The 57,671-nt window shown below is 65.4% G+C and carries 46 protein-coding genes (2 of these 46 running past the window's edge); 23 read left to right on the plus strand and 23 right to left on the minus strand.

Annotated elements, in window-relative coordinates; all coding sequences use genetic code 11:
* A protein-coding gene (locus ACOYYX_RS01030; protein ID WP_422928077.1) for a sigma-70 family RNA polymerase sigma factor crosses the window boundary here: on the plus strand, positions 1 to 1,801 show its 3' portion. 176 nt of this gene lie to the left of the window's left edge; the window shows 1,801 of its 1,977 coding nt (coding positions 177–1,977); the start codon falls outside the window, past its left edge; its stop codon occupies positions 1,799 to 1,801.
* Between the two features lie 581 nt (positions 1,802 to 2,382).
* Positions 2,383 to 4,281 (plus strand): sigma-70 family RNA polymerase sigma factor, encoded by a 1,899-nt coding sequence (locus ACOYYX_RS01035; RefSeq protein ID WP_422928078.1) that lies wholly within the window; start codon positions 2,383 to 2,385, stop codon positions 4,279 to 4,281.
* Between the two features lie 65 nt (positions 4,282 to 4,346).
* Here the strand turns inward: ACOYYX_RS01035 and xth are convergent, their stop codons facing one another.
* Together xth and ACOYYX_RS01045 are read right to left on the minus strand one after the other, a co-directional pair.
* Positions 4,347 to 5,123, minus strand: a complete 777-nt coding sequence (gene xth / locus ACOYYX_RS01040) for an exodeoxyribonuclease III (protein WP_422928079.1) — start codon at positions 5,121 to 5,123, stop codon at positions 4,347 to 4,349.
* A gap of 69 nt (positions 5,124 to 5,192) precedes the next feature.
* The gene (locus tag ACOYYX_RS01045) at positions 5,193 to 6,212 is read right to left on the minus strand and encodes a Gfo/Idh/MocA family protein (RefSeq protein ID WP_422928080.1); all 1,020 of its coding nucleotides are present in this window, start codon (positions 6,210 to 6,212) and stop codon (positions 5,193 to 5,195) included.
* A gap of 214 nt (positions 6,213 to 6,426) precedes the next feature.
* Between ACOYYX_RS01045 and ACOYYX_RS01050 the strand changes: the two genes are divergently transcribed.
* Positions 6,427 to 6,888 carry a cupin domain-containing protein gene (locus ACOYYX_RS01050; RefSeq protein ID WP_422928081.1) on the plus strand — a complete coding sequence of 154 codons (462 nt, stop codon included), beginning with the start codon at positions 6,427 to 6,429 and terminating at the stop codon, positions 6,886 to 6,888.
* On the opposite strand, the gene ACOYYX_RS01055 is transcribed toward ACOYYX_RS01050, so the two are convergent.
* The 4 genes from ACOYYX_RS01055 to ACOYYX_RS01070 all read right to left on the minus strand — a co-directional run bounded on the left by ACOYYX_RS01055 (position 6,812) and on the right by ACOYYX_RS01070 (position 9,753).
* Positions 6,812 to 7,213, minus strand: coding sequence for an SDR family NAD(P)-dependent oxidoreductase (locus ACOYYX_RS01055; RefSeq protein WP_422928082.1), 402 nt, complete (start codon positions 7,211 to 7,213; stop codon positions 6,812 to 6,814). The genes ACOYYX_RS01050 and ACOYYX_RS01055 overlap by 77 nt on opposite strands.
* Positions 7,214 to 7,336: 123 nt before the next feature.
* Positions 7,337 to 7,816: a DinB family protein gene (locus ACOYYX_RS01060; RefSeq protein ID WP_422928083.1), complete on the minus strand. Its 480-nt coding sequence runs from the start codon at positions 7,814 to 7,816 to the stop codon at positions 7,337 to 7,339.
* A 56-nt stretch (positions 7,817 to 7,872) separates the two neighbouring features.
* Positions 7,873 to 8,805, minus strand: a complete 933-nt coding sequence (locus ACOYYX_RS01065) for an NmrA family NAD(P)-binding protein (RefSeq protein ID WP_422928084.1) — start codon at positions 8,803 to 8,805, stop codon at positions 7,873 to 7,875.
* Positions 8,806 to 8,865: 60 nt separating this feature from the next.
* Positions 8,866 to 9,753, minus strand: coding sequence for an NmrA family NAD(P)-binding protein (locus ACOYYX_RS01070; RefSeq protein WP_422928085.1), 888 nt, complete (start codon positions 9,751 to 9,753; stop codon positions 8,866 to 8,868).
* Positions 9,754 to 9,861: 108 nt separating this feature from the next.
* On the opposite strand from ACOYYX_RS01070, the gene ACOYYX_RS01075 reads away from it, so the two are divergent.
* Together ACOYYX_RS01075 and ACOYYX_RS01080 are read left to right on the plus strand one after the other, a co-directional pair.
* Positions 9,862 to 10,407 (plus strand): TetR/AcrR family transcriptional regulator, encoded by a 546-nt coding sequence (locus ACOYYX_RS01075; protein WP_422928086.1) that lies wholly within the window; start codon positions 9,862 to 9,864, stop codon positions 10,405 to 10,407.
* A 210-nt stretch (positions 10,408 to 10,617) separates the two neighbouring features.
* Positions 10,618 to 12,450, plus strand: a complete 1,833-nt coding sequence (locus tag ACOYYX_RS01080) for a hypothetical protein (RefSeq protein WP_422928087.1) — start codon at positions 10,618 to 10,620, stop codon at positions 12,448 to 12,450.
* Here the strand turns inward: ACOYYX_RS01080 and ACOYYX_RS01085 are convergent.
* Positions 12,447 to 12,698 carry a hypothetical protein gene (locus tag ACOYYX_RS01085; RefSeq protein ID WP_422928088.1) on the minus strand — a complete coding sequence of 84 codons (252 nt, stop codon included), beginning with the start codon at positions 12,696 to 12,698 and terminating at the stop codon, positions 12,447 to 12,449. The genes ACOYYX_RS01080 and ACOYYX_RS01085 overlap by 4 nt on opposite strands.
* Positions 12,699 to 13,056: 358 nt before the next feature.
* Here ACOYYX_RS01085 and ACOYYX_RS01090 point away from each other — a divergent pair, with 358 nt between their 5' ends.
* Complete coding sequence (locus tag ACOYYX_RS01090; RefSeq protein WP_422928089.1) at positions 13,057 to 15,885, plus strand: hypothetical protein; 2,829 nt, start codon at positions 13,057 to 13,059, stop codon at positions 15,883 to 15,885.
* A 93-nt stretch (positions 15,886 to 15,978) separates the two neighbouring features.
* Here the strand turns inward: ACOYYX_RS01090 and ACOYYX_RS01095 are convergent, their stop codons facing one another.
* From ACOYYX_RS01095 to ACOYYX_RS01110, 4 genes are all read right to left on the minus strand, one after another.
* Positions 15,979 to 16,698 (minus strand): M17 family peptidase N-terminal domain-containing protein, encoded by a 720-nt coding sequence (locus ACOYYX_RS01095; protein WP_422928090.1) that lies wholly within the window; start codon positions 16,696 to 16,698, stop codon positions 15,979 to 15,981.
* A 22-nt stretch (positions 16,699 to 16,720) separates the two neighbouring features.
* Complete coding sequence (locus tag ACOYYX_RS01100) at positions 16,721 to 18,319, minus strand: alginate export family protein (RefSeq protein WP_422928091.1); 1,599 nt, start codon at positions 18,317 to 18,319, stop codon at positions 16,721 to 16,723.
* A complete protein-coding gene (locus ACOYYX_RS01105) occupies positions 18,304 to 20,160 on the minus strand; it encodes an amidohydrolase (protein ID WP_422928092.1) in 1,857 nt (618 codons plus the stop codon). The genes ACOYYX_RS01100 and ACOYYX_RS01105 overlap by 16 nt, the downstream gene beginning before the upstream one ends.
* Positions 20,161 to 20,245: 85 nt before the next feature.
* Positions 20,246 to 20,917, minus strand: coding sequence for a hydrolase (locus ACOYYX_RS01110; RefSeq protein WP_422928093.1), 672 nt, complete (start codon positions 20,915 to 20,917; stop codon positions 20,246 to 20,248).
* 125 nt (positions 20,918 to 21,042) lie between these two features.
* On the opposite strand from ACOYYX_RS01110, the gene ACOYYX_RS01115 reads away from it, so the two are divergent.
* Entirely contained in the window at positions 21,043 to 21,657 is a 615-nt protein-coding gene (locus tag ACOYYX_RS01115) for a sigma-70 family RNA polymerase sigma factor (protein WP_422928094.1), read from the plus strand.
* Positions 21,658 to 22,066: 409 nt separating this feature from the next.
* Here the strand turns inward: ACOYYX_RS01115 and ACOYYX_RS01120 are convergent, their stop codons facing one another.
* On the minus strand, positions 22,067 to 22,231 hold the full coding sequence (locus ACOYYX_RS01120; protein ID WP_422931724.1) for a hypothetical protein: 165 nt from the start codon (positions 22,229 to 22,231) through the stop codon (positions 22,067 to 22,069).
* Between the two features lie 87 nt (positions 22,232 to 22,318).
* Between ACOYYX_RS01120 and ACOYYX_RS01125 the strand changes: the two genes are divergently transcribed.
* On the plus strand, positions 22,319 to 23,836 hold the full coding sequence (locus ACOYYX_RS01125; protein ID WP_422931575.1) for a DUF2075 domain-containing protein: 1,518 nt from the start codon (positions 22,319 to 22,321) through the stop codon (positions 23,834 to 23,836).
* 167 nt (positions 23,837 to 24,003) lie between these two features.
* On the opposite strand, the gene ACOYYX_RS01130 is transcribed toward ACOYYX_RS01125, so the two are convergent.
* The 3 genes from ACOYYX_RS01130 to ACOYYX_RS01140 all read right to left on the minus strand — a co-directional run bounded on the left by ACOYYX_RS01130 (position 24,004) and on the right by ACOYYX_RS01140 (position 29,340).
* The gene (locus ACOYYX_RS01130; RefSeq protein ID WP_422928095.1) at positions 24,004 to 27,234 is read right to left on the minus strand and encodes an efflux RND transporter permease subunit; all 3,231 of its coding nucleotides are present in this window, start codon (positions 27,232 to 27,234) and stop codon (positions 24,004 to 24,006) included.
* On the minus strand, positions 27,231 to 28,715 hold the full coding sequence (locus ACOYYX_RS01135; RefSeq protein WP_422928096.1) for an efflux RND transporter periplasmic adaptor subunit: 1,485 nt from the start codon (positions 28,713 to 28,715) through the stop codon (positions 27,231 to 27,233). The genes ACOYYX_RS01130 and ACOYYX_RS01135 overlap by 4 nt, the downstream gene beginning before the upstream one ends.
* Before the next feature lie 181 nt (positions 28,716 to 28,896).
* The gene (locus ACOYYX_RS01140) at positions 28,897 to 29,340 is read right to left on the minus strand and encodes a MarR family winged helix-turn-helix transcriptional regulator (RefSeq protein ID WP_422928097.1); all 444 of its coding nucleotides are present in this window, start codon (positions 29,338 to 29,340) and stop codon (positions 28,897 to 28,899) included.
* A 213-nt stretch (positions 29,341 to 29,553) separates the two neighbouring features.
* On the opposite strand from ACOYYX_RS01140, the gene ACOYYX_RS01145 reads away from it, so the two are divergent.
* Together ACOYYX_RS01145 and ACOYYX_RS01150 are read left to right on the plus strand one after the other, a co-directional pair.
* Positions 29,554 to 29,955 (plus strand): BlaI/MecI/CopY family transcriptional regulator, encoded by a 402-nt coding sequence (locus ACOYYX_RS01145; protein ID WP_422928098.1) that lies wholly within the window; start codon positions 29,554 to 29,556, stop codon positions 29,953 to 29,955.
* A complete protein-coding gene (locus ACOYYX_RS01150; RefSeq protein WP_422928099.1) occupies positions 29,952 to 33,374 on the plus strand; it encodes a M56 family metallopeptidase in 3,423 nt (1,140 codons plus the stop codon). Before ACOYYX_RS01145 ends, ACOYYX_RS01150 begins: the two co-directional genes overlap by 4 nt.
* 91 nt (positions 33,375 to 33,465) lie before the next feature.
* Here ACOYYX_RS01150 and ACOYYX_RS01155 read toward each other — a convergent pair whose 3' ends face one another.
* Positions 33,466 to 34,512 (minus strand): mandelate racemase/muconate lactonizing enzyme family protein, encoded by a 1,047-nt coding sequence (locus ACOYYX_RS01155; RefSeq protein WP_422928100.1) that lies wholly within the window; start codon positions 34,510 to 34,512, stop codon positions 33,466 to 33,468.
* A 417-nt stretch (positions 34,513 to 34,929) separates the two neighbouring features.
* Between ACOYYX_RS01155 and ACOYYX_RS01160 the strand changes: the two genes are divergently transcribed.
* A complete protein-coding gene (locus ACOYYX_RS01160; protein WP_422928101.1) occupies positions 34,930 to 36,981 on the plus strand; it encodes a vWA domain-containing protein in 2,052 nt (683 codons plus the stop codon).
* Positions 36,982 to 37,020: 39 nt separating this feature from the next.
* The gene (locus ACOYYX_RS01165; RefSeq protein ID WP_422928102.1) at positions 37,021 to 39,216 is read left to right on the plus strand and encodes a vWA domain-containing protein; all 2,196 of its coding nucleotides are present in this window, start codon (positions 37,021 to 37,023) and stop codon (positions 39,214 to 39,216) included.
* A 108-nt stretch (positions 39,217 to 39,324) separates the two neighbouring features.
* On the opposite strand, the gene ACOYYX_RS01170 is transcribed toward ACOYYX_RS01165, so the two are convergent.
* Positions 39,325 to 41,520, minus strand: coding sequence for a sigma-70 family RNA polymerase sigma factor (locus tag ACOYYX_RS01170; protein ID WP_422928103.1), 2,196 nt, complete (start codon positions 41,518 to 41,520; stop codon positions 39,325 to 39,327).
* Positions 41,521 to 41,886: 366 nt separating this feature from the next.
* Here ACOYYX_RS01170 and ACOYYX_RS01175 point away from each other — a divergent pair, with 366 nt between their 5' ends.
* The 8 genes from ACOYYX_RS01175 to ACOYYX_RS01210 all read left to right on the plus strand — a co-directional run bounded on the left by ACOYYX_RS01175 (position 41,887) and on the right by ACOYYX_RS01210 (position 50,519).
* A complete protein-coding gene (locus ACOYYX_RS01175; RefSeq protein WP_422928104.1) occupies positions 41,887 to 43,683 on the plus strand; it encodes a DUF4041 domain-containing protein in 1,797 nt (598 codons plus the stop codon).
* A 120-nt stretch (positions 43,684 to 43,803) separates the two neighbouring features.
* Complete coding sequence (locus ACOYYX_RS01180; RefSeq protein ID WP_422928105.1) at positions 43,804 to 44,652, plus strand: TIGR02452 family protein; 849 nt, start codon at positions 43,804 to 43,806, stop codon at positions 44,650 to 44,652.
* Between the two features lie 623 nt (positions 44,653 to 45,275).
* Positions 45,276 to 46,412 (plus strand): DUF1559 domain-containing protein, encoded by a 1,137-nt coding sequence (locus tag ACOYYX_RS01185; protein WP_422928106.1) that lies wholly within the window; start codon positions 45,276 to 45,278, stop codon positions 46,410 to 46,412.
* A 128-nt stretch (positions 46,413 to 46,540) separates the two neighbouring features.
* Entirely contained in the window at positions 46,541 to 46,978 is a 438-nt protein-coding gene (locus ACOYYX_RS01190) for a hypothetical protein (RefSeq protein WP_422928107.1), read from the plus strand.
* A 120-nt stretch (positions 46,979 to 47,098) separates the two neighbouring features.
* Positions 47,099 to 47,878, plus strand: a complete 780-nt coding sequence (locus ACOYYX_RS01195; RefSeq protein ID WP_422928108.1) for an ABC transporter ATP-binding protein — start codon at positions 47,099 to 47,101, stop codon at positions 47,876 to 47,878.
* Positions 47,875 to 48,675 (plus strand): ABC transporter permease, encoded by an 801-nt coding sequence (locus ACOYYX_RS01200; protein WP_422928109.1) that lies wholly within the window; start codon positions 47,875 to 47,877, stop codon positions 48,673 to 48,675. Before ACOYYX_RS01195 ends, ACOYYX_RS01200 begins: the two co-directional genes overlap by 4 nt.
* 148 nt (positions 48,676 to 48,823) lie before the next feature.
* Positions 48,824 to 49,924 (plus strand): ABC transporter substrate-binding protein, encoded by a 1,101-nt coding sequence (locus ACOYYX_RS01205; protein WP_422928110.1) that lies wholly within the window; start codon positions 48,824 to 48,826, stop codon positions 49,922 to 49,924.
* A 73-nt stretch (positions 49,925 to 49,997) separates the two neighbouring features.
* Positions 49,998 to 50,519 carry a GNAT family N-acetyltransferase gene (locus ACOYYX_RS01210; RefSeq protein WP_422928111.1) on the plus strand — a complete coding sequence of 174 codons (522 nt, stop codon included), beginning with the start codon at positions 49,998 to 50,000 and terminating at the stop codon, positions 50,517 to 50,519.
* Between the two features lie 50 nt (positions 50,520 to 50,569).
* Here ACOYYX_RS01210 and dnaA read toward each other — a convergent pair whose 3' ends face one another.
* Complete coding sequence (gene dnaA, locus ACOYYX_RS01215) at positions 50,570 to 51,985, minus strand: chromosomal replication initiator protein DnaA (protein ID WP_422928112.1); 1,416 nt, start codon at positions 51,983 to 51,985, stop codon at positions 50,570 to 50,572.
* A 232-nt stretch (positions 51,986 to 52,217) separates the two neighbouring features.
* The gene (locus ACOYYX_RS01220; RefSeq protein ID WP_422928113.1) at positions 52,218 to 52,517 is read right to left on the minus strand and encodes an FmdB family zinc ribbon protein; all 300 of its coding nucleotides are present in this window, start codon (positions 52,515 to 52,517) and stop codon (positions 52,218 to 52,220) included.
* A gap of 175 nt (positions 52,518 to 52,692) precedes the next feature.
* Between ACOYYX_RS01220 and ACOYYX_RS01225 the strand changes: the two genes are divergently transcribed.
* Genes ACOYYX_RS01225 through ACOYYX_RS01235 form a run of 3 tightly spaced genes read left to right on the plus strand, consistent with a single transcriptional unit; the run spans position 52,693 to position 53,773 of the window.
* Entirely contained in the window at positions 52,693 to 53,385 is a 693-nt protein-coding gene (locus tag ACOYYX_RS01225) for an NAD(P)H-hydrate epimerase (RefSeq protein ID WP_422928114.1), read from the plus strand.
* A gap of 60 nt (positions 53,386 to 53,445) precedes the next feature.
* Positions 53,446 to 53,637, plus strand: coding sequence for a hypothetical protein (locus ACOYYX_RS01230; protein WP_422928115.1), 192 nt, complete (start codon positions 53,446 to 53,448; stop codon positions 53,635 to 53,637).
* 7 nt (positions 53,638 to 53,644) lie between these two features.
* A complete protein-coding gene (locus ACOYYX_RS01235; protein WP_422928116.1) occupies positions 53,645 to 53,773 on the plus strand; it encodes a hypothetical protein in 129 nt (42 codons plus the stop codon).
* Between the two features lie 23 nt (positions 53,774 to 53,796).
* Here the strand turns inward: ACOYYX_RS01235 and ACOYYX_RS01240 are convergent, their stop codons facing one another.
* From ACOYYX_RS01240 to ACOYYX_RS01255, 4 genes are all read right to left on the minus strand, one after another.
* Complete coding sequence (locus ACOYYX_RS01240) at positions 53,797 to 54,243, minus strand: hypothetical protein (protein WP_422928117.1); 447 nt, start codon at positions 54,241 to 54,243, stop codon at positions 53,797 to 53,799.
* Positions 54,244 to 54,535: 292 nt separating this feature from the next.
* Positions 54,536 to 55,513 carry an epimerase gene (locus ACOYYX_RS01245; RefSeq protein ID WP_422928118.1) on the minus strand — a complete coding sequence of 326 codons (978 nt, stop codon included), beginning with the start codon at positions 55,511 to 55,513 and terminating at the stop codon, positions 54,536 to 54,538.
* A gap of 163 nt (positions 55,514 to 55,676) precedes the next feature.
* Positions 55,677 to 56,777: an SGNH/GDSL hydrolase family protein gene (locus tag ACOYYX_RS01250; protein WP_422928119.1), complete on the minus strand. Its 1,101-nt coding sequence runs from the start codon at positions 56,775 to 56,777 to the stop codon at positions 55,677 to 55,679.
* Positions 56,778 to 57,192: 415 nt separating this feature from the next.
* On the minus strand, positions 57,193 to 57,671 hold the 3' portion of the coding sequence (locus tag ACOYYX_RS01255) for a S1C family serine protease (protein ID WP_422928120.1). It continues 796 nt past the right edge of the window; only the last 479 of its 1,275 coding nucleotides appear in the window; its start codon lies off the right edge, out of view — the gene reads right to left on this strand; its stop codon occupies positions 57,193 to 57,195.

The following is a 57,671-nucleotide window of genomic DNA, read 5'->3' on the forward strand; positions in this document are numbered from 1 at the left end:
GAACCCTGACGACGCGGCAGATGCGTTCCAGGCAACCTTTCTAATCCTGGCCCGTAAGGCCGACACGGTGCGTGTCGACGACTCCTTGGGCCGCTGGCTCTACCGGGTGAGCCGCCGCGTGGCCCATCGGGCTCGGGGCGCGGCGATGCGTCGCGCTTACTTCGAGTCGGGCAACCCCGGGCTCGAGCCCTTCGAGCCTGCGGAGGACGCCGATCGCCGGGAGTTGCTTGAGGCCCTGGACGAAGAGGTATCGAGGCTCCCGGAACCATTCCGCTCGACCTTGGTCATGTGCGACCTCGGTGGTCTCGCTCATGAGGACGCCGCACGGCAACTCGGCTGCGCCGTCGGCACGGTGGAGAGCCGGCTTTCGCGGGCTCGCGGGCGTCTCCGAGATCGCCTCACCCGCCGGGGTCTGGCCCCGACGATCGCCGGCGCCTTCAATGCCTCGACCCCTATGGTGCCCGAGTCTTTGTCGTCCGCCACGCTATCCGCCGCGATGCGAAGTGCGACGGTCTCGACCTCGACCCTATTCCTGATGGAAGGAGCCTTGACCGAAATGCTGTGGACCAAACTGAAGACATGGATTCTAAGCCTGGGCGCGTTGGCGCTGGCGTATACCTTGGGCGTCGCGGTTGCGCATCGGCTGAAGGCCGAGGACGAGCCGAGACCGGCCGTTCCATCGCGCACCGTCGATTCCGGGAAAAGTGCCGCATCCAAGCCGATATTCCTACTGCCCCCCGATCGTCTCAAGCCCGGTCATAAGCTTCGAATCACGGTGCTCGGAACCGCAGATGCAACTGAGCCGCGTCGGTATCTTAGCAAGGAGGCCATCGTAAGGCCCGATGGGACGATTTCGCTTGGGTTCTACGGCGAACTCAAAGTCGTCGACCTGAATCGATACGAAGTCAAAGAAAAATTAGTAAGTCATATGAGAAAATTCTGCAGTGATGAGGATCTCGGGTTGGTGGTCGCAAGCCCCGGTGACAAGGCGAAAATGATCCAGGTGAAACCCGTCGACTCCAGTCGCGTGCTCGTCGATGACAGCTTGAACTATGGTATGACGGCTCCTACGGTCCTCGAGCCACAAGACGATCCCATTCATGTGAAGCCCGGTGATTATGTGGATATTGATGTCCTTGGGCCGTCGAACGATCGTTATCATGGAGGTCATCACCTCGTTCGGGCCGATGGCACGATTTCCTTGCTCTTCTGCGGCGATTTGAAAGTCGCCGGTCTCAATCGGCACGAAATCAAGATAAAGCTCATCGAACGAATGAGGAAATTTATGTCTAAAGAGGCGATTGGGACCCGTAAGAAAAAGATAGCAGATGGAAAGGAGGTGATCGCAGAGGTCCCGGCAAGCGAATCGGATCGTGTTTATGTGGATGATAGTACGCTTTTCACGGAGGGGTCGCACGAAGACATCGCCCCTGTTGATGGTCCGGTCCTGATCAAACCAGGTGACATTCTACGTATCGAAATATTTGGTATATTCGAATTTTTGGATAATGGAAATCGAAAGGGTAATGTCGTACGGCCCGACGGCACGATCTGCTTGGATTTCTATGGAGATCTGAAAGTCGCCGGTCTCGACCGCTATGAGGCCAAAGCTGGGCTGATCGAGCATCTACGAAAGTATTTCAGCGAGGAGACCTTGGGATTGAAGGTTGTGAACGTCGATGACGCCGGCCATACCAGAACAGTCAATGTCAAGCCGATAGACTCCGACCGCGTCTTCGTCGATGAGAGCATGGGCTTTTATGAGGACACCTCACCCAAGCTGGTGCGATGGGCCAAGTGACGTTGACGATCTTTCGACCTTAGTCCCGTTACATGGGCGAGTGAACGATGCCCGTCGAGGTGAATCGATCGCAGCAACCTTGATTCGGCACATGCTCGACGTTGAGGGGCGAACCGGGCCAGGAACCGAATACGACTCATCCCCGACCTGGATCCAGGCCGGGGATGAGTCGTTGGTCTTCTCGAGAGCACATGCGTGGCCGTCCACGCCCGCGGCGCTGAGGTCCATGGCCAGCGCCGGGCTCGAGACTTGGGCGGAGCTTGGCGAGGCTTCGAGCCTTGGCCCTTCTCCTGACCCGGCGGTTCGAAGTCCCCGGAGCCCGAGCCCTTCCGCTCCCGCCGTCTGCCGAGGACAATTTTCAGGAGCCGGGAAGGAATCCCGGGCTCGGGTCTTAAGTCGTGGCGTGGCGGACGAGAGTCGCGGGAGGCGGATCGATGGGGGAGAGGGAAACGGCGGGGACCTTGCGGCACGTCCGGGCGTTGTTCGGCACCGGCGCGGCCGGGGGTGCGAGCGACGCCCAACTGCTCGACCGTTTCCGGTCGCGCGACGGAGGGGACCCCGACGCGGAGTCGGCCTTCGCCGTGCTATTGGCTCGTCATGGGCCGATGGTGCTGGGCGTGTGCCGCCGGGCCCTGCATGACCCCGAGGATGCCGCGGATGCCTTCCAGGCGACGTTCCTGATCCTGGCGCGCAAGGCCGACTCGGTGCGAGTCGACGGCTCGTTGGGCCGCTGGCTCTATCAGGTGAGTCGCCGGGTGGCGCACCGTGCGCGAGGCGTGGCCATCCGTCGTGCTTACTTCGAGCGGGCGACACCGGGTCTGGAACCGCATGACGCTGCGGACGATGTCGAACATCGCGAGTTGCTGGCGGCTCTGGACGAGGAAGTGTCGAGGCTCCCCGAGCCCTTCCGCTCGACCTTGGTCTTGTGCGACCTCGGAGGCCTTGCGCACGAGGAAGCGGCGCGGCAACTCGGTTGCGCCGTCGGCACGGTCGAGAGCCGTCTGTCGCGGGCGCGGAAGCGCCTACGGGAGCGTCTCACCCGCCGGGGGCTGGCCCCGATGTTCGCGGGGGCCTTCGACGCCTCGATCCTTGTCGTCCCCGAGGCCCTCACGTCCGCCACGCTGTCTGCCGCGATGAGAAGCGCGGTGGTGTCGAATTCGACCCTACTGCTGATGGAAGGAGCGCTGACCGACATGCTGTGGGCGAACCTCAAGACGTGGACATTGAGCCTGGGCGCGCTGGCGCTCGCATGTGCTTTGACCCTCGCGGCCGCGCAGCGGCTGAAGGCCGAGAACCAGCCGGGGCCGGCAGTCGGGGAACTCGATCCGGAGCCCAAGGGCGATGCCCAACCTCAGGAGATCTCGCTGCAACCCGCTGCGCGAATGAAGCCGGGTAACCTTCTGCACATCGATCTGCTCGAGGCTTTACCGGGGCGGCCCCTATCCGGTAATCGAATCATCAGGCCAGACGGCACGATCTCACTCGGGTACTACGGCGACCTCAAGGTTGCCGGACTGGACCGATACGAGATCAAAAAACTGTTGATAGAGCATATGCGAAAATACCTGATGGACGATGCCCTTGGGCTCGTCGCCACTGATCCCGCGGACGAGGCCAAGCTGGTCCCGGTGGCCCCTGTCGACTCCGAATGCGTCCTCGTTGATGAGAGCGACAACTATACGACAGAAGCCCCGATCCTCCTTGCCCCCCAGGAGGAACCGGCACGTCTGAAGCCTGGTGATGCCCTGGAGATCGAGGTCCTTGAGGCCTTACCTGGACGTCCCATCAGGAACTTCCGTATCATTCGGGCCGATGGCACGATTTCACTGGGATTCTACGGCGATCTCAAGGTCGCGGGCCTCAATCGGCGAGAGATCAAGGTCAAGGTCATCGAGCGGTTGCTCAAGTATCTCTCGAAAGAATCGCTCGGCCTTTCCAAGACGAAGATGGATGGTGATAGAGAAATCAGTGTCGATGTTCCTCCCGTCGATTCGAATCACGTCTTCGTCGATGACAGCTTGATCTATACCAATAAATCCTTGCCGCGCATCGCCGCTGTTGATGGGTTGACCCGGGTCAAAGTCGCGGACATCCTCCTGGTCGAGGTCCTCGAAGCCCTCCCCGGGCGTCCGATTATAGGTGAAAAGGTCGTTCGACCGGACGGCACGATCTCGCTGGGATTCTACGGCGACCTGAGAGTTGCAGGGCTGAATCGAGATGAGATCAAAGTCAAATTAATCGAGCACTTGAAGAAGAGCCTCAGTGATAAGGCTTTGGGGCTCGAGGAAATGAGCATCGATGAGAATGGTGCAACCAAGGTGCTCAAGTTCAATCCGATCGACTCCAGCCACGTCTTTGTCGATGAGAGCGTCAAGCTTTATGACCAAGCGTTCGGCAAGAAGTTGCAGGAGCCCAAGCAATCCCCGAATCCCTCGAGGAAGCGAACCTCGCGGCCGGGCGAAAGGAACACGTCAGGGTGAATCATCCGCGAGGCCCTCGATCCGAAGCGGCCGCGATGATGAGTGCCGGCCCCTACTTTCACACCCTACTCCGCCCCGACCTCGATCCAGGTCGGGGCGTGGTCGCTGGTCTTCTCGAGGGCCCGGATGTCGCGGTCGACGCCGGCGGCGGTGAGGCGAGGGGCCAGGGCGGGGCTCAGGAGGAGGTGGTCGATGCGGATGCCCGCGTTGCGGGAGAAGGAGCCGCGGAAATAATCCCAGAAGGTGTAGATTTTTTGATTCGGGTGGAGGGTGCGGATCGCGTCCGTCCACCCCTGGGAGAGCAACTGGCGGTAGTCGTCGCGGGTCTCGGGGAGGAAGAGGGCGTCGTGGACCCAGCGCTCGGGGCGGTCGGCGTCCTGCTCGTCGGGGATGACGTTGAAGTCGCCCGCGAGGACGACGGGGTTGCCACCTTGGAGCAAAGTCGCGGCGTGCTCGTTGAGTCGCCCGAACCAGTTCCGCTTGTAGTCGAACTTCGGGCCGGGCGCGGGGTTGCCGTTGGGGAGGTACAGGCAGCCGAACGTGATGCCCCCCACGACGGCCTCGATGTAGCGGCTGTGCGTGTCGTCCGGGTCGCCGGGCAGGCCCCGGCGGGTCTCCTGGGACGCCTCGCCCCTGGCAAGGATGGCGACGCCGTTGTAACTCTTCTGCCCGTGCCAGACCGCCTCGTAGCCCGCCTCCCGGATGGCGTCGAGGGGGAACTTCTCGTCGGGGGCCTTGAGCTCTTGCAGGCAGGCGACGTCCGGGCGCGACTCCTCGAGCCATCGCAGCAGCACGGGGAGCCGGCCGTTGACGCCGTTGACGTTATATGTGGCAATCTTCATGAAAATCCCCGGCGTGCCCGCCTCGACGTGTCCCGACGAATCTCTGCTCTCAACCTCGACGATGGGGGCTCAGGAGCCCGCCGATTCCCAGAGGGCGTCGAGGTATTCCTGGGTCTTCAGCGTGGCCTCGGCGTAGGAGGCCCGCAGCGAGGCGTCGCCGGATGCCGCCAGATCGGCGAAGTCGTCGACCATCGACGTCTCCTGGGCGGCCTTCGTCGGTGTGGGGATGAACGTCGCATCCTTGCGCGTCCCCATGCCGGTCCGGTAGGTGTAGCCGGTCTTTTCGCCCGAGTCCTTGAACCCGGAACTGCTCTCCCAGTCCAGCACGAAGTCGTCCATGCCGAGGACGCCGGTCGTTCCCAGCAGGGACAGGTCCATCAGGATCGCCCCCGCCGTATAGCCGACGTCGAAGGTCGAGACCTGGCCCCCCTCGAAGGCGATGAGTCCCGAGGTTCTGATGATTGCATTCGTCTTCGGGTCGCGCTCGGGGGCGAGGACGGCCCTGGTGATCTTGCCCTCGGGCTGGAGATACTCGACGACGGCACGCATCGAGTACCAGGCCATGTCGCCGAGCGCGGTCATCGGCTCCTGCTTGGGGTCGAAGCGGATGTTCTCGCGGTCGGAGAAGGGGAAATAGAAGGCCGTGTGCAGCGAGCGCGGGGAGCCGATCTTCGCCGGGATCTCGGCGCGGAAGGTCGCGTTGCGGGGGTGGTGGACGAAGTGCGTGGCGTCCATGAAGACGAGGCCTTTGTCGGCCGCGGCGCGGGTCATCCGCTCGACCGAACCCCGGTCGACGAACGGCTTGTCGACCAGGACGTGCTTGCCCGCAGCGATCGCCTTGAGGGTGATCTCCTCCTTGGCGACCGTGGGCGTGGCGACGTAGATCGCGTCGACGTCGGGGCGGGCGAGCAGGTCGTCGATCCCCTCGACCGCCGCGACGCCCGGGCGGTCGGCGACGAATTTCCGGGCGTTCTCGAGCTTGCGGCTCGACACCGCCGTCAACCTCGCGCGGCTCGACCGGGCGAGGGCGTCCGCGATCACGCCGGCGATGAACCCCGGCCCCACGATGCCGAATCCGAACTGCGACATTTCCGTCACCCCTCCTGCCAAGGCGGCTCGACCTGAGACAAGCTCCCGATTCTACCCGAGACAGCTTCGCCCGTCGCCTCGCCGCCGGGAAGTCGGAGGTTTCCTTGTCGCCGATGATGGACGTTGCCCTGCAAATCCGCCTGTAGTCTTCAGGGGCTTCGGCCGACCCGCGTTGGTGGGGATTCGAGGCGCAGGGGAAGGGGAGATGGGCCCCATGCGGAAGACTTACGACCTGCTGGGCGTCCGCCTGGCGATCCTGGCGGGGGCCGTCGAGACGGGCGGGCGCTATGACCTGATCGAGGGGATCTTCCCATCAGGAGCCGAGACGCCGCTCCATCGCCACACCCGCTACCAGGAGCAAATCTACGTGTTGGAGGGGGAATTCACGGTCCGGGCCGAGGGCAGGGCGGTCGTCCTCCGCCCCGGGGACACATTCATCATCCCGGCCGGCATGCCGCACTCCGTCGCGGCGACGGGCGGGGGCCGGAGCCTGAGTCGGGGGCTGACGATCGCCTCGCCGAGCGGATTCGCCAGGTTCATCGAACTCGCCGGCACACCCGCCGACGGCCTCGCGGGCCCGGCCGCCCCGCCCGACTTTGCTATTCTGGGCCGAGCTCTCGCCGAGGTTGGAGACGAGATCCTCGAACCTCCCGGTGCGGAGCGGGCAGGGGGCTGATGTGCGTTGAGGTTCGAGGCGTCAGATCTGGGCCCAACCGCCGTCCCAGCGGCGCATATTCCAGGATCCCCGCGTTGGCGCCCACGATGTCGACGCGCCCCTTCTTCTCCTTCACGGTCGCATAGAGCCGATCGAGGTCGGTCAGCCTGGATGAATCGGCCGGGACCGCGAAGGCGTTCGACCCGATCTCGGCGATCGCCTCATCGAGCTGCTCCTTGCGTCTACGCGTGATGAAGACGAAGGCGCCCTCCGCGACGAACGTCTTCGCGATCGTCAGGCCGATGCCGGAGTTCCCGCCCGTGAAGACGGCGACATTGCCTTCCAAATGCGTGGCTCATCGTGGGTCCCATTGTCACGGATTTCGCGTAAATTCTGATTTTACGCGGACGGTATGAATTGTACGTTCGGAATGGAGCGGATGAATCGAGTAGCAAGATTTCTTGACGCCTCAGAGCGTGACTTCGAGCCCCAGTGCTCGACGCTTCTCGACGACGAACTTGAGGTGATGTCGGACGTGGTCGACGGCGCCGTTGAGCATCTGGATGACGCTCCGCTCGCCGCGATCTCCCACGACACCCACACGTTCCCAGGCCTCGGGCGAGGCTCGCAAAATGCGGGCGACCTGCCGACGGCCCAGGTCGATGATCGCCACTTCCTCCTCGGCGTCGCGGGCGTGATAGGCGAGGGCGGCCTGCATCTGGTCGGGCCTGACCCGATCGAACGCGGGCCGATCCTCGGCCAGGACCCGCTTGATCCGCTGTACGATGTTGGCGTCGGTGTCGGCCAGGTGGCAGACGACCTCCAGGGTGCTCCACTTGCCCGGGATCGGGCGGGAGGTCTGTTGCTCCCGGCTCATCCCGGCGACCGCGGCGCGCAACTCCTCGGCACCGGCGAGATAGGAATCGAGCAAGGGCGAATGGTCCGTCATGATTGCCTCGGTATGGATGTGTTGGATTCTTGCGATGTTTTCGTCGGTCGGTGCCGTCAAACTCGTGGCCTGGCGGTCTGGCCGAAGACCTCGGGATGCTTCGCCACGTAGTCGCGGATGCTGGTCGCGGGCCTGCCGAGGATGGCCTCGATGTCGTGGGTCAGCCGGTCGTAGCGATTGTCGGCGTGGAGCTTGGCCATCGTCTCGATGTGGTGGAAGACGTGATCCGGCAGGCCGATCGGGCTGAGGTCGCGTTCGAGCCACTCGTCCATGGGCACGTCGACATACATGATGGGCCGCCCGAGCGCCTCTGAGTATTCCGCCGCGATGGCTCGCATGTCCTGCGACCTCGGCCCGGTCAGCTCGATGACCTTGCCGATGCGGCCCTCCGGATTCTCCAGGACGGCCGCGATGACCTCGGCCACGTCCCGGCTGTCGATCGGGGATGTCTTCGCGTCGCCGAACGGGGCGTGGATCGTGTTGTCGCGGGCGATCGACGCGGCGGCCAACTGGGTGAAGAAGAAGTGCTGGAGGAAGACCGTCGCCCGGACGTGGACCACGGGCAACCCCGACCAGTTCAGGGCCTGCTCGCCCAGCCAGTGCATGCGCTGCTGGGGAGAGTCGGTCATCGCGTCCAGGCTCATCTCCGAGACGGTCAACTGGGAGATGTTGACGAACACCTCCAGGTCCCCCTGCCGCCGGGCGACGGCCGCGGCGGTGACGGTCGCCTCCAGGTAGGGGGCGGATACACTCATGCCGAAATAGATGCGCCTGCAACCTTTCAGGGCTCGCACCACGTCCTCGGCCCGCGTGAGATCCCCGACGACGACCTCGGCCCCCAGGGCGCGGAGCGCCTCGGCCCGTTCGTCCTCGCCGTGGACGAGCGCCCTGACCGGCAGGTCGCGCCCGCGCAGGATCTCGACGACGTCCCGACCGATTCCCCCGACACGCCCCGCGGCGCCCGTGACCAGGATGGGTGCTTGCGACATGGCTGAATATCCTTTCTCGTGGATTCCGGTTTGGCGGCCCGTCCACCACTCACAAAGGCGTCACTCGAACGCACTGCGATGCTTCTCGATGAACTCCTCGAGCCCGAGGGGCGGCCGGCCGCCGAGTTTCTCGACGAGGTCATTGGTGCCCGCGAAGATTCCGTTCTGGTGATCGATCGCGACCTCGCGGAGGTGCTGGAAGAGGAAGTCATTGCCGGGCCTGTTCGACGCCTTGCCGCCGGCCTGGAATGCCTTCTGGAAGTCGTCGAAGGGGACCTGCCTGTACGCGACGGGCTTGCCGAGCACCCGGCTCAAGACCTGCGCCGTCTGCTCGTACGTGTATTCGACGGGGCCGTAGAGGGGGTACGCCTTGCCTTTGTGGGCCTCGGGGTCTTCGAGGAGCCCGGCGATCACGCGCCCCTGGTCCTCCGCCGCGATCGGGGCATGCTTGCCGGTTCCGAACGGCACGTGGAGGACTCCGGCCTTGATCATCGGGGCGAGGTAGAGGAGCCACTCGGCGAAGTACGTCGGCCGGATGTGGGCGGTCGGGACCCCGGACCAGTCGAAGACCCGCTCGGAGAGCCAGTGATCGGTCGCGGCGTGACTCTTCGCATCCTCGCGTGCCGAGATCTGTGACATGTTGACGATGCCATCCACGCCAGCCTCCTTCGCGGCCTGGGCGAAATACGCGGTCGCCTGCAAGATCCCTGGGCGGATGGGGTAGACAAAGTACGCCCGCTGCACGCCGCTCAATGCGGCCCGCACCTGCCCGAAGTCGAGCAGGTCGCCGTAGACGACCTCGACGCCCCGCTCCTGGAGCCGCTTCGACCGCTCATCCTCCCGATGCGCCAGGGCCCGGACCTGATGCCCGCGAGCCAGCAATTCGTCGATCGTCGCCCGCCCCGTGTCGCCCGTCGCCCCCGTCACCAGGACCTTGCCCGTCAACATTGGAATTCTCCGCTGGAGTCGATTAAGATTTCGTTTGACATCCAAATCGTAGGCGGCGACAATTTAGATGTCAAATGTGATCTAATTGATTTTCGGAGAGGGGCGGTCATGCGGAAGTCGAGGGAGGAGGCGGCGCAGACCCGCAAGCGGATCGTTACGACGGCCGCGGCGGAGTTCCGCAAGAACGGGGTCGGCGCGACCGGGCTCAACGACCTGATGAAGGCCGCCGGCCTGACGCATGGCGGCTTCTACAAGCATTTCGAGTCGAAGGATCAGCTCGTCGCCGAGGCCTACGCCGAGGCCATGCAGGCGCTCGTCGAGCGGTTGAGGGAGGCCAGCTCGGAGGGCCCGGTGCCGTCCCGCTACCTCTCGGCCCGCCACCGCGACAATCCGGAGGGGGGCTGCCCGCTCGCCTCGATCGGGAGCGAACTCGGCCGGCTCGATGAGAAGACGCGGGCGCTTGCAACAGAGGGCTTCCGGGACCTCGTGGGCCTCGTCGCGAGCCAGTACGGCAAGACCGACGCGGCCAGGCGTCGGGCGCTTGTGACCGTCTCGACCATGATCGGTGCGATGACGATGGCCCGCGTCGTGGACGACCCCGGTTTATCGGCGGAGATCCTCGAGGAAGCGGCGAAGAGTCTGGTAAAGAATTGATATGAACGCGAGGAAAAAATTGTGATGAATTTATTGTAAGTAAAATTATGATGAATCGCCCGTGGCGAAGGCAAAGCCTGTTCGCGGTTCCATCTTCCTCGTATGATCGGGCGACTCGCTGTGATCTAGGACGACGGCCGGGCCGCCTCGGTGGATAAAGTCCGGGCGCTCCCGTCGTGAACTCCTGCCTTGCCAAGAGGTTCGTGCAATATGTCCCTGTCGACCCGGCGGATCAATCCGATGACGGCCGCGCTCTGGCGGCGTCTCCTCATCTGCGGCCTCTTCTGGGGAGCCTGTCAGGCCATTCCGGCGAATGCGGAAGAGCCGCGGTGGTGGCCGGTGCAGGGGGTGCCGAAGGGGGTCTTGAGGACGGGGGATATGCATGGGTTCCCGCCTCCTTCTGTTTCGCACCAGATGATGGTGCAGTCGGTCGCCGGGCTGGCCGCGAAGGCGGTCAACGAGGGGCGCGGCGATGAGATGGTCTGGGTCGGCTCAGGGAACTTCGACATCGAGGATTGGTTCGGCCGACTCGGCAAGCGGCACCCGGGGCTCGAGACGCGGGGGCTGCTTTCGCCGTGGGAACTCGTCGACCGCTTCGTCAAGGAGGGGGTCATCCGGGGCTATATCCTTTATCGCCGCGACCCGTCGAGCGGCGACATCAACGCGTATCGCAAGGGGATGGACGTCTCCGTCAACGTGGCCACGAGCCTGGCCGGGGTGCTCGACGGCATCATCGTCGACGAGGAACTCGAGGGCGAGGCGAAGAAGCACGGGCTCAAACTCCTGGCCGATGCCCGCGAGAAGACGCAGGCCTGGTGCTTCGAGACGTATCGTGATCAGTTTAATCGACGCATGCTTTGCACCCAGGATCCGAGGAAGCCGCACACCCGAGACCTCGCCATCGCCCAGAAGGCCTTCACCATGTTCGGCGCGGGGGAGCCGCTGGACGAGGCCATGCGATGGCTCGAGCCCCTCTCCCCGATCGTGGGCTGGAACGGCGGCGACGAGTTCGAGTCGACCCGGATTTCCACGATTCATGGACATATCCAGACGGCCACGGATTGGTGCATGAACCTGCCGGTGCTCATGGCGGGGACGGAGAAAGTCGACTCCCCGCGCATCAAGGCCTTCGACCCGAAGAGGATCGACTGGAACGACAACCGGGGCGCCGTCAGCTTCGTGAGCAGCGACGGCGACAACGTGCAGTGGCTCGAAGGGGGCTTCTTCCGCAGCATCCCGAGCTTCTGGGCGAGCATTGACCGCGGCCGGTTCCCTTATGGCTGGTCATCCTGCTTCGCGCACCTCGCCCAGCTCTGCCCCGAGGCGATCGACTACGCGTCGGCCACGCAGTTGCCCAACGACACATTCGTCGAATGGGGCGGGGGCTACTACTATCCCGACCTCTTCGGCCTCGAGCGGGCGAACCGCTGGGACCTACTCGCGAAGCACGCCGCCCGGACCCGGGAATGGATGCGACGCAACAACACGCGGATCATCGGCTTCAACATGGCGAAGGTCGACTCGCCCGACGCCCTCAAGTCGTACGAGGTCTTCGCGGGGGCGACGGAAGGGCTGCTCGCCATCTTCGTCTTCCAGTACGCCCCCTATGAAGGAGGCGCGGGCAAGACCTTCTGGGTGAAGGATAAGGCGGGCGTCGAGATCCCGGTCATCTCGGCCCGGTACTCGGTCTGGGAGCACGCGAACGAGCGGGCGCTGGCCGGCACGCCCGCGAAGGTGGCTCGCCTGATCGAGGAGACCGTCGCGTCCACGCCCCCCGCCGACGGCCCCCGGTTCGACTGGGCGATCGACCACGCCTGGTCCTATTTCCGCAAGGTGCCCGGGAACGCCGAGGATGCGGAGAACATGCCGCAGGAGGGCGCGGAGTCCAGGGGCGGCCTCCGCGGATACACCCCGTTCACCTGGTGCGCCGAGCGTTTGCCCGAACGGATCCGCGTCGTCTCGCCCGAGGAACTCGCCTGGCGGATCCGGATGAAGCACGACCCCGAGCCGACGAAGAAGGCGATCGACGCATCCAGGGATTAAGATGGGTTGTCGGCGATGCGGTGGGGCCTCGGCTCCTTGTTCTTGGCGGCGTCCTCGGCCTGGGCCTCGATGGGATGTCCCCTGCCGGGGTTGTCGATCGCGGCGACCCACTGGCCGAACGTGGCGTCGATCAGCTTCGCCTCGACGCCGTTGACGACGACTCTGCGGATCGGCCCGCTTTCGGAGGGTTCCCTCTGGGAGGTCGCGTCCCCTCCAATCGTCGCATGCGGACCAGCAATCGTCTGCATGGGTTGCCTCGGCCTTGCCCTGAAGTCTTCCGAAACGTGTAGGATAGTGATATTAGGCGAGTATCATTCTCCCTGGAGAACTGGACGGTTTGCGGGGTTTTTTCTTGCTTTCTACATAACGAACGATACATTCGATGTATCTTGGGGTCTTGATACATCTGAAAGTCACTCATGCCTCTGGCGTGCGCAGGCTCCGAGCGAACATGGCATGGCCCGATTCTTTGTTAGCCTCGGTTGACGAACGAGCCGAGGTTGCGTCGCTGTCGACGCCATCGAACGAACATCTGTCGGTCGCCTAATTCCCGGACGACGGCATCATCCGGTCCACACCTTGCACCTGAACAAGAGGGGCCATCCCGTGCTTCATGGATCTTTCGCGTCGCGGTTTCGTCGTCTTAATGGCAGCAATCGCCGGCAGTTCCGGAAGAGCGCCCAGTTCAGGTCTCAGCTCCTGCACCTGGAAGAACGCTGCCTGATGGCGGGCGGGGTCCCGATACCGCAGGTCAGCCTCAACAACCAGGTCGACCTGTCGAAGATCATCTGGAATGGCGGGCCCCCGATCGTCCTGGTCAAGGACGGCGGGGTCGCGGGCCTCACGGCCCCCGACAAGAACAATGCGATGAAGACCATCACCATCACGAACTATTCGGATGACTTCATCTACCCATTCTTGCGGAGCCCGAACACCGGTAAGACGCTTGGCAAGAGGTATGACCCTCAGGATCCCTATAATCAGGAGTACCGCGAGTACGTGGGCTACTCCATCGGAGCAGGGGCCAGCAAGAAGTTGATGCTGGGCCTTCCCCCGGAGGCCACCATCACGATCCAGGTGCCCCTGGTCCTCTGGGACGGAGACCACCTGACCCTCGCGACGGACGGCAAGGACCTGACCAACACGAACATTCCCATCAGCAATGTCTACGGCTACAGCGCCGATGCGCAGATTACGATCGCACAGCCGAGCGCCAGCGGCAGCACCTGGGTACAAAGCAGCGCTAATTACCCGAGCGGGGTCACGCCGCTGGTGATGTTCTATCACTCCCCCAACCCGCTCGCCGTGGGGGACGACGCCCCGGCACAGCTCGTGGAGACGACGTTCCGGGATCCGTACCTGACGAAGCTGGGCGTCACCAACCCCTCGCAGACGTTCCCCTTGCTCAGCTATGACGTCTCCTACGTCAATACGCTCCACGCGCCCGTGGCCCTCCTGGCGACCAATGTGCCGATCACGTCCGGCGCGGTCGCATCCAAGAATCTGACTTACTACCGCCCCAACCAGGCCTGGGGCTGGAACGGTTCGAACCGACGCAAGGCGACGTTCGATCCCCTGGTCCAGCAATTCGTCTTCAACACGCCGAACAGCAAGGCATTCCTCGGCAACTATTTCGGCGGGAACGGCTGGCCCCGGTATTACAATCCCAACCCGAAGATTTACGTCATCCCCTCGGGTGCAAACCTGTTCGACAATAGCCCCCTGGATGCGAGGAACCCGCCCGAGCCGAATGGGGTCCATCCCTCGCATTACAACAACAATCAATGGCTCCTCTCGAGCGCCGGCGGGGGGCCCATCAAGGCCGGCGGCACAGCGAGCGGGGTGAGCACGCCGAGGCCGACCACGCTGACCTTGACGTTCGCCAATCAGGCCCAGAAGACGGCCTTCGTCAATACGATCGAGGCGATGGTCGCCGCAGCCAAGAAGTACAATCAGACGATCGCCGTGACCGCCTCGAACGCCAACTTCAAGGCGACCATCGTGGGGGTGCTGAATAGCTACATCCCCGGCCCGGGATTGACGGGTTCAGTCCGCGTGACCCTCGACAAGGACGTGCCCACGAATGCCCCCATGTCGGTGGACTTCTCGCGGATCGCGACGGATTACGCGACGACGGCCATCACCAACCTCTGGTATTCGTGGGCGCAATACTACACGAGCTCTCTCGCGAAGGCGTATCCGAACTACTCGCAGTCGGCGACGGGCTCGCTCAACACAAGTGGTAAGAAGGGCCTGGACGGTCCCTTCGTGACGAACCAGGTCACGTTTGCCACACTCCCTCCGAACCTGGCCGTCGGGATGACGGTGACCGGTGCCGGCGTCCCGGCGGGCACCACGGTCCTCGAGATCGTCAAGAACACGAACAACACCTACACCGTCTCCCTGAGCAAGATCCCCACCAACGGCGTGGCGGGCGTGCCGCTCTCCCAGACCTACGAATTCGGCCTCCCAAAGCCCCTCCCGATCAGCCCTGCCGATGCGAAGTATACGAAGCCGTACACGCTCGCATTCGATCCCGGCAAGTTCCCCAAGAACAAGAACATGCCGAACCCCCTTGCGTTCGCGGGGGCCATCTATGAAACAATGGCGATCGGATCGACCGCGGAGATCACGAATCCCTACCTGCCCAAGACGATGAGCATCGTGAACAACGTGATCGGATTCAACGTGCTCTTCGACACCGGCGCCAAGAGCGGCTGGGACGTGAATGTCATCGCCCAGGCCCGCGACATCGTGAAGTCGGTCTTGCGCGGGGTCGTCAATTACGTGGCCACGCCGAATCCGAATGATTGGTATCCGGATCCCGCCACGAGGGTTCCGGGCACCTACTTCGTCGTGAACGGCAAGGACACTCAGGCCACGTTCAACGTCTTCAACCTCGATCCCTATGTGTGGTTCGTCCACAAGGTCGAGGGCCTCTCGGGGTACGGCTTCTCCGTCGACGACGACGTGGCCAACCCGATCGCGACGGGACCAATCGACCCCGTGGGCAATCCCACGAACGCGCCGAACAACCTTCAAGTCGGGTTCGCGGGGATCGAGGGGGGGAAAGCCAAACCGCTCGACAACCTCAGGGAATGGTTCCCGACGACGAAGTTCGGCAGCTTCACCGCCATGGCGAAGGTCGGTCAGGAAGGCGGCAAACCGGTTGTCACACTGGTGTCGATGGGCGGCTCGAATCCCCTCAGGGATCTGAACAGGATCACCCTTCCGGGAGACGGGCAACTCGGGGCGAGTATCACGGCGCCCGAATTCCCAGGGCTCTTCGCGAAGGGGACGACGCTCGTCTTCTTCCCGAACGGGGTGGACAACAAGAGCGCGCCCAATGTGCAGTTGAGCCAGGCCCCGACCAGAAAGGCACCGGATCGGCCCTTCAAGGTGGTGATCTACGCCGGCGAGACGCCGAACCAGTAAGGGACGGTCCTTATAACACAGGCCTTCGATCGAAAAAGGGAGACGGGCACCTCGGGGGCGAGGTGCCCGTCTCCCTTTTCCAATAACATTCGCTTACTTGCTCTTCGTCGAATAGGGCCGCGAGGGATGGGCGGCGGCTTTGGCCTCGGCGATGGATTTCTTGACCCCGGCGATGGTCTCGTCGTAATAGGCGGGGCCGGCTTCCACGACCCACTCCTCGAGCGAGAACGGGGCGGCGAAGCCTTGCCGCTGGAGCCGTTTCTCGGTGTCGAGGGCGAGCAGGACGCCCCGCGTGACGGCGTTCTCGACGGCCCCCGTGGCGATGGCCGTGTTCCCCTGGTCGCGGATCAGGGGGGCGAATGCGACCTTCTTCGCGCCGAGCCTCGCGGCCTCGCGCAGGGCGATCCGGCCGACCTTCTCCATGCGCTCGAGCGAGAGGCTCGCCTCGTCGCCGATCCCGATGAGCAGCAGGCGTTTTGCCTTGATGGTCCCCTCGGGGGCGTCGATCAGGATCGTCTCAAGGGAATCGCCGGAGAATTCGCCGCTGGCGCGGAGGGAGCCGATCAGTCCGCCGAGCCGCCTGTCGAGCTCGACGGGAGCCCCCTTCATCCGGGAGTCGGATTCGGCCGTGTGGCGGAAGTAGCAGACGACCTGGAGCGGCACGTCGGCGTCGTAGGGGCCTTGCATCCGCACGACCAGGGACGAGCCCTCGGGCCCGGCGAGTCGCGTCTCGGCCGGGGCGTGCGCCGGCTGATCGGCCGTCGCGACCTGGCAGCCGAGGGCGACCGTCAGCATCGCAAGAATCTTGCGCATGGGAATTCCTCGATTCGATTCGTCAAAATTTGAAGGTGAGCCAACCCGTGACGTAGTCGACGTCCTTGCCGGGCGTCGTCTGCTTGATGAATTCGCCGGGGAAGATATGGACATAGCTGGCCAGGAGCGTCACATGAGGATTCAGGGTCCACACCATGGTCAGCGCGGGGCTGGAGCCGATGTATCGTGCCCGGCTGTCTCGACCGCTGGCGAGGAGCGATCCCGAGAGTCTGTAGACGCCATCTTCCAAACTCTCGCGCCAGAAGAAGGTCCAGTCGGCCGAGAGGGTCAGGTCCTTGCGGAGGTGCAGGTCGAGGGTCGGGTGCAGGTCGATGATATTCTGCGGGCCGAAGGGGCCGGTCAGGTTGAAGTAGGCCCCGGAGGGGAAGAGGGGGTTGAACGTCTGGAGGTTGGCGGAGTTCGGGTTGCGGTCGCCGCTGGCGACGTCGAACCGCAGGCCCAGGGCCGGCGTGAGCGGGGCGTCGGCGAAGTTGTATCGCACCGCATTGGCGGCGGTCCAGGCGTTGATCCGGCCCGAGCCGAAGTCGCCGAACTGATAGACATATTCGAGGTTGTATTCCCAGGGGAGCGGCCGCCCCCAGAGCCTCGTGCCGAACGAGTGCCGCAGCTCGCGCCCGGAGTCTTGGTCGAAGCGGGCGTCGAGGTTCTGGAAACCGAGGTAATAGGCGTCGACGTTCGCGAACGAGCCGTCGCCGACAGGCCTGACGCCGTAGAGGCCCCAGAAGGAGACGGCGGGGTTGGGGTCGTCGTCGAAGACGCCGGGGTTGTTCAGCACGGGCTTCGCCCACCAGCCGTCGACCGACCAGGCCCCGAGCTTTGCGAGGGCGCGGGCGCCGTCGAAGGAGCGCCGGAGGTTCGGCCCCTCGCGGACGTCGATCAGGCGCCCGCTGCCGTAGCGGAACTCCTGCCGCCCCAGCCGCCAGGTCAGCGACCGTGAGTCATCCGGCGATCGCCAGGTCCAGTCGACGAACCCCTGGTGGGCGTCGAACCGGTTCACGTCGATGTCCGGCCTCGGGCCGCCGATCCGGCCGTCCTCGAAGCCGCTGATCGACTGGACGAAGATCCGCAAATCCGGGCCGAGGTGCAGGTCGGCGTGGAGCATGTAGCGTTGCAAGAAGTAAGTGTTATACCCTTGCGCGTTGCCCGGCCCCTCGCCGAATGAGTCGTTGTGATACGACTCGAACCACTCGCGGACGTCGCCGCCGATCGTCAGGTAGCGTCCCTCCTTGCGGAACAGGGGGATGTACTTGACCGGGTCGAAGAAATCGCCCCGGCGCTTCGGGTCGGCGAGGAAGGTGAAATCCTCCTCGTAGCGGAGCAGCCTGTAAGGGGAACTCACCCCCGAGGTGCTCGGCACCGTCGCGGCGACGGCAGCCTGGCCAGGCCCGAGGCGCGTGACTTCGCCATTCCCGCCGTTAGGTCGGCTCGCGGCCTGCGCGCCGTCGCCGGCCGCCTCGCCACTATCTGGCGTCGCGCCGGCCTCAGCGGGCAAGGGGGGTAGCGGGGGCTCCTGGGCGGTAGAGAATAAGCCTGCGAACATGATCGCAGGCGTGCAGACGATCCGGAGCCCCCATCGGGCCGACTTCAGAAGGCCCAGCATGCGCACCCCTCGCCCCAGAAGGGGTCGCGGAACTGTCGGGTTTTCGGCGAGGTCAGTTTGTGCAGGAGCCGATGGACGGTCGAGCCGTGGCAGCATGGCGATGCGTGGGCGTGTAGCTCCGCGGCGGTCCGCCTGGCCGCGTCGTGATAGCCACCGTAGTATCCGACGGGCGACCAGTCGGGCATCACGGGGAGAGGTTTCGGGGCGATGGAGCCGAATGCCCCACTCCCGTGGACGACCTTGCCGCCGACCACCGTCAGCAGCGACTGGATCCCCTTGATATCGGCCTCGGGGACCGCGAAATAATCGGCCGAGAGCACCGCGAGGTCGCCAAGCTGCCCCGGCGCGAGGACCCCCTTGGAGCCCTCCTCGCCCGACATCCAGGCCGAGCCTTGCGTGTAGAGCCGTAGCGCGGTGGCGCGATCGAGCCGGTTCGACTCGGGGTAGAGCGCCAGGCCGCCGACCGTCCGCCCGCTCACGAGCCAGGAGAGCGAGACCCACGGGTTGAAGCTCGCCACCCGAGTCGCATCCGTCCCGGCTCCGACGGGGATGCCCATCTCGAGCATCTTCGCGATCGGCGGCGTCTGGGCAGCGGCCTCGGCCCCGTAGCGGTCGACGAAGTATTCCCCCTGGAAGGCCATGCGGTGCTGCACGGCGATGCCGCCGCCGAGCGCCTTGATCCGCTCCAGGTTCCGCTCCGTCACGGTCTCGGCGTGGTCGAAGAACCAGCGCAGGCCCGCAAAGGGGATCTCGCGGTCGACGGCCTCGAAGACGTCGAGGAACCGGGCGATCGACTCGTCATACGTCGCGTGCAGGCGGAAAGGCCAGCGGTGCTCGGCCAGGAGGCTCACGACCTTATGAAGTTCCGCTTCCATGCCGGGGGCGAGGTCGGGCCGGGGCTCGAGGAAGTCCTCGAAGTCGGCGGCCGAGAAGACGAGCATCTCCCCCGCGCCGTTCATCCGGTAATAGTCGTCGCCGGCGCCGGGACTGGTCATGCCGACCCACTTCGAGAAGTCGGAGAGCTCCTCCTTGGGCTTCTGGGTGAAGAGGTTGTAGGCGACCCTGACGGTCATCTCGCCGCGACGGTGTAGGTCCTCGATGATCGCGTAGTCGTCGGGATAGTTCTGGTAGCCGCCGCCGGCGTCGATCACGCTGGTCACGCCCAGCCGGTTCAGCTCCCGCATGAAGTGGCGGGTTGAGTTGAGCTGATATTCGGGGGGGAGCTTCGGCCCTTTCGCAAGGGTCGAATACAGGATCATCGCATTCGGCCGGGCGATGAGGGCTCCGGTCGGGTTCCCCTGCTTGTCTCGCTCGATCTGGCCGCCGGGCGGGTCGGGCGAGTCCTTCGTGATCCCCGCCGCGCGGAGGGCCGCGGCGTTGAGCAGGGCGCGGTCGTAGAGGTGGAGGATGAAGACGGGGGTCTCGGGCGCGGCGGCGTTGATCTCGGCCAGGGTCGGCATCCGGCGCTCGGCGAACTGGAACTCGTTCCAGCCTCCGACGACGCGGACCCACTGCGGGGCCGGGGTCCGGATCGCCTGCTCGCGGAGCATCCGCAGGGCCTCGGCCAGCGAGGGCACGCCGTCCCAGCGCAGCTCGAGGTTATAGTTCAGGCCGCCGCGAATCAGGTGCAGGTGCGAGTCGTTGAGCCCGGGGATCACGCGACGGCCGCCGAGGTCGATGACCCGGGTCGCGGGCCCTCGCGTCGACATCACCGAGGCGTCGTCGCCGACGACGAGCACCTTGCCTTCGGCGATCCCGATGGCGGTCGCCTCGGGATGCGCCGGGTCGAGCGTCGAGATCGCCCCGTCGCGCAGGATGAGATCGGCCGTTTGCGTCGTCAACGCGAAACTCCCTTTCCTATCGATGTGTCCGACCGTCCCACCCGGTGCGAAGGGGACATCCCCGCCCGGATCGTCGCCGAGGCTTTTATTTCCCGGACTTGTCCTTGTAGCGGAGCCCCATCGGCGGCTGCTTGTGGACCATCGTGTAGGCGTACTCGACCCCCTGGCCGTAGGCGCCCGAGTGCTCGAGGACGATCTGCATGACGGCGTCGTACGTCTCGCGCTTCGCCCAGTCTCGCTGGAATTCGAGCATGACTTGCTGCCAGGTGACGGGCACGGCTCCGGCCTGGACGACCCGCTGCATGGCGCAGCGATGCGCGACCTCGCTCGTACCCCCCGAGGCGTCATCGACCGCGTAGACCTCGTACCCGGCCTCCATCGCCTGGATCGCGGGGAAGGCGAGGCAGACCTCGGTCCAGAGGGCGGCGATGACCAGCTTCTTGCGGCCGAGCCGCTCGACCTCGGCGACGAACGGCTTGTCCTCCCAGGCGTTCATGGAGGTCCGCTCGAAGAGCTTCTGGCCGGGGAAGATGTCGGTGAGCTGCGGCCACATGTTGCCGCTGAAAGTCTCGGTCTCGACGGTCGTGAGGATGACCGGGACGTCGAACACCTTCGCCGCCTTGGCCAGCCCGATCGTGTTATTGAACAGGCTCTGGCGGTCGATGCTCGTCACGCCGAAGGTCATCTGCGGCTGGTGGTCGATGAAGACGACGGTGCAATTCTCGGGCGTCAGCAGGCTGTGAATTTTATTGGACAAGGCTCGAACTCCCTGGGTTGGGGGGGCTGCCGATCGGCTCGCTATCACCCTAAGCGTGGCGGGGGTTCACGCATCCTGCTAGAATCGGGGTGCTCGAGCTGCAAGGAGCGGCCGGTACTCGCGATATGGACCAAGAACCCACCACCCTCGCCGTCCAGCGCATCCTCGACGACCTCGGTGCAGAGGTCCCATCCGAGGCGATCGTCCGCGCCCTGCTGGAACGCTCGGCCTGCCGGCTCCGACGCCTCTGCGTCCTGCTCCTCTCGCGGAGCTACCCCCGCCTGACCCAACCCCCCTTGAACCTCGAGGCCGAGGAGTTGCTGAGCGCCGTCGTCGAGCGGCTGATGAAGGCGCTCCGCGAGGCCAAGCCCACCGGCGTGCGCGAATACTTCGCGATGGCTGGCCAGCACATGCGCTGGGAGTTGAATGACCTGGCCCGACGCCTGGACGAGCGTCCCGCCATGGTCGAGCTTCACGAGGAATTCATCCCCTCGCCGGGCGACAGCGGCTCGGCCCTGACGATGGATGGCCGCCGGATGTTCCGCGCCATCGACGACCTCCCCGACGACGAGCGCGAGGTCTTCGACCTCGTCCGCATCCAGGGCCTGACCATGACCGAGGCCGCCCGGATCCTCGGTGTCTCGGAATCGACCGCCAAGCGTCGCCTGCGCAAGAGCCTCGCCCACCTCGCTGAGGTCCTCGACGACCTCCGCCCCGCGCCCCTCGAGCCCTCCGAATGACGCGGCCCGAGTCCTTCCGAACCATGAGCCAGAAGGCCAAATGGGGACCCAGCCTGATAAGCATTTCAGTAGGGGTTAATGGCTGGTCTTGGCCATCGCAAGGTTGATGCGATAGCGTTTATCAACCTTGCAAGGTTCTCGTCCTCCGTGCCTTGCTGCGAATATGCTTGATCGCTCGCTTGCGAACAACGGCCGGAGACCGGGCATGCCCGCATTCTATCGACGTCATTTCCGTGGGTTCCTGAACGACCACGTGGATCAGATCACAGGACGTTTGACGAACGAGGCAGCCGGTGCCGGGTTCTATCAGCAAGTCCACTCACAAACCATAGCGTGGCACGCGCAGGTCGCTTTGCTCAAGGGCTGCGTAGAGAAGCTCTGCGCCGAGTTTGAAGCAGGGTCATGGGAACTACTGCTCGAGTATCCGATCCCTCGGCGAGGCAAGCGGATCGATGCCGTGATCCTCGCCGGCACCGTGATCGTCGTCCTCGAATTCAAGTGCGGCGCTCGCGAGTTTAGCAGCGACGCGATCGCCCAAGTGGAAGACTATTGTCTCGACCTCGGCGACTTTCATCGCGAGAGTTTCGGGCGGAAGCTCATTCCGTTCTTGGTGGCGACGGAGGCTGCGAGCCGACCTCGGTCACACGTGATAGTTTCAGAGATGGTTCAATCCACATGGCTTTCGAATGGCGATGATTTTCCGACTTTGCTTGCAGAGAGTCTCCGGCTCCATAGAGATGCCGGGAGCCCACCCCTCGACCCGGTGCGTTGGGACGAGAGCGACTATGCTCCGACGCCCACCATCATCGAGGCCGCGCAGGCCCTGTACGCCGGGCAGAACGTGAACGAGATCTCTCGCTGCCACTCGGGTATCGAGAATCTGACCCGTACAACGGAAGCGATCATCTCCGCGGTGGATGACGCTCGTCGCCAGCGACGTAAGCTGATCTGCTTCATCACGGGGGTTCCGGGCGCAGGCAAAACGCTAGCCGGATTAAATATTGTTCACAATAAAAAGATTCACGATGGCGACCTTGGCGTCTTCCTCTCGGGCAACGGTCCGCTCGTGCGCGTGTTGACCGAGGCACTCGCGCGAGACGCGGCTGTCCGGCTCGGCCAACCCCTCGCGCAATCTCGACGGAAAGTCGAGACCTTCATCCAGAACGTCCATCGTTTCATCGACCATTACTTCGCCGACCCGGGCAAGATTCCGGTGGACAAGGTCGTTGTGTTCGACGAGGCGCAGCGGGCTTGGGATGCCGCCCAATCGAAGAGAAAGTTCAAACGCGATCACTCGGAACCGGAAATACTCTTGGAAATCATGAATCGCCACGAGGATTGGGCCGTGATCGTGGCTCTCGTCGGTGGCGGCCAGGAGATCAACCGGGGCGAGGCGGGGCTCTCGGAGTGGGGGAGGGCAATCGCCTCCAAGTTTCCTCACTGGGACGTCTTCGTTTCCCCGGAACTGAAAGTGGGGACGCACTCGACGGGAGCCTGTCTTTTCGAGGAATTGCCGGAAGGGCTCGAAATCTCCGAAGACGCATCGCTCCACCTGAGTGTCAACCTCCGCTCATATAAGGCAGAGGTCCTCTCGGAGTTCGTCGACGCGATCCTGCGGCTCGATCGCAGCAGGGCTCTCTCCTTGAGAGGGAGGCTCGCCGATTTTCCTTTGGTCCTGACTCGCGACCTCGATGAGGCGAAGGAATGGCTGCGTTCGCGACGCCGCGGGCACCGGCGGGTTGGCCTGGTCGCGAGCAGCGGCGCAAGACGCCTACGTGCTCACGGGCTTAATGTCACCGCAGAACTGGACGCGGAGAATTGGTTCTTGAACGGCCCCGAGGATGTTCGATCCTCCCATTACCTGGAGGTCCCGGCGACCGAATTCGGCATCCAAGGGCTCGAACTCGATTGGACCTGTCTCTGCTGGGGTGGTGATCTCCTACCCGAGGCCGATCGCTGGGTGTGCCGCACATTCCGGGGCACGCAATGGCAACTCGTCCGGGATGAAACCACGAGGCGTTACGTCGTGAACAAGTACCGCGTGCTCCTCACCCGCGCCCGGGAAGGGACCGTCATCTGGGTGCCGCGTGGCGACCCTCGAGACCACACCCGACCCCCCGAGATCTACGATCGCATCGCGCTCTATCTGCAAGATTGCGGAATCGAACTACTGAGCTGAAGAATAGGTTTTGATTTTTAAAATTCCTCTTATTAATTATTGTATTAAATAGTCTCTAGACCTTGATGATCGCGGTCGGGCGACGCAAGGCCGCGCAGCGAGACGGCGGCATCCGGGGGGGATGCCGCCGTCTCGTGGGTGAGGTGATAGATAGTAGGTAAGGCGCGTCAGGACGAATGGGCGTGGGCAGGCTCCTGAAAATGGGGGGCGGGGGGCTCGGCGTGAGTGGTTGATTCAGCCGCAGGCTCGGTCCGGTGGCCGCGGAGGCGGATGGAGAGCTTGCGGAGGACGACGTAGAAGGCCGGGGTCAGGAAGAGGCCGAAGAGGGTGACGCCGAGCATGCCGCTGAAGACGGTGGTGCCAAGCACTTGCCGCATCTCGTAGCCGGGGCCGACCGCCCTGGCGAGCGGGAGGACGCCGAGGATGAACGCGAACGACGTCATGATGATCGGCCGCAAACGCAGGCGGCAGGCCTCGACGGCGGCCTCGTAGGGGGTGAGGCCATGCTCCTCCTGGTGCTTGGCGAACTCCACGATGAGCACGGCGTTCTTGGCCGCCAGGCCGATAAGGACCACGAAGCTGATCTGCGTGATCAGGTTGTTGTCCATGCCTCGGAGCCAGACACCGCCCAACGCGAACGGCAGGCAGATCGGCGCGATCAGGATGATCGCCAGGGGGAGCGTCCAACTCTCGTACTCGGCCGAGTGGACGAGGAAGACGAAGAGCACGCAGAGTGGGAAGATGTAGAGCGCCGAGTTCCCCGCGAGCTGCTCCTGATAGGCGATGTCGGTCCACTCGATCGTCATCCCCTGCGGGAGGATTTCTTTGGCGAGGCGTTCGATGGTCGCGATGGCCTGGCCGGAGCTGAAGCCGGGGGAGGTGTCCCCCTGGACTTCGGCAGATGGATACATGTTGTAGCGGACGACGCGATCGGGGCCGGTCTCCCAGCGCACGTCGACCACCGAGCCGAGCGGGACCATCTCGCCGGTCGCGTTCCTCGCCTTGAGCTGGTCGATGTCGTCGGCCGTGTCGCGGAACTTCTCCTCCGCCTGCGCCCGCACCTGGAAGGTCCGGCCGTACAGGTTGAAGTCATTGACATACGCCGACCCGAGGTTCACCTGCAATGCGTCGAAGACGTTCGTCAGCGGAATGTCGAGCATCTGGGCCTTGACCCGGTCGACGTCGGCGAAGATCTGCGGAGTGCCGGCGCCGTAGATGGTAAAGACGCCCGCGAGGGCCGGCTCTTTTCTCGCCGCGGCGATCAGCTCCTGCGTCGCATCCTGGAGCGCCCGGGCGCCGTGCCCCTGGCGATCCTGCACCAGGAACTTGTAGCCGCCCGAGGTCCCCAGGCCCTGCACGGGCGGGGCGGGGATGACGAAGATGTTGGCGTCGGGGATCTGCATCAGCTCCTTCTGCACCGAAGCCAGCTCCTTGAGGATGTTCGGCTGGTCGTGCGGATCCTTGCGCTCATGCGGCAGAGGAGGCCCGAAGAAGATCACCGCCGCACTCGGGTTGTTGGATCGGGCCGCACCCGAGTAGCCGACGAACTCCACCGTGTGGCCGACCACCTTGTTCTTGCGGATGATCGCGCTGGCACGCCGGACGATCTCGTCGGTACGCTCCAGCGAGGCCCCGTCCGGGAGCTGGATCACGGTGATGAGGTATCCCTTGTCCTGCCGCGGGATGAAGCCCGAGGGGACGACCTTGAAGCCGTAGCCGGTCAGGCCGATCAGCACGGCGTAGAGCAGCAAGGGGATCGCGAGGCGTCGGAGGAGCCAGCCGACCGTCGCCGCGTATCGGCTGCTCACGCGGTCGAACAGGCGGTTGAAGAGGCGGAAGAACCAGCCGAGGACGAAGTCCCAGGCGCGGCCGAACCGATCCTTGCGGGCTCCATGCGGTTGCAAGAGGATCGCGCAGAGCGCGGGGCTGAGCGTCAGCGAGACGAATGCGGATATCAGGGTTGATACCGCGATCGTCAGGGCGAACTGGCGGTAGAACTGCCCGCTGATCCCCGAGATGAACGCCGTGGGGACGAACACCGCCGAGAGCCCGACCGCGATGGCGATGACCGCCGCGGTGACCTCGTCCATCGCTTTATGTGCGGCCGCCCGAGGCGCAAGGCCGGCGGCGATGTGCCGCTCGACGTTCTCGACCACCACGATGGCGTCGTCGACCACGATGCCGATGGCCAGCACCAGGCCGAAGAGCGAGAGCATGTTCAGCGAGAACCCGAACGCCGACATCGCGGCGAACGTGCCGACCAGCGAGACCGGGATGGCGATCAAAGGGATCAGGGTCGCCCGCCAGTTCTGGAGGAAGACGAGCACCACGATCACGACGAGGATTGCCGCTTCGTACAGGGTGTGGATCACCGAGTCGATCGACTCGCGGACGAAGACCGTCGGGTTGTAGGCGATCCGGTACGTGAGGCCCTCGGGGAAGTCCTTGGAGAGCCGCTCGATCGTCTGCTGGAGGGCGGCGGCGGTCGCCAGGGCGTTGGAGCCGGGGCGCTGGGTGATGGCCATACCGACGCCCGTCTCGCCATCGACGTAGCTGTTGATGGTGTAGTCGCGGGCTCCCAGCTCGATCCGGGCGACGTCGCTGACGCGGACGACGCGGCCGTCGTCCCCCGTCTTGACGATGATGTCGGCGAACTGCTTGGGCTCGGCGAGCCGGCCGAGGGTCTTCACCGTGAGCTGGAAATCCCCCTTGGTCGACTGCGGGGCCTGGCCGACGACCCCCGAGGCCACCTGGAGGTTCTGCGACTGCATCGCCCGCACCACGTCGGAGGGGACCAGCGACAGGTGCGAGAGCTGCTCGGGGTCGAGCCAGACCCGCATGCTGTACTCGCGGAGGCCGGGCGTCGTGATCGACCCGACCCCCTCGATCCGGGCCAGGGCGTCGCGCACCTGGATCAGAGCATAATTACTGAGGTAGAGTTGGTCATAGCGCTTGTCGGGCGAGACCAGATGGATGACCATGAGGATATCCGGCGACGCCTTGAGCGTCGTGACCCCCTGGCGACGGACCTCCTCGGGCAGACGAGGCTCGGCCGTCGCCACGCGGTTCTGCACGAGCACCTGGGCGTTGTCGAGGTCGGCGCCCAGGCGGAACGTGACGGTCAGCTCCATCTGGCCGTCCACGGTGCATTGCGAGGACATATAAAGCATGTCCTCGACGCCGTTGACCTCCTGCTCGATCGGCGTGGCCACCGTGTCGGCGATGACCTCGGGCGAGGCCCCCGGGTAGCTCGCCCGCACGACGATCGTCGGCGGCACGATGTCGGGGTACTGGGCCGCCGGCAGCCCGAGGTAGGAGATCCCCCCGAAGATGGTGATCACGATCGAGACGACCGTGGCGAAGATCGGCCGATCGATGAAGAAATGTGCGATCTTCATGGCATCCCTTTCGTGCGGGAATCCCGGGTGGTCGATTCGTTCGCGGCCGTCGGGGTCGAAGGCTCGGCGAGGCCGAGTCGGGGCGCCTCCCCCAGGCCGAACGTGGGCTCGGCCGAGGTCGCCCGGCTGCTCGTGTACGAGGGGAGCCATCGCTCCTTGGGAAGCGGCTGGGCGTCGTCGGGGAGCCCGTCGTTGACGGCGACCGTCTCCTCGAACGTCGCCTCGACCTGTCCCCCGGGGCGGACCCGCTGGAGGCCGCGGAGGAGGATCTTCTCGCTCCCCTCGAGCCCTTCCCGGACGATCCGGAGTCCCTGGACGCGCCGACCGATCTCGACCTTCTGGCGCCGAACCTTGTTGTCCGGCTCGATCACCAGGACATATTTCTCGGATTGGTCGGTGCCGATCGCCGAGTCGGGGATCAGGACGGCCTCATATCGTCCGCTCCCGGGGATCCGCACCTTGGCGAAGAGGCCCGGGGTCAGGCCCATATCCGGGTTCGGCAGGATGGCCCGGCCTCGCATGGTGGCCGTCCTGCGATCCATCCGGTTGTCGAGGAAATCGAGGTGCCCCTGGTGCGCGAAGCCCTTCGACTCGTCGGAGAGCCCGACGTAGACGGGGAGCTTCGAGCGGCGGAGGTCGGAGAGCTTGCCGGCCTCGGCCAGGCGCTTGTACTTGAGGAACGAGCGCTCGTCGGCGTCGAAGTAGCAGTGGATCGGGTCGAGCGAGACGATGGTCGTCAGCAGCGTGGCCTGGTCGGTCCCGCCGCTGATCAGGTTGCCGTCGGTGACGACGCGGTTGCTCACCATGCCGGTGACCGGGGCGCGGACCTCGGTGTACCCGAGGTTCAGGCGGGCGTTCGCCAGTTGCGACCTGGCGGCCCTGGTGTCGGCCGCGGCCGTGACGACCGCCGCCTTGGCCAGGGCGATCCGGGCAACCTTCACGTCGAGGTCGGCGCTCGTTTGCTTGTACGTCGTCTCGCGGGTGTCGAGTTCCTCCTGGGGTGCCGCGTTCCTGGCGTGGAGCTGCCGGGCGCGTCTGAGCATCAGGCCGGCGAGCTCGCGCTGGGACTCGGTGGAGCGGACCTCGGCCTCGGCCTGGATCCGCTGGGCCTCGGCCTCCTGCTCCCTCGCCAACGCCCTGGCGAGGTCGGCCTCGGCCTGCTCGACGGCCAGGCGGAAGGGTCTCTGGTCGAGGATGCAGAGCAGGTCCCCCTTCTTGACGATCTGCCCCTCCACGAAGTGCGTCGAGTCGAGGTGTCCGCTCACGCGTGCCCGCACCTCGACCTCCTCAATCGGGTCGATCCGCCCGACGTACTCGTCCCACTCGACGATGGCCTTGCGGACGGGCGTCGTCGCGACGACCTTCGCCGGGCCGGGGGCCGGGGGGGGAGCCGTCGGCGTGCAGCCGACGACCAGGAGCGGCACGAGCCAGGGCGCCCGGAACCCCGAGCGAAAAGCCCAGCGGCTGGACTCGGATTTCATGATCATCACCTTATGACTGTGGGCTCTCGCCGCGGGCCGCAACCCGCCTTCATCCGCCGAGCGAGGCCGGGTCGATTTGGCCTTGTATATACAACACGAGAGATGGAGTTTGTGCGTGCTCGGCATTCCCCCCCGGATCGGTCCGATCCCGGAAAAAGGGGAGGGCCTGCTGATGTTTGGATCAGTCGTCCTCAAGGTCGCCGAGGCGTCCGTCCTCGGAGGCCTGGTAGAGCTCGCGGACGAGGTCGGGGCCGAGGCGTGCCACGGTCTCGGCCTGGGCCTCATCCCAGGCGGGCTTGAGCGTGCGGAGCAGGGCGAGGCCCTTATCCGTCGGCTCGAGCAAGAGACCTCGGCCGACGCCGGGGGTCGAGGTGATCCAGCCGTTCTCGACGAGCCGTTCCATGTCCCGGCTCAGGGTCGACCGCTCGAGTTGCAGGCGCCGGCAGACACCGGCGGGGGCGATCGGACCCTTCAGGGCGACGACCGTGAGGATGTTGATCTGACTCGACCTGACGCCATAAGGCCGGAGCTTCGCGTCGAAGATGCCGCTGACGATCCGGTTCAACGCCCGGATCCGGCCCACCAGGCATTCGGCGGCGATCTGATCCAGGTATTCTTCCCCCATCGGCGGATCTCCTTCGTGTTCGTCGCCGAATTGTATATGCAACACGGGCCGAAGGTCAACCTCTGGCATTGTGAATTGTGTCGTGACCTGGGCCATGCTCGGGAGGCATGGAACTGAAAATAAAGCGGAATCTCCGCCCCTTGACGTTACTGTGAACCTAGTAGATACTGTGTTCATAGTAATCGGGTCTTCGGGAGGGGAGGAGCGATCTCGATGCCGCAGGCACGCCCGTCGGAGTTGGAGTTGCAGGTGCTCTCGGTCCTCTGGGACCGGGGCCCGTCGTCGGTACGCGCCGTGATGGAGGCGATGCCGGACGGCAAGGATCGTGCTTATACGACCTTGCTGTCGGTGATGCAGGTGCTGGAGAAGAAGAAGCTGGTGGGGCACACTCAGCAGGGTCAGGCGAACGTCTACCACCCGCTGAAGAAGCGCGAGCAGGTGCTCAGGCCGATGATGAAGGACCTGCTCCGGAACGTCTTCGGCGGCAGCCCCGCGCGGGCCCTGCAGTTCCTGCTCGACGGCAACTCGGTGGACGAGGCCGAGCTGTCGAAGATCCGGAGCGTCATCAAGGAAGTCGAGGAGGAAACCGGCCGGAAGGAGGAGGACGCATCATGAACATCCTGCATGTTCTCGATCAGGCGATCTGGCGGCAGTTAGTCTTCGCCCTCCTGCACACGCTCTGGCAAGGCGGGGCGATCGCCTTGATCGCGGCCCTGATCCTCTGGAGGATCCCCGCGAACCGCCCGGGCTTGCGCTATACCTTCGCCCTGGCGGCGCAGTTCGGCATCCTGCTCGCGGGCCTGCTGACCTGGGCCGTCCTGCGGTATGAATCGCCCCGGGCCGAGGTCGTCGCGTCTGCCCCGGCAGGTGTCGGATCCATGGGTTTGCAGGTCATCACGGGTGGGAAGATCATCGGTGCCCCGCCGGCCGAGGCGCCGGTGCCATCGAGCGTCGCGGCGGGCGAGCCTTCGAGGACGCGGTGGGTCCCGATGGTCGCGGCGGCCTGGCTGGTGGGCGTGGGCCTGATGCTGGTCCGCGCGACAACTTCGGCCTTCGCGGCGTTCCGGCTCACGCGTGGGGAGGTGATCGCGGACAGTCGGATCCTGGAGATGCTCGCCGGCTTGAAGCGCGAGCTGGGCATCCGCCGGCCGATCCGTGCGGTCGTGGGGGAAGGGGGGTTGGGGCCGGCGGTGCTGGGCCTGGCCTGGCCGACCCTGATCCTGCCCGCGAGCCTGCTGACCGGGATCGCGCCCGACGCCTTGCGGGCGATCCTCGCCCATGAGCTGGCGCACATCCGACGGTATGATTATGCCGTCAACCTCGTGCAGATGTTCTTCGAGGCCCTCCTGTTCTTCAACCCGGCCGTCTGGTGGCTGGGCCGCCAAGCTCGCCTCGAGCGCGAGGCCTGCTGCGACGCCAGGGCCGTTCACCTCACCGGCCAGCCCCTCGAATACTCCCGCGTCCTGGCCGACTGGTGCGAGCAGGCGAGAGGCCGTTCGAGGTCGCCCGTCGCCGCGACGGCCTGGGCCGGAGGCGGGGCCTCGGAGACGCTTTTGGAGCGCGTCCTGCGGATCCTGCGCCCCGGCGAATTGCCCCGCGTGCGGGTCTCGTGGTCCGGCCTCCTCGTCCTCTTCCTCGTCGGCCCCTTGACGCTCATCGCCCTCCAGCGCGGCACCACCAAGGCCGTGGCCCTCGCCGCCCAGATCCTCGACCCCGCCGAGCGCATCGAGAAGCTGAAGCAGGCCCAGGCCAAGTTCGACGAGATATGCTCACATGATGATGTGATCGGAAAAGCGACGCTCAAGGGGACGATCCGAGATCCCGAGGGCCAACCGATCTCGGAGCCGGTCGCGGCCTCGGCGATGACCCGATCGCCCCGCGGTGGTGGAGTCGGGGTTTCGCTCTTGCCGTTGAAGGAGACGTTCTCGACGGAGGTCGCTTCAGGAACAGTCTGGATCAACCTCCAACCCAAGGATTTCGCCCCGATGATCGTCGGCCCATTCACGGCCAAGTCGGGCGCGACCATCGATGGTATCGACGTGGTTCTGGAACGTGGGTTTTCCGCAAAGCTTCGAGTGGTTGACGAGAATGGGACGCCGGTCGTCGGAGCCCGGGTCGGTTACGGCCTCACAACCCCGGAGGGGTCGGTCTTCCAGCAGAACGACCACCTCACCGATCGCGATGGTGTGGTGTTGGTCCCTCACGCTGCAAGGGGCCCTTACTCGGTCTCGGTCCATGCCGCCGGGTTCCAAACGCCCGCCCTCGGCAGCCAGGTCGTGACACTATCCCCCGAGGCGACGAGTACGCTGAATCTCGCGCATGCCCGCCCCGCACAAGGCATCATCATAGGGCCCGACGGGGCGCCGGTGGCCGGTGCGACGCTGAGGCCGTTCGCCAAGTTTCGCCCACAGATGTCCTACAGCTATGGGATGAGCGAACCCATCATGGCGACGACAACACCGGACGGGCGTTTCAAACTCGATACTCTGGACGATGACGATACTTACACGATGTTGATCGAAACCCCGCATCTGGGCCGTCGTCTGGTCAAGGACGTTCGCGCCGGCCAGAGCGGGCTGCGGTGGACAGTCGGACCGGACCTTTCAATCAACGGGACAATCCGTGGAAATATCGACAGGCTTCCCAAGGAACGAGGGAAGCCAATTGTCCAGATCGTTCAGCACGGGAAGCCCGACTCCACCAGGCCTGAAATTCGCGGATCCCTGATCCGGTCGACCTTGGTTGTGGAGCCGGCAGAAGGAGGGGGGCGGTTCAAGGCTGTCGGTCTCTTGCCCGGCGAAGTGACCGTCGAGGCGGGCGAACAAGTCGCGCTGACCGACGTCGAGTCGCCGGAGACTCCGGTGGTGATCGATCTCTCGGCGCCCCTGGCGCGGGAGGCGCAGCGGAAGGTTATCTTCCGGATTGTCCCGATCGACGGCTCGGTCATGCCCACGGGCATGGTCGATGTCCATGCCACGGAAAGCGATCGGACGTTCCTCTCTCAGATCCGGGAGCTGACGCTTCGGTCGGGCGAGGTGAGCCTTGATCTCCTCGTTCCGGGCAAGGTGAGTTGTCAGCCGAAGTCGGTGGTTGGGTACTGGTTCAATGACGAGATTGTTGACGTCCCGCCCGGCGACTCGCCGTTCGTGATCGAGATCAAGGCGAAGCCGGCCGGGGCGATCGTGGGCCGGGTACTCAAGGCCGACGGGACGTCCGCCGCCACCTCCGCTTATCTCGGCGTTTCCACGGTCACGAAGCCATCGGGCCTGGAGATGGCCTCGATCCAGGTGAACAACATCCGGACGGATAGCGCCGGCCGCTTTTTCCTCGGCCCTCTCCCCATCGGCGGCACCTACGTTGTCTCGGCGAGCGAGGGGTATAACAAACAGGTCAGCAAGCCGATCAAGCTCGATGGGACCAAAGCCACCGAGGAGGTCGAGCTGCGCATGGGCAAGGTTGCGACCGGCCGGGGACGCGTGCTCGACCCCGAGGGACGCCCCCTCGCCGGGATCTCGATCGGCCTGAAATTGGAACATCCCGTGGCTGGGACGGACTGGGGTCCGCCCATTGCATCCGACCGCAAAGGAGAGTTTCAGTTCGAGGGCCTCGGCACCGAAGGGATGCGATACAAGGTCAAGCTTGACATCCGGAAGGACTTCGAGCCGGCCGAGGCGTACTTGAATCCGGGCGGGGCACCCACGGAGGTCCAACTCAAACGAGGGCATGTCATCATCGGTCGCGTCGTTGATGTGAAGACAGGCTGGGCGATCCCTGGGCTTGAGGTCTACGCACATCGAGAGCGTGTTCTTCAGGGCGAGCGCTTCGGCTTCGAATCCGAGGCCAGGACCGATACCGAGGGCCGGTTCCGGTTCAGCAATCTCCCCGACGTGCCCCTGCAACTCGGTGTCCGGGATGCCAGCGTCGAGGGGCCGGGTACAATCCGAGCCCTGGCCACGGAACAAGCCAGCCCGGTCGAGATCCGAGTGACCTTGCCGGAATGGAGCAAGCTCAAGCCCGTGCCGCCCACGCGGTGATAAGTGGCTCGGTCGAATGGCTGTCGCTTGGCTATAGAAGACGCGGCCCCCGGGTGAAGTCCCGGGGGCCGTCGTTATTCATATAAGCCTATCACCAGCCGAACCCGGGGGCGGTGGGGGCGAGGGCGTGGCCGTGCTCGATGATGGGGCGGGCCTTGGGGCCGGAGGGGATGCCCGACTCGAGCCAGGCGGCGCTCGGGGCGCACATCAGGAGGCTCAGGGCCTCGGGGCCGCCGCCGTGCGAGGCATAGGGGACGCCGAAGCTTGACGCAAGGGCACCGATCGCGCGGATCTCGGTCGGGCCGCCGGCGCGACGGAGGTCGGGCTGGATGAAGTGGCAGGCGCGTCGGGCGAGGAACTTGGCGAACGACTCGCGGCCATACAGGTTCTCGCCGGTCGCCAGGGGGACCGTCAGGCGCGAGGCCAGCTCGGCGTAGCCGTCGAGGTCCTGCGCGGGGATCGGCTCCTCGAGCCAGTAGACGTCCCACTCGGCCAGGGCCTTACCGCGGCGGAGGGCCTCGGCGACGGTCCAGACCTGGTTCGCGTCGGTCATCAGGGCCACGCCGGGGCCGACCTCCTTGCGGACGGCCTCGACCCGCTTCAGGTCCTCCTCGAGTGTCGGCGCCCCCACCTTCATCTTGACCCCGGTGAAGCCCACGCCGACGGCCTCGGCACACTTCTTGCGCAGGGCGTCGAGGTCGTAGTTGAGCCACCCGACCATCGCATATGCGGGCAGGCGGTCGCGGTAGGCTCCCCAGAGCTTGTAGCAGGGGGTGTTCAGCCCCTTGCCGACGAGATCCCAGAGCGCGACGTCGATGGCGCTCAGGCCGAACGTCGCCAGGCCGAAGGTGCCGTGGTACTCGGTCTCGCGCTTCAGATCCTCGAGGATTTGCCCGACGTAGAACGGGTCGCGGCCGATCAGCTTGGGGGCGAGCTCGGCCTCGATCAGGGTCGCCAGCGCCTTGGGGGCGCCGTCGATCCGGCCGAAGTTGCTGCTCGAGTGCCCGACGAGGCCGTCGTCGGCGACGATTCCCACCTCGACCGAGCCGCCACCCGTGAGGGTCTGGAGGGCGTCTCGGATCGGTTCCTTGGCGACCGGCCGCACAGTGAAGCGGACGTCAACGCGTTTGATGCGCATGGCCACACGTCGATGGGTTGGGGTTGGGTTTCGGGCCCCGATCCGATAGGCAGGGGCCTCGCTTCGCGACGCCGTTGGCCGGAATGAGGCGGCCGAGGCTGAACCTTGACCGGGTTGCGCTCGTAAATCAAGAAGCCAGCCCCTTTTGATTCTCGATCCAAGACGACATCGCCCGGATCTCCTACCGTTGAAAAAGTAAGCACGCCGAAGTCAAGAGGAATCGGATTGCCCTGGACGCGCGGAGTGGTTAGTATCAATGGATGGAGTCAACCTATCAGTTGCACCAGGAGGCCGGCTGGCCCGCGCAACCGGCCTAGTCCGTTGCGCGACTGACTCAATCGAAAGAGCAGTTCAGTCCTTCGTCTCGTCTCGGTCTGAGTCGCGGGGGCGAGGGAGAGTCCCGAGGAGATCGAAACCGTGGGGATTCGAGCCGTCGCAAGCGGACCGGTGAGTGCCCAGTTGGATTCGATGGAGGATCCCGCGCACGTCGAGGACGAGATCGTTGAGCCGCATGAGCCCGAGCCCGTCGGCATGCTCGACAGGCTCGACGAGCGCTTCCCCTGGCTCTCCGAATGGCTGGGGGGGCGCCTCGGTATCGGCCTGCCCGCCTTCGCCGTCAGCCTGGGCGTCCACGCGGTCTTCCTCGTCATCCTGGCGACCGTCGGGTACGCCGTGCATCGAGAGGCCAAGCGCGAGTTCCAGGCGCAGGTCGTCGACTTCAACTCGGCCGGCGACCTGCACTCGAAGATCGTCTTCCAGGATCTGGACATGGGTGACAAGCCGCTGACGGAGAACGCTCCGGCCGGCAGTTTCTCGCCGAACCTCGCCGCGATGGTGACCCCGCCGACCTCGAAGACGGGCGCCGCGAGCAAGGCGACGACGGCCACGGGCTCCGGCCCGGCGGTCCCGCAACTCGCCTCGCTCGAGATCAGCCAGGCGGTCCGCACGGCGGTCCCGACGGCCTCGATGCTCAGCCAGAACGTCTCGATCAAGGGGAACGGCCTCGAGCACGCGGGGGACGTCGAGGGCGCGGTCGACCGGCTCGCCGAGGAGATCCTCCGCCACGTCGAGAAGGGGCGGACCCTGGTCGTCTGGGCGTTCGACGCCTCGGGGAGCCTCCAGGCCGAGCGCGAGCGGCTCAGCAAGCACATCGACACCGTCTACAAGCACATCAACCAGCTCGACGGCCAGGACCTCAGCGATGACGGGGGCCTGCTGACCTCCGTCGTCGCCTTCGGCAACGACCGCAGGGCCATGACCACCGCCCCCACGGCGAGCACCGACGAGATCGTCGCCGCCATCAATGACATCCCGCTCGACTCCACCGGCAACGAGACGACCTTCGGCACGGTCTCCGAGATCGTCCACCGCTGGGGCCGGTTCAAGGACAAGAAGGGGAACGTCTACCACACGATGGTCATCGTGGTGACCGACGAGGTCGGCGACGACGAGTCCCGCCTGGAAGAGGCCATCGATGTCGCGTCCAAGGCCAAGGTGCCGGTCTACGTCCTCGGCTCCCAGGCCCTCTTCGGGCGGGTCGACGGCTACATGAACTACACCGACCCCAAGACCAAGCAGACCTTCTACGGCCTGAAGGTCCGCCAGGGGCCGGAGAGCGTGGCCCTCGAGCAGATCAAGCTCCCCTTCTGGTACGACGGCGATCAGTACGACATCCTCGACTCGGGCTTCGGGCCCTACGCCCTGAGCCGGCTGGCGCAGGCGACCGGGGGCATCTACTTCCTCACCCGCATGGGCTCGTCCCGGATGGGGTTCGACCCGGTCCGGATGCGCGAGTACATCCCCGACTGGATCAGCCACGAGCAGTACGACGCCTCCCTTTCCAGGAGCCCGATCCGGCAGGCCGTGCTGGCGGCCGCGCAGCTCACGCAGCAGCGGATGGGCCCGCAGCCCTCCTTGACATTCCCCCCGGTCGACGGGCCGGAGTTCAAGGATGTCATGGCGGATAACCAGATCAAGGTGGCGCTCACCGCGAACGTGGTGGACGAGGCCCTGGCTCCGATTTCGCAGGCGGCCAAGTTCCGCGACAAGGAGCCATCGAGGCGCTGGCAGGCCCATTACGACTTGATCCGAGGCCGCCTGCTCGCGATGAAGATCCGCTGCTACGAGTACAACTGGGCGTGCGCCACGATGAAGAAGGACGCCCTGAAGTTCCAGAATCCGAAATCGAATGCCTGGAGGCTCGTGCCGAGCCCGGAAGTCCGATACAGTGACAAGGCGGCGGCGGCCGCCAAGCAAGCCAAAGAACTCCTCAATCGCGTGATCACCGAGCATCCCGACACGCCCTGGGCCCTCCTGGCCAAGCGCGAGTTGAAGGACGATTTCGGCTTCAAGTGGGTCGAGACCTACGTGAAGCCGATCGAACGCCCCAAGGAGAGCGACGCCGAGCGGGAGGAGAAGAAGAAAAAGATGATGAATATGCCGAAGCCGCCGGAACCTCCCAAACTTTAAACGGGTCCAGTCTATAAGTCTCGTTGGGGATGAAGTGCCATGGATCTGCACGTCCCTGCTCCGTCATCGTCGAGCGACGGCCTTTACGATCTGGTGGAGCCCGCGCCCCCGATCGTGCCCCCACTGGCTCCGTCCCAACCCGACCCATCGCCAACCCCGCCGACGCCGGCCGCGTCGGACTCTTCATCCTCATCACCTCCGCCGGCTCCGCCCGAGGGGGCGAAACCGCGCAAAGGCCTGCTCGGCGGACTCTTCGGCCGCAAAGTCAAGGGTGCCGAGCCCGAAGAGGCGGAGGCCGCAGCCCCCACCGAGGGGGAGGCCAAGGCCGCCAAGGTCAAGAAGAAGAAACGCAAGCGGCGCCGGTACGATGCTCCATCCTGGGGCGTCTCGCTGATCGTCCACGTCCTCGTCCTGGGCGTGCTGGGGGCGGCGACGTTCTCGACGGAAGCCAAGAAGATCGTCGCGAACATCAACTCGGCCCTGGTCTCGGGCAAGGGATCCGAGGAAGAGGCGCTCCACGTCCTCGCCACGCCCGGCGAGCGGAGCGAGACGTCCGTCGGTAGCGAGGGGGCGCCCGAGGCCGGCGGCAGCGAAGGGGGCGGCGGCGGATTCTCGGGCATCGGGACCGGCCCCCCCTCGGCGACGCCCAAGGTGCAGGGGGTCGGCAAGGGTGTCGGTGAGGGGAACAGCCTTCCCGGAGTCAAGGTCGTCGCCCAGGTCTCGGGCCTGAACCTGCTCCCGTCGGCCGCCAAGCTCGGCGTGGACCTCGGCGGCGGCGGCATGATCGCCGGCGACGTCACCTTCGAGGCCAAGGATGTCGGCGAGTCGCTCGACCAGATCGCTCGCGAGATCCTCCGACACCTCGCCCAGCACAAGCTCACCGTCGTCTGGCTCTTCGACGAATCCGAGAGCATGAAGGACGACCAGAAGGCCATCAAGTCGAAGTTCGACAGGGTCGCCTCCGAGCTCAAGGTCAACATCGACAACAACAAGAAGCAGGCTGCCGTCCTGAACCATGCCATCGTCGGGTTCGGGCGCGACCTGCATTACGAGCTCGAGAAGCCGACCATCGACATCGATCTCATCGGCAAGGCCATCGACCGCCTCAAGGTGGATGACTCGGGCACCGAGAACACGATGGAGGCCCTGCAGACGGTCATCAACCACTACTCGGGCTTGATCAAGAAGGATCGCCGGCTCCTGATCGTGCTCGTCACCGACGAGTCGGGCGACGACGGCAGCAAGGTCGAGGAGACGCACCAGATCGCCACGAACCTGAAGGTGCCCATCTACGTGATCGGCCGGCAGTCGCTCTTCGGCTACGACCAGGCGCACCTGCAGTACATCGACCCGGTGACGAAGGACGTCTACTGGCCGGCCATCCGCCGGGGCCCCGAGACGGCCGACGTCGAGCTCGTCCAGTGGGACGGCCTGCACGACCGCTGGGACGAACAGCCATCGGGCTTCGCCCCCTATGAGCTCGCCCGGATCGCCAAGGACACGGGGGGGATCTACTTTCTCCTCCCCAGCGAAGAGAACATGCGGGTCCGCCAGCGCGAGAAGCTCTACTCGATCCAGACGCTCAAGGAGTACGTCCCCGAGTACGACAACCGCCTCGCCTACATGGAGCGGCGGAACAAGTCGGAATTCCGGCGGACCCTCCGCACGATCATCGAGGAGACGCGCTCGAAGTCGGGGGAAGACCCGGGCTTCATCTTCCGCCGCCACTTCCCGGTCATGCCCGAGGAACTGGTCCCCGCCTGCGAGGAGGCGTATCAGAACGCCGAGCAGAAGCTCAATGCCCTGCTGGCGATCCAGAAGCAACTCGAGAGCCTCAAGAAGCTCCGCGAGCGCGAGCCCCTCAAGCGCTGGCAGGCCCACTACGACCTGATGCTGGCCCAGATCGTCACGTATCAGATCAAGGCCTATGAATATATGGCCTGCCTGAAGGAGATGCACGACTCTCCGCCACGCCCCAAGGCGATGCCCTCGTCCGAGCTCGTCGTCGAGTGGGTCATCGACCACTCGGGCGACCGCAAGGCCGCCAAGGAGAAGACCGAGAAGAAGTACGTCGAGGCCCAGGCCCTCCTGAAGAAGGTCATCGAGCTGCACCCGAGGACCCCCTGGGCCGACCTCGCCCAGGACGAGTTGAACCGGGGCCTTGGCTGCCAGCGCAACGAGTGGCACCACAATCCCAAGTACTACGAACGCCTGAAGTTCGTGCCCAAGTACTGAGCCGGGTTGAAGTCGCACTTCGAAACCGGACGACCTGCCGGGCTTTTATAAAGGCCTTGGCAGGTCGTTCGCTTTATTCGGAGTTCGCATCTCCGCGTGAGAATACGCCTATCGGATGAAGGCCGCGGCGTGCTTGCCTGGGGCGAAGCACTCGCGGATGGTCCTTTTCATATCCTCGTCGGTGAGCATGTCCAGGTCGCGCGTCAGCTTCGCGGAGTCGATCCCCATCTGCGCCCTGCGGATGATCGAAAAGGCCACGCCATAGGCGTTCCGGGCGACCTCCGTATTGGAGACCTCGGGGATCCCGAAGAGGGATCCGAGCCGTCGCCTGGCAATGTTGTCTGCGACGTGATACGCCTTGGGCTTCAAGGCGTCGGCGAGGACGGCTTCGATTCGTGCCAGGGCCTTAGCCCCGGATTCTCCATCCCGCATGCTCGTCGAGATGACGAGCACGCCGGGGTCGTCCAGAGGCGAGAAGAAAATCGGGGCTTGAACCGTGTCGTGGCCGTCGAGCTTGCCGGCTGCGAAGTGAAGGCGCATTGCCAGCACCAGGAAGGGCGCGTATAGGTCGCTCTCCGGCGGGGGAGCGGGGTATGCGAGGCTGGCCATGGAATTGGGGCCGGGCTGGGGAGGGGGAGATGTCGACGTCAACTCACGCACCTGGCCGAACCTGGGAGCGCCGGAAGGACGGGGCGGGGGGCTGGGTTCGCCGGGCGGGATCTTGCCGAAAGAGGCCTCGATCGCCGCGCGGGCTGCTTTAGGGTCGAACGGCCCGGCCAGGGCCAGTATCGCATTCCTCGGCTTATAATAACGCCTCCAGTGGGCTTCAACCTGCTCGCGAGTGAGGGCCTTGATCTCGCGGGGCTGCCCTCCTTTCCTGCCCGTCCCCGGCGCCGGGCGGATCAATTCGCGTGCGTTGTTTTCCGAGGCCAGGCTGGGGACGACCGTGAACATATTCGTGACTTCCTGAAGGACGCGATGCCGCTCTCTTTCGAGGTCTTCATCCTCCGGGTGCAGGTCCCCCATGCGGGCAGCGGCATCCGTGATTTCGTGAAGCATGTCGACTTCGTCGAAGCTGGTGGCGAAGAGGGTGTAATCGCCGCCGGTCTGGGCGTTGCCACCTCGTGGATAGCGGCCGAAGAAATCCCAGCTGGTCCTCGCCTTGACGTTGCCGGCCGCGGCCGTGACGTACGTATGCTCGACGAGGTGGGCGAGCCCAGATTGACCATCGGGGTCGTGCCACTCGCCAATCGAGTAGCCGACGAGCAGGGCCGTCTGATCCGACCCCGGTGCTTGCGCCGGGATCGGCCGGAGGAAGACCCGCAGCCCGTTCTCGAGCTGGAATTGCTCGACGCCGGGCAGAGGGATCGGAGCGTCTTTCGCCCTGGGTCGAGTTGACTCGGCGGCCGCCTGTCCGGCTGCCGGCGCCGGCCGGGAGAGCAGGGCCCTGCTCCCCACGCCAACGACGCCGGCGACGGCCAGGATGGCGGCCGAGGCGGCTTTCCATTTCGCGACGGTCATGGATCGGATGACTCCTTCCGTCAAACGCGCGACCTCGGCCGAGACGCATCCCGCGGCGGCCCGGCCCGCTGCGCGTTGGGCGGCGACTCGGATGGTTTGGCCCATGAGCGTGAGGGGGATGGCCGAGGCCGTCTCCGAGGTCAGGGTCGCGACGACCAGGACCGTCGAGGGGGCCAGGCCGCGCCGGGTCAGCCGGCCCCTGAGCCGTTCCCGGCCGCGAGCCAGGCGGCTCTTGATGGTCCCCACCGGACAGCGGAGCGCCTCGGCGGCCTGCTCGTAGGACTGGCCTTCGAGGTCGCAGAGCACCAGCGCGGCGCGGTATCGCCAGGGAAGGCGCCCGAGTTCGTCGTCGATCACCAGGCGTAGTTCCTCGTCATCGCTCCGACGGGCCTGCGTCCCTTCCACGGCGGCCTCCCCGATCATCCGACGTTCCCGATCATGCCGGCTCCTCGCGTTGACCCTCGCCCGCACGGCGACCCGCCGCGCCACGCCGTGGAGCCAGAGCCCGAGGATCTCGCGGTCCCGGATCGACCGAGCCTTCTCCACCAGGATGAGGAACGTCGCCTGGAACGCGTCGTCCACGTCATGGGGGTCGTGCAAGATCCGCCGGCAGACCCCGAGGACCATCGCCCCGTGCCGCAGCACGATCGCCTCGAACGCCGCCGTGTCCTTCTCGCTCAAGAACCGCTCCAGCAACTCGCCTTCGCCGAGCGCGGAGAGCGATCCCGAGTCGAAGAGGACCCGCACCGAATCCAGGACCGAACCGCGATGCCCGCTTTCCATGGACCTCGATTCTCCAGGGGGAAACCATCCCTCTCACCCCCCTCTTGAGTGCAGCGTTCCTGGGGATTGTTCCCGATTTCTTCCTCGAGATTTTTCGAGCCCGACCCTGGCATGATCGCCCGGCCTGAGGCGGGTTTGCCATTCCAATCTCGTCGCGAGACTTGCTAAAACATATGTCACCGACGGCCTTATAAGGTCTGGCTAAGTATGAAGAGGAACGCGAGGCCGACGCCGTATGTCGGCGAGGATCAACGATCCGGCGCTTCCGTGAAGCGAGCCGAGGTTCGGTCAATTCGTGGTTCGGCCTGATTCCGTCGCGAGCGAAGGAGCTCGAGCGGACCGCCGAGAATATCGGGGAAATGCGTCATGCTTTATGTAATCCTAATCCTACTACTGTTCGCCCTCGCCGGGGCTTCGCTCTTCTTATTCCTGAGGACGAAAGAACTCAAGGCGGAACTGGAGCATTCGCTCGGGGCCTGGCAGGCGAAGGAAGTGGAATATACGTCGGAGCTTACCAGGCTCGATAAGCTGAGGCAGATCCCCGACATCATCGAGAAGGCCAGGAGGACGAAGGCGGACACCGAGGCGAGGCTCGCCCAGGCTCAACTCCGTGCGGATGAGATCGTGCAGCGGGCCCTGGCCGAGTCGCAGGATCGCAACAGGAAGATCCTGGCTGAGGGGGAGCGGCTCCTCGAGGTGTCGAGGGCGGAGACCCGGAAGCTCGAGGCCGCCGCCGACAGGCACAGGCTCGAGGCGCACGAAGCCTTGAAAGTGGCGAAGCTCCAGGCCCAGCAGGCTCTCGAGGAAGCCAAGGCCGAGGCCAAGGCGCTCGCCTCAGGGGCCAGGAAGGACGCCAAGGAGAAGCGTGAGAAGGCCGACGCGGCCCTCGACCTCGTCACGAAATACGCGCTGGAGATCCGGCAAGGCGCGGAGGCCAGGGCCCGCGAGATCGCGAAGGAAGCCTACGAGGCCAAGGGCAAGCTCGCCGACTATCAGGCCACGGCGCAGGCCCTGCAGAATCGCATCGAGAAGTACGACGGCGTTTATCTCGTGCCGCCGACCCATGTCCTGGACGAGCTCGCCGTCGAGTTCGGCTTCAACCGCGCCGGCGAGAGACTGAAGCTCGCCAGGGAGCGGACCCGTCGGATGCAGGAGAACGGGACGGCCGCCACCTGCGGCTATCCCGACGGCTGGAAGAAGGATCACGCCCTCAAGTTCGTCCTCAGCACCTTCAACGGCAAGGTCGATACGATCCTCTCCCGGATCAAGTCGGGCAATCAGGGGAAGCTGATCCAGGAGATCAAGGACGCCTATGCCCTGGTCAACCGCGACGGCGAGGTCTACAAGGACGCCCGGATCCAGGAGGAATATCTGGATTCGAGGCTCGACGAGGTCAAGTGGGGCGTGGCCGTCCAGAAGCTGAAGGAGCAGGCGAGGGAAGAGCAGCGCGCGATCAAGGAGCAGATCCGCGAGGAGGCCAGGGCCAAAAAGGAGATCGAGCGGGCGATCAAGCAGGCCGAGCGCGAGGAAGAGCTCGTCAACAAGGCCATCGCCAGGCTCAGGAAGCAGTTCGAGGAGGCGAGCGAGGCGGAGAAGGCCCGGCTCGAGGCCGAGATGCAGGAGCTGAACCTCAAGCTCGTCGAGGCCGAGGAGAAGGGCAAGAAAGCGATCTCCATGGCCCAGCAGACGAAGCGAGGCCACGTCTACGTCATCTCGAACATCGGCTCGTTCGGCGAGAACGTGTACAAGATCGGGCTCACGCGAAGGCTCGACCCGTTGGAGCGGGTCAAGGAGCTGGGCGACGCCAGCGTGCCGTTCCCCTTCGACGTCCACGCCATGCTCCCCTCCGAGGATGCCCCCGCGCTGGAGACCTCACTGCACCGGCGGTTCCTGGAACGACAGGTGAACAAGACCAACAAGCGTAAAGAGTTCTTCCGCGTCAGCCTGCAGGAGGTGCGAGAGGTCGCCGAGGAACTCGGCCTCCAGGCCACCTGGACCATCGAGGCGGAGGCCAGCCAGTATCGGGAGACCCTGGCCCTCGAGCTGGCCATGACCTCGGACACGGAACTCAAGCGCAAGTGGCTCGATACCCAGGCCACCTTCAACTTCGACGAAGAAGACTTCGAAGACGCCGAGCAGGAACTGGAAGAGGTCGAGGCATGACGCCCCGGGCCTTCGTCATGAAGTGAACCCCGGATGTGCAATCGGAGTCCGTTCCATGCGGGGCCGACGTCGGCCCCGCATGGTTCACGGATGTTCGATAGCGGGACGTGGCGAGGCGGCATGAAAAGTTCGACACGGGCGCAGATCGCCAGGGAGTCGGTCGAGATCGTCGAGCGAGGGTCGTATCGTCTGGCGTCCGGCCGGGTCGTCGAGATCGCCGGGGCCGTTCGCGATTGCCTCGAAGGCACGCGCCACTATTTGCCGGAGGAACTCGAAGGGCTCCGGCGGGATATTCTCGGTCAGCCGGCCCCGGATCAGGCGGCCGTCATCGAGGTGGTCAACGAGACGACCCTGGCCGGTGTGGCGCGAGTGCTGGCGATGGGGAAGGGGCCGGTCGCGGCCTTGAACTTCGCCTCAGCGAAGAACCCGGGCGGGGGATTCCTCAACGGCAGCCAGGCCCAGGAAGAATCGCTGGCGCGAAGCTCGGCCCTGCATGCGTCGCAGATGCGGGCCCGGGATTTCTACGAGAACCATCGCGCGGCCACGTCGTTGTTGTATTCCGATGCGATGATCCTTTCGCCGGGATGTCCGATCTTCCGGGACGATGCCGGGAAGTTGCTCGACGAGCCGAGGCTGGCGACCTTCATCACGAGCGCGGCGCCGAATGCCGGGGCGGCCGCCTACAACCGACCCGAGGAGTTGCGACCGATCCCGGGCGTCTTCCTCAGGCGGTCGGAGTACGTGCTGGCCCTGGCGGCCTCGCGGGGCTACGGGCAGCTCGTGCTGGGGGCCTGGGGCTGCGGCGTCTTCCGCAACGACCCGGCCGTCGTCGCCAGATCTTTCGCGGCGCACCTGAAACAAGGCCCCTGGTCGGGACGGTTCGAGCGGGTCGTCTTCTCCGTCCTGGATACGTCACCTTCCCAATCAATCCTGAGGGCATTCCGGGCGGCATTGGTACCCGGGGAATAGCCTCGTCGATCTCGCGTGACGCTCGGACGGATCGCCAATATCATCAGGGCGTTCTGTGTCGAATTTTTGATAGAATATGGAAGGCCTTCCTTCATCGCGGACGATTGGGACGATCGTACGGCATCTCCATCGCAATCGAGCACCCGCAGCCTGGCATGAGTAATAATTTGAATTAATTTATGTACAAAGATAATGTCATTACCTAACGTTCGCCTGGATATGCACGCATTCAAACAAGGTCGAATGTGGGGATGTCATGTTCAGCAATTGAGCCCACGATTCCGCGAACTTTATGGAAAGATCGACGAATCGACACGGAGTTTTCACTGGAGGTCGCTAGCCTTTGAGGTTCCTACAAGCGCCGGTCGGGAGACCGGAGCGAGGCGGCAGCCCCTCGTCCCAGATCGAGGACGACCTGCCGAGGCCGACGAGCATGTGACGACGACCGGGCTTCCCGTCAACCCCCCCCTCCGACGGACGAAGCCGGGATTTCGATGCCGAAATGACGACCGGGCCCTGGTCCTCTCCCCCCCATCGCAGGACCGCCCGGATCGACCGGTCTTATCGTCGTGCGTCTCCAAAGGCGTAGCTATTTTCGACCCCCGTGATCGAGGTCCATCATCATGAAGTTGCGTGAGAGGCGTGGGTTCACGCTGATCGAGCTCCTCGTCGTCATCGCCATCATCGCGGTGTTGATCGCCCTGTTGCTCCCCGCCGTGCAGTCGGCGCGCGAGGCCGCCCGCCGGATGCAGTGCACCAACAACCTGAAGCAGATCGGGTTGGCCATGCACAACTACCACAGCACGTATGACGTCTTCCCGATGGGTGCGTCCAAGAACTGCAATTCCGACCCCTCGTCGAGCTGCCCCGGGTACGCCGACTGGCGAGGCTGGAGCTCGCTTGCCTCGAGCCTGCCGTTCGTCGAGCAGACCCCGCTCTACAACGCGATCAACTTCGGCATGGCCGAAGAGATCCACGACGCCGTCCCGGCGCCCGAGAACGCCACGGTCATCGGCACGGTCGTCAAGGCCTACATGTGCCCCTCCGACCCCTACGTCGGCCAGCAGAACATCAACAACTATCACGCCTGCTACGGCACGACGAGCGACTGGCCGAGCGGCCCGAACAACGGCAACGGCAACATGCAGAACGCCGACGGCAACGGCAGCACCGGCATGTTCGCCGTCTGGATCAGCTACGGCATCCGCCACGCGACCGACGGCACCTCGACGACCCTCCTCTTCGCCGAGGCCCTCGTGGGGGACAACCAGGGCAACGAGAGCACCCATGGACGAGGCATCGGTTCCGGCACCCCCGGCAGCCACTACCGAGGGAACGGCGTGGTCGTCGCCGCCGCCAAGTACGAGGTCGACGACTTCCAGGCCACCGCGGCGACCCAGCAGGGGATCCTCAACAGCCTCGCCGCCTGCGCGGCCGAGTTCACCAACCCGAGCTCGACGGCCATCACCAGCCACCGCGGCTATCGCTGGGCCTCGTTCTCGGAAGGCGCGGCGTTCAACGTCGCCCAGACCCCGAACGACAAGCAGTATCCGTTCAACGTCTGCCGGGGCCAGGGCAACCCCAGCCAGAGCGACAACGGCAGCAACTCCCTCCCCTCCACGAGCATGCACCCGGGCGGCGTGAACGCCCTCTTCGGCGACGGCAGCGTCAAGTTCATCAAGGACTCGATCGCCCGCAAGACCTGGTGGGCCCTCGGCACCCGCGCCGGCGGCGAAGTCATCAGCTCCGACTCGTATTGATCGAGCGGGAGAGGGGGGCGAGGCTTCGACGCTTCCCCTCTCCTTCCGGCAGCCGATTTCCCTGGATCAAAGGCGGAGGGCCGGGGGGATGCTTCCTCGGCCTTCTCATTTGTGGAGTGCCTCGAGCGATGCGTTGGGCCCCTTTCCTCGTAACGTCCTGCTTCCTCGGTGCCCTGTCCGGCTGCGGCGAGACGCCGAGCTTCGTGCCGACCAAGGTCGCCCCGACGGGCGGCTCTCTGGTCCGCCTGCCGAAAGACCGAGGCTTCGTCGCCCTCAAGACCGAGAGCCCGGCCAAGCCCGGCGTCGGCAAGGGCAGGAACCGGCCGCTCTCGGTCGTCGCCTATTTCTACAAGTCGGACGGGTCGACCCCGATGAGCCCCGCGCCCACCGAGGTCGTCTTCAAGCAGGGGGAGGGCCAGAACGCCAAGCCGATCAATCTCGTCCCCGATGCCTCCGACCCGAACCGCTTCGCGTCCGATCCCGGCCACTATCCGAGGGGCCTCCAGGGGACCATCCGGGCGAAGATCGACGGCGAGAGCGTCGAGGAGTCGTTCTCCTCGCAGTGAGCCGAACGTGACCTCCTTCCTGGTCGATCACTTGGAATTTCCCGCTCGCTCCCAAACAATAGGGGGCGAGCCCGTTTCGGGCGAGTCAACGTTCGACCTCCGCCCGAGGGAAATACCGGGATGTTCGAGTCCGATACGGGGATGATCGTTGCCAGGGACGTCGGCCTCGTGCTGGGAGGGGTCAAGGTCCTCGACGGCGTAGACCTGGAGATCCGCTCGGGCGACTTCGTCGTGCTGGTGGGCCCGTCCGGCTGCGGCAAGACAACCCTCCTGCGCCTCCTGGCCGGGCTCCTCGAGCCCCAGGCGGGAGAGATCGACGTCGACGGCCTCCCCCCTTCCGTCGCCAGGCGAAAGCGAGGGGGCGTCTCGTTCGTCTTCCAGGATCCGACGCTCCTCCCCTGGCGCGACGCCGCGGCCAACGTCCGGCTCCCCCTCGAACTCGACGATCGCGGGGATCCGCAAGACCGCGACGAGCGGGTCAGGGCCACGCTCGCGCTGGTGGGCCTGACGCCCCAGGACTTCGGCAAATTCCCCGACCAACTGTCGGGGGGGATGAAGATGCGGGTGGCGATCGCGAGGGCCCTGGTGTCTCAACCCAGGCTCCTGCTGCTCGACGAGCCCTTCGCCGCCCTCGACGACCTACTGCGGCAGAGGCTCAATGAGACGCTGCTGGAGCTCTGGGCCGAGCAGCGCTGGGCGGCCGTCTTCGTGACGCACAACATGAGCGAGGCCGTCTTCCTGGCTCAGCGGATCGTCATGCTCGGGGGCCGGCCGGCGACCTTGCAGGGGATCGAGCAGATCCCGTTCGCCTACCCGAGATCCCCGTCGCTGCGGGCCGAGCCGGAATACGCCCGGATCGTGGGCGGCCTCGGCGAGACGCTGCGGAGGCTGCCGGCATGAGCGCCCCGACAAGCTCTCGCTTGAGGGGGGAGGGGTCGATTCTGTGCCGGGCCGTCGCCCCCCTGGTCGTCCTGCCGGTCCTGATCGGGGCCTGGTACGCGTTGAAGGCGGTCAGCGGCCTGCCCGACTACGTCATCCCCGGCCCCAAAGGGGTCCTCCTCGCCCTCCACGAGCACCGCGCCACCCTGCTCAAGGCGACGATCTACACCACCAAGGCCGCCGCCTGCGGCCTGGGGGTCAGTCTTGCGCTGGGGATGCCGATTGCCCTGGTGCTCTCGCTCTCGAGGACGCTCCGGGCCGGGATCTTCCCCTACCTGACGCTCCTGCAGACGGTGCCGATCGTCGCCGTCGCCAACGCGGTGATCATCGCCTTGGGCCACGGGTTCCCGAGCATCGTCTGCATCTCGGCGTCGATGGGGCTCTTCCCGGTGATCGCCAGCACGCTCTCGGGGCTGACGAGCGTGGATCCCAGGTTGCTCGAGCTGTTCCAGCTCCACAACGCGAGCTTGTGGAAGACCTGGACCAAGCTCCGGCTCCCTTCGGCGGTCCGCGACCTCGCTTCGGGGGCCAAGATCGCCGCGGGCCTTTCTTCGACAGGGGCCGTCGTCGGCGAATACTTCGTCGGCAGCGAGCCCGACCGCTTCGGCCTCGCCTACATCATCTATGAATCGTCGCGCAACGTCCGCGCCGACCTGATGTACGCCGCCACTGCTGCTGCGATCGTCCTGGGCATCTCATTGTTCGCGGCTCTCGGCTTCGTCGAGAGCGTGATCCTGGCCCGCTGGTCGAGACGCTGAAGTGGGCATTCGAATCGATGGTAAGAATATGTTGTTTAATATCATGCAATGGAGAAGATCCCGCCCCAGGTTCGGGAACTTCCCTCGCACGGTACAATCGTGAGAGTCCGCAAAGGACCGCCGTCGGGCAAGCGACGGAATGCAATTCGTGAGCGTTGAGACGTCGGCCGTAGACCTCGAGACCATCCCCATGAAGTTGAAGCGATCCCTCTGGCTGTTCCTCGCGTCGGGCCTGGTTTTCCTCGGAGCGGGTTGCGGCGGCAGCCCCGAGCCGTCGAAGGAGCCACTGGCGAAGGGTTCGGGCAAGGATAAGGTGGTCCTGCGCCTGAACTGGTATCCGGAGGTCGAGCACGGCGGATTCTTCGCGGCGCAGGTCCAGGGGGATTTCGCGGAGGAGGGGCTCGAGGTCGAGATCCAGCCGGGCGGGCCCGGCTCGGCCGTGATCCCCGAGGTGGCCCTGGGACGGGCCGACTTCGGCGTCGAGAACGCCGACAAGCTTCTCGTCGGGCGCTCGCAGGATACGCCGGTCATGGCGCTGCTCGCCCCCTTGCAGAAGTTCCCGATGTGCATCATGACCCACAAGAGCGCGGGCTTCACGAACTTGCGCGACCTGCGCGACGTGACCCTGGCGGTCAGCATCGGGGCCCCATTTGCGAGCTACCTCAAGAAGAACGTCGCGCTGCCGGGGACGAAGATCGTCCCTTACGAGGGGGGCGTCGCCCTCTTCCTCCGCGACCCGAAATACGCGCAGCAAGGCTACATCTTCAGCGAGCCGATCCTCGCCGAGGGGCAGGGGGGCGACCCCGTCGCGCTGCCGCTGGCCGACATCGGCTATAACCCGTATAGCTCGATCCTGATCGCCAGCGAGACCTTGATCAAGGACAAGCCCGAGCTCGTCGCCAGGATGGTCCGCGCCTGCCGCCGGGGCTGGCGACGCTACGCCGAGGACCCCACCCCGGCGAATGCCCATCTCGCGAAGGTCAACACCTTGATCCCCCTCGACTCGGTCACCAAGATGTCGGCCGCGATCAGGCCCCTGGTCCTCGCCGACCTCAAGGGGCTCGACGAGGTCGGGACCATGAAGCCCGAGCGCTGGAGCGACACCCTCAGCAAGCTCGAGGACGCCGGCGTCATCAAGCCGGGGAAGATCAAGGCCGACGACGCCTACAGCCTCAGCTTCCTCGAAGGCGCGGGCGAAGCGAAATCTCCCGCGGCGGAGGCGCCTAAAGCCTCGACGCCGGCGAAGTGATCGGGCCTATGCCGGGGGATCGGTTTCTTTCGATGCCACGGATCATGATGTGTTGTCGAGGACGCGTGCCGTGATGGATTCGCCCACGCCTGACAGGTCCAGCTTCGAGTTGGTCGAAGTGGCCTCGCCGGCCGACCTGGAAGACGCCCGGACCTTGTTCCGGGCGTACGCCTCGGAGTTTGCCGATTGGCTCGCCGAGACGCTCCGCTACCAGAGCTTCGACGCCGAGGTCGCCGGGCTCCCCGGACGGTACGCGCCGCCGCTGGGCGGCTTCCTGCTAGCGAGGGACGGAGGCATCCCCGCCGGCTGTGTGGCGCTCCGGGCGTTGGGCGTAGATACGTGCGAGATGAAGCGCCTTTACGTCGCCCCCGCCTACCGGGGGCAAGACCTGGGGATGCGCCTGGTCGAGGCCGTCATCGACCTCGCCCGACGGCTCGGGCATCGCCGGATCGTCCTGGATACGCTGCCGGAGATGCGCGGGGCGATCTCGCTCTATCGCTCGCTCGGATTCATCGAGATCCCCGCATACTGGGACAACCCGATCGAGCGCTCGCTCTTCTTCGAGAAGATCCTGATCGACGAGGCCTCGGCCTGAAGCCGCGACGCGAGGATGATCCTCCCGCGACGCGGATCCATCCGGAAGGATCAGGCCCCGAGGGTGCGCTCGAGGGCGGCGAGGATGTCGGCGACGGTCTCGAAGCCGGCGAGGAGGCCGTTGCGCTCCTCGTCGCGGATCCAGCCGGCGACCTTCTTCTCGGCGGAGATGACGGTCGAGTGGTTCCTTCCGCCGAAGAAGCGGCCGATCTCGCTGTAGGCGGCCCCGGTGTGCTTGCGGCAGAGGTACATCGCCAGCATCCGGGGGAAGGTCAGGGCGCGGGCCCTGCCGTCCGACTTCAGGACCTCGGCGTCGATCTCGAAGAGGTGGCAGACCGCCCGCTCGACGTCGCGGAGGGCGACGGCCTGGGCCGTGTGCCGGATCGTGTCGCGGAGCGCCGACTTGGCCAGGTTCAGGTCGAGCCGCTTGCCGGTCAGCAGCGCGTGGGCGATCAGGCTGTGCAGGGCCCCTTCGAGCTCTCGGACGCTGGCCCGGAGGTGCTCGGCGATGTACTCGAGCACGGCTTCGGGGATGTCGACCCCTCGGGCCTGGGCCTTCGACTTGAGGATCGCGCGTCGGGTGGTCGGGTCGGGGGCGTCGAGCTTGACGACCATGCCGCCGAGGAACCGCGTCGCCAGCTCGTCCGTCAGCTTGGCGATGCGCTTGGGGTGCTGGTCGGCCGTCAGGATGATCGGCACACCGTCCGCGATCAGGGCGTTGAAGGTGTGCAGGAACTCGTCCTGGGTCGCCCGCTTGGCCGCGAGGAAGTGGATGTCGTCGACGATCAGGGCGTCGGCGTTTCGATAGCGGGCGCGGAAGCTGTGGAGCGAGTTGGACCGCATGGCCTCGAGGAAGCCGTTGGTGAACCCCTCCGCCGTGATGTGGATCAGCTTCAACCCGGGCTGTCGGGAACGCAGGGCATGGCCGATCCCCTCGGCCAGGTGAGTCTTGCCCAGGCCGATGCCCGCGTGGATGACCAGCGGGTTGAACGACGCACCGGTCGACTGCACCATCTCCTTGGCCGCCGCATGGGCCAGGCGATTGCAGGAGCCGGTGACGAAGTCGTCGAGCCGCCTGGGGGGCCTCGCCTGATTGCGAGGGCGTTCCGAAGGGGGCGGGACCTTGGGTGCGGGAACGAGGGGGACCGTCACGCCCGGCTTGCGTCTCTCGTCGCCGGAATTGGGCTCGATCAGGCCCCCAACCTTCGGCTCGGCCTCGCCATCGATCCGGAACTTGAGCGCCAGCGTGCGGCCGGTGACGGCCTCCGCGGCCTCGATCAGGTTGCCGGAAAAATGCCCCTGGATCCACTCGCGGAAGAAGGCGTTGGGGACCCCGACCTCGATCGACTCGTCGTCGAGGCCGAGATGTACGCCTTCGCCGAACCAGAGCCCGAATCGCCCTTCGCCGACGCGCTCGGCGACCGCCGCCCGCAGCGACGTTTCCAATCCTCCCTGAAGTTGCGTCATCGGTCCATCTCCGCTCCGTCGCTCAGACCACTCGGGCAACGGCCGGCGCCATGGTGCGCGGAGTTTCACCGCACACCTTCCGCCAGCCAGAGAGGATATGCCCTCTGGCATGGGCGTTGTCAAAGAGAGGCGAAGAGGTTAGACGCGGAATTTGGAGAAGATGAAACGAACGTCGAGATAGATTGGATTGGTGCGAATGCACGGCATGCGATCGACGTCGGTCGTGGGAGTGTCAGAGGGGGATTGGCGAGGACGCGACCCCCCGTGACCACGACGGTTTTGCGGCTCGATCCATCGAGCACATCCCCGAGCGGCAGGGGCCCGAGCCGCAGCCGAACGAGGGGGCGGGGGAGCTGCAGATCGGCAGCGACGCGCCGGAGCTGCCGTTCGTGTGGGCGGCGGCGGGGACGCTGAACTGCTTGGCGAGGTCGATGCCGTTGCACCTGGGGCAGTGGGGTGTGTCGCCGTTGCCGCGCACCAGGGTTTCGAAGGAGTGGTCGCACGGCTCGCAACGGTATTCGTAAATCGGCATGGAGTTCGGGCTCCCCGGGTCGGAGGTCGTGATGGTATTGATTGATGATGGCGGCGTCGGGCCTTGGCCATCGTTATTCTGATTTTCGTCCCCGAGCCGTGTCAACCGGAAGCGGACTTGCAGGGCAGTCGCGACGATGGCCACTCGACCGGATTCGAGGCGCAAGGAGAGGCTCATGAAGATTCGACCGCTGGCCCGGGATGAGGTGCGGAGCATCGACGAGCGTGCGGCCCGAGAGCTGGGGCTCTCCACCCTCGTCCTGATGGAGAACGCCGGGCGAGGGGCCGCCGCCTGGCTCCGCGATCAGGGCGTGGGGCCGTCGTCGAAGGTCTGGATCGCCTGCGGCCCGGGGAACAACGGCGGTGACGGCGGCGTGGTCGCACGGCACCTCGATTCCTGGGGCGTCGCAGTCCGGGTCGTCTGGTTCGCGAAGGCCGACCAGCTCCGCGGAGACGCGGCCGCGCAGTGGAAGATCCTGGAGAAGTCGGGCATCGACCAGGTCGCCTGGGACGCCGAGGCCCGGGGGGGGCTCGAGCCCCTCGCGGGCGAGATCGCCGCGGCCGATTGGCTCGTCGACGGCCTGCTCGGCACGGGCCTCACCCGGCCGGTCGAGGGCGTCTTGCACGACCTGATCGACAGGCTCAATCATTCGGGGCGTCCGATCCTGGCCCTGGACCTTCCCTCGGGCCTCGACGCCGATAGCGGCCGGCCGCTCGGGATTGCCATCAAGGCACGGGCTACCGTGACGTTCGTCGCGCCCAAGCTCGGTTTTTCCGCCGAGGGCGCCGCAGGCTATACGGGGGAGGTCTCTGTGGTCGAAATCGGCGTCCCTCGTCGTTCGCTGGAGCCTTTCATCGAGGCTCGTTGAGCCGTTCCGCACCGGCCGGTTCGGCGCGTCGGACGGCATCATGTCATGAGGGCCCACGCGATGGACACCCCGCAACAGGACGGGGCGACCTGGTGCTTCTCCCCGCCCAAACGGTCCAATGGGAAGGTTCTCCTCGGCTTCTGCCGCAAGGGCGAGAAGGGCTCCGACCTCGACGCGTTCCTCGAGATTGTGAAGGCACTCGGCGGCAGGGGTCGTCTCGGAGCCGTTCAGCCTCTTCGACTCCCGCTATGAAATCTCCGTGGGCGGCAAGTCCTTCCTCCTGATCGATGACGAGTTGTCGGGCCTGACCCTGATCGCCGACGAGGCCGAGGGAGGATTGCCCCTGGGGCTCAAAGAATACATGAAGGCGCTTCCGCCCGGCTCATGAGCGGGTTGGGGAACATCGCGGGATCAGAGGGCTTCGATGCTGAACCCCTCGTCGATCGAAGTCAGGGAGAAGAGCGGCGGCATGACGATGCCGACGCAAGGGCCGCAGTAGATGATGTGCGGCTTCTCGGTCGTGGGGTTGCCGTACCTGTCCTTGCGCAGCAAGGGGGAGTGGCAGGCCGGGCATTCATGCTCGGCGGGGGGGCCACTGTCCGGGAGGCCTGGCATCTCGACGAGCTGATTGATCGCGTCGTACAGGGCATCGATCGAGGCGGGGATCCTCGCCCTGGACGCGAAATGCTCCCGGCTCAGGCGCCGGAGCTCGGCGAAGGTGGGGAGGATCCGCTCGAGGAGCCGGTGGCGATCCGCCCGTGACGCCGTGCTCATCTCGCGGGCGCACCTCAGGACCGCGTCCATGGCCCTGGCGGCGGCGAGCATCGGCTGGGCACCCGGATCTCCGAGATCGACCATCGCAGATTCCTTCCATCATCCCATCGAGGCCGACGCAGGCCGATCCGATCGGGGTCGGCCCGCCCGGCGTCCCTCGGCGCCCGGCCGAGTCCTGGCCGATCGCCCTTCACCCTGACATTCTGGCTTCGAACGCCCATTTCGTGCCAGGGGGTTGTCACCGTTTTTTCGAGGACGCATCGTCGCGTCTAGAGATCGATCGATGTTTGTCACAATGGGGATTCGAAATCGTTCGCGCGTGCACATGCCCCGTCGAAGCTCTGAAGGCCTGGGGCCATCCTTGGACGCATCGGCGTCAGACCGCTGCGCTGCGGGCCACGAGTTTGCGACGGACCAAGAGATCGGTCAGCGCGTCGCGCAGGTGCGGGAACCGGAATTCGAAACCCTCGGCCGACAATCGGCTCGAGACGACATACCTGCCATAGAGCGCGAGATCGGGGTCGGTCTTCAGGATCCAACACGCCCCTCCGCGAACCAACCAGCCAGGGGCCGGGAGCCCGAAGGGCATACCCACGGCGCGTCGGAGTTCTCGCATGAAGTCCCGTTGCGGGACGGGGTTGGGCGAGGAGACTACGTAAGGCCCTTGCATGGCGGGGTCGCACAATGCTCGCCCGAACAGGCGATTCATGTCGAGTTCATGGATCCAACTCATCCCCTGAGTGCCCGGCCCGATTGTCCCGCCCAAGCCCAGCCTCGCGAGCCCGGCGAGTCGTGCCAGCGCACCCCCGCCGACACCCCGATCGCGACCCAGGACGAAGCTCGTGCGCAATATGACCGCCCGCTGCGAGGCCAGGACGCTCGCGCGGAATTCCTCCTCCCAGGCCCGGCCGACGGAGGGCGCGAGCCCATGGCCGAACGGCGAATCTTCGGTGCATGTGACCTCGGGGGGATCGCCGTAGATGTGGGCCGTGCTCATCTGCACCCAGACCGGAGGCGGGGCATCGACGGCCCGCACGGCCATGCCCAGCACCCGCGTCGCCTCCACCCGAGAGCGGAGGATCTCATCCTGGTGATCCGGCGTCTTGACGCAATCCACGCTCCGACCGGCCAGATTGACCAGCCCTGCCGCGCCGTCCAACTCCTGACGCCAGTCCCCCAGGCTCCGGCCATCCCAACTCACATGCCTCCAGGGCCCGCTTGATTTCGGTGGTCGGCGCGAGAGCAGCACGACCGCCGCCCCTCCCGCCGCCAGGTGCGTGGCGAGGGAGACGCCCAAAAAACCGCTGCCGCCGGCGATCACGATACGCCCGGATGGTGGTGAGGAAGCCGTCATTGGGATCAGCCTCGGGTGACGATGGTCTTGTCAATGCCGAAGCTGAAACCGCGAAACGACGCCGGCTTTAACCGAGCCGACCTTGGCGACGATCGTCTTCAATTGCCGTAAGGCACCGCCTTCGTAAAGCGGGGGTTGGTGGCTCGGTGCCGATCGACGGTCGTCAGAACCGCGGGGTGGCCGCGCCTTCGGCCTTGCGGGCCGAGAGGTGCTGGAGCGAGGGCTGCTTGAGGAAGGCGGCGTCGAGGCGGTCGGCGAGGAGGGCGTGGCCCCTGGCGTTGGGGTGGTAGTCGGCGGGGCGGATCGCCAGGGTGAGCGGGTCGAGGCCGTCGTAGGCGTCGGAGATGTCGATCTCGGCGCCGAAGCCCGCGGCCTTCGCGAGAGAGACGAGGCGGTCGTGGTCGGCGGGCTCGACGGGGCGGCCGACTCGCGGGATCAGGACCCAGAGGCAGGGGACGCCACGCTCGCGGCAATCGGCCGCGATGTGCTTGTAGACCTCACCCACAAGATCCCAGCGCAGGGCCGCCAGCTTCTCCGCGTAGTACTCCTTAGGCTGCCCCTTCTTGAGGCCGGAACGCTCGAAGAGGTCGCCGTAGACGGCCGAATCCCAGCCGATCCCTCGCGGCAGGAGGTCGACCAGCCGGCGCTCATCCCAGCCGACGTCCGCCTGGGTCGCCTCGAAGACGACGACGTCCGGCGAGGTCGGCCAGGCGACCTGCATGAAGTGGTCCCAGCGCTGGCCGGGGCTCTTGCCCGGCAGGGCGAAGTTGAGGAACTCGACGGTCGGGCCGCCGACTTCGCGCGAACGCTTCCGCAAGGAACGCTCGAGGACCGGCTCGAAGCCGAGGCCGTCGTCGACGCCGAGGCCGACGCCGATCGAATCGCCCGCCATCGCCAGGCGGAACGTCCCGCTCGGCTTGGCCGTCGAATAGGGCTGGTCGCGCATCGCCAGGGCGTTCGTGTTCCAGATTGCCCCGACGGGCAGGATCGTCGTGTAGTTCGGCTTCAGGACCGACTCGCGCAGGTCGTTTGTATTGATGGCGATCAGGCCGTGCGTATCCATCCGACGGCCGGTGTCGAGGATCTGTTCATAATAGCCCCGCTCCATCCGATCGTAGTCGGCCTTGCTCATGAGGCGAGACCGCACGATCTCCCGGATTCGAGCGGCCTGCGCGGGGACGATCGCCTCCGGCAACAATCCCGCGACCACGACGGCGATCAACACGATCCAATGCGAGGTCGAAAATGACGAGCGTGTCATCATCGGTCACCTTCACCCCAAAAGACGGCGAGTCGTTGCGCCCGGCCTCAGCTCACAAGTTCGGTTTGCGACTCAGGTTGGCGTCGTTCCGCCGCTTGAGTCGTCCTGCCCTTTCTTTTCGGCAGGACCCGCAAACTCGATTGAGCGGGATGCCGAATGTCTCGGGACTTTTACGGATCCAGACAGAACCGGCAGGACTGGGGAAGATGGGTGGAGGCAGGAAGGATGCTGGTTGCGGTAGGTCTCCCCAGACCTCGATACCGAGGCGGCATCATAGCGTCATGACGCGTTCCTGTATATTCAAACTCGACGCCGGCCGATGGTCTCATCGGGCCTTCAAGGCGCCTTCCCGTGCGCAATCGAGCCGGCTTATGGCAAGCGTGGGATCGACAATTCTGGGGATCTGGGCCCGAGTTACTCAGGGTTCCTGGCCGATGGGGATGACCTTGGCCTCATGCGAGGAGACGTTGGGAACAGGCGAAGATGCAGGGGAGGGGGCCGTCGGCGTTTCGGGAGAAAGCTTGGGCTTCTCCGCGGGCGGGGACGGTGACGATGGTGTGGCGGAGGAGGACGGGAGCGGAGGCCGGCAGCCGGTCCGGACGACCAAATGGTCGCGGAAGGCCCCGCGCTGATATTCGATGGTGGCCTCGGTGTTGGCCAACGTACGATCGAGCTGGTCGGTGAGGTCGCCCGGGGATTCGATCGCGTGGCCGTCGAGTGCCATGACCCGGTCCCCCTTGCGGAGGCCGGCCTGCGCTGCGGGCGAGTCGACGAGGACGCCGTCGAGGATCGCGCCGGGTTGGTCGCCGAGTTTTTCCGCGTTGAGCCGGACGCCGAGATAGGCGCGATCGACCCGGCGTCTGGTGTGGAGCTGGTCGGCGATCCAGAGGGCGTCGC

Origin of the sequence: Singulisphaera chitinilytica, assembly GCF_049331405.1 — a bacterium.
Classification (GTDB): domain Bacteria; phylum Planctomycetota; class Planctomycetia; order Isosphaerales; family Isosphaeraceae; genus PoT.

Coding starts and splice junctions, on each gene's coding strand:
- xth (WP_422928079.1), bottom strand. CDS start 5,123: ATGAAGATTGCCACATATAACGTCAACGGCGTCAACGGCCGGCTCCCC.
- ACOYYX_RS01045 (WP_422928080.1), bottom strand. CDS start 6,212: ATGTCGCAGTTCGGATTCGGCATCGTGGGGCCGGGGTTCATCGCCGGC.
- ACOYYX_RS01050 (WP_422928081.1), top strand. CDS start 6,427: ATGCGGAAGACTTACGACCTGCTGGGCGTCCGCCTGGCGATCCTGGCG.
- ACOYYX_RS01060 (WP_422928083.1), bottom strand. CDS start 7,816: ATGACGGACCATTCGCCCTTGCTCGATTCCTATCTCGCCGGTGCCGAG.
- ACOYYX_RS01065 (WP_422928084.1), bottom strand. CDS start 8,805: ATGTCGCAAGCACCCATCCTGGTCACGGGCGCCGCGGGGCGTGTCGGG.
- ACOYYX_RS01070 (WP_422928085.1), bottom strand. CDS start 9,753: ATGTTGACGGGCAAGGTCCTGGTGACGGGGGCGACGGGCGACACGGGG.
- ACOYYX_RS01075 (WP_422928086.1), top strand. CDS start 9,862: ATGCGGAAGTCGAGGGAGGAGGCGGCGCAGACCCGCAAGCGGATCGTT.
- ACOYYX_RS01080 (WP_422928087.1), top strand. CDS start 10,618: ATGTCCCTGTCGACCCGGCGGATCAATCCGATGACGGCCGCGCTCTGG.
- ACOYYX_RS01085 (WP_422928088.1), bottom strand. CDS start 12,698: ATGCAGACGATTGCTGGTCCGCATGCGACGATTGGAGGGGACGCGACC.
- ACOYYX_RS01095 (WP_422928090.1), bottom strand. CDS start 16,698: ATGCGCAAGATTCTTGCGATGCTGACGGTCGCCCTCGGCTGCCAGGTC.
- ACOYYX_RS01100 (WP_422928091.1), bottom strand. CDS start 18,319: ATGCTGGGCCTTCTGAAGTCGGCCCGATGGGGGCTCCGGATCGTCTGC.
- ACOYYX_RS01115 (WP_422928094.1), top strand. CDS start 21,043: ATGGACCAAGAACCCACCACCCTCGCCGTCCAGCGCATCCTCGACGAC.
- ACOYYX_RS01120 (WP_422931724.1), bottom strand. CDS start 22,231: ATGAAAGTCGCCGAGGTCGAGACAATAGTCTTCCACTTGGGCGATCGC.
- ACOYYX_RS01125 (WP_422931575.1), top strand. CDS start 22,319: ATGGTTCAATCCACATGGCTTTCGAATGGCGATGATTTTCCGACTTTG.
- ACOYYX_RS01130 (WP_422928095.1), bottom strand. CDS start 27,234: ATGAAGATCGCACATTTCTTCATCGATCGGCCGATCTTCGCCACGGTC.
- ACOYYX_RS01135 (WP_422928096.1), bottom strand. CDS start 28,715: ATGAAATCCGAGTCCAGCCGCTGGGCTTTTCGCTCGGGGTTCCGGGCG.
- ACOYYX_RS01140 (WP_422928097.1), bottom strand. CDS start 29,340: ATGGGGGAAGAATACCTGGATCAGATCGCCGCCGAATGCCTGGTGGGC.
- ACOYYX_RS01145 (WP_422928098.1), top strand. CDS start 29,554: ATGCCGCAGGCACGCCCGTCGGAGTTGGAGTTGCAGGTGCTCTCGGTC.
- ACOYYX_RS01150 (WP_422928099.1), top strand. CDS start 29,952: ATGAACATCCTGCATGTTCTCGATCAGGCGATCTGGCGGCAGTTAGTC.
- ACOYYX_RS01155 (WP_422928100.1), bottom strand. CDS start 34,512: ATGCGCATCAAACGCGTTGACGTCCGCTTCACTGTGCGGCCGGTCGCC.
- ACOYYX_RS01165 (WP_422928102.1), top strand. CDS start 37,021: ATGGATCTGCACGTCCCTGCTCCGTCATCGTCGAGCGACGGCCTTTAC.
- ACOYYX_RS01170 (WP_422928103.1), bottom strand. CDS start 41,520: ATGGAAAGCGGGCATCGCGGTTCGGTCCTGGATTCGGTGCGGGTCCTC.
- ACOYYX_RS01175 (WP_422928104.1), top strand. CDS start 41,887: ATGCTTTATGTAATCCTAATCCTACTACTGTTCGCCCTCGCCGGGGCT.
- ACOYYX_RS01180 (WP_422928105.1), top strand. CDS start 43,804: ATGAAAAGTTCGACACGGGCGCAGATCGCCAGGGAGTCGGTCGAGATC.
- ACOYYX_RS01185 (WP_422928106.1), top strand. CDS start 45,276: ATGAAGTTGCGTGAGAGGCGTGGGTTCACGCTGATCGAGCTCCTCGTC.
- ACOYYX_RS01190 (WP_422928107.1), top strand. CDS start 46,541: ATGCGTTGGGCCCCTTTCCTCGTAACGTCCTGCTTCCTCGGTGCCCTG.
- ACOYYX_RS01195 (WP_422928108.1), top strand. CDS start 47,099: ATGTTCGAGTCCGATACGGGGATGATCGTTGCCAGGGACGTCGGCCTC.
- ACOYYX_RS01200 (WP_422928109.1), top strand. CDS start 47,875: ATGAGCGCCCCGACAAGCTCTCGCTTGAGGGGGGAGGGGTCGATTCTG.
- ACOYYX_RS01210 (WP_422928111.1), top strand. CDS start 49,998: ATGGATTCGCCCACGCCTGACAGGTCCAGCTTCGAGTTGGTCGAAGTG.
- dnaA (WP_422928112.1), bottom strand. CDS start 51,985: ATGACGCAACTTCAGGGAGGATTGGAAACGTCGCTGCGGGCGGCGGTC.
- ACOYYX_RS01220 (WP_422928113.1), bottom strand. CDS start 52,517: ATGCCGATTTACGAATACCGTTGCGAGCCGTGCGACCACTCCTTCGAA.
- ACOYYX_RS01225 (WP_422928114.1), top strand. CDS start 52,693: ATGAAGATTCGACCGCTGGCCCGGGATGAGGTGCGGAGCATCGACGAG.
- ACOYYX_RS01230 (WP_422928115.1), top strand. CDS start 53,446: ATGGACACCCCGCAACAGGACGGGGCGACCTGGTGCTTCTCCCCGCCC.
- ACOYYX_RS01240 (WP_422928117.1), bottom strand. CDS start 54,243: ATGGTCGATCTCGGAGATCCGGGTGCCCAGCCGATGCTCGCCGCCGCC.
- ACOYYX_RS01245 (WP_422928118.1), bottom strand. CDS start 55,513: ATGACGGCTTCCTCACCACCATCCGGGCGTATCGTGATCGCCGGCGGC.
- ACOYYX_RS01250 (WP_422928119.1), bottom strand. CDS start 56,777: ATGATGACACGCTCGTCATTTTCGACCTCGCATTGGATCGTGTTGATC.